Genomic DNA, 57,671 nt, shown 5'->3' with positions numbered 1-57,671 from the left:
CGCCCTGCGCGGAGGAGCCGCCGGCGCCCTCGGCCGACGAGCCGCCGGTGCTCGCCGTGGTCGAGCCCCCGGCGCCGCCGGCGCCCTGCGCAGCCGAGCTGCTGGCGCCGCCGGCGCCCTCGGCCGACGAGCCGCCTGTGCCTGCCGTGGCCGAGCCGCCGGTTCCCTGGGCAGACGAGCCGCCGGTGCCCGCCGCGGTCGAGCCGCCGCTGCTGGTGCTCGGCCCGCTGCCGGAGTCTCCCGGATGGATCACGGCGCCGGCGCCGCTCGACGGCCCGCCGCCTTCGCCATCGGCCGATCCGTCGCCCACCTCACCGACGCAGCCCGACAGCACAGCACCGATGAACGTCGCGGCGAGCGCGACGGCACATGAAGGAGTCCGAGGGGTAAGCATCCGTCGAGTCTATGGAGCATTCGACGCATGCTCAACATCGACCGATCCTGCTTCACTTTTGCATGCTTGAGCGGCTCCTCAGGCTCGATTGGCGGGCTTCCCGCGTGTCTGTGCGGAGAGAAGCGCGCGTGTCGCATGAATGTGTGTTCGTTTGCTTCGAATTCCACTCGTGCGAGACAGGACAGCCAGCGCGCCGCGACCGGCCATCAGATGTCGTCCCCGCGGCCCGGCGGCCCGTGGAAACTTGAACGCTCGCCGGGCCCTGGCCTCGTCTTCCGCTTCCGCCGACCGAGGCGCGCGGCGCCTGCGCTGGAGATAGACGATCGTCGCGCCGGCGAGCGCGTTCGCGACCATGAGCGAGTTCGTCGCCACGAAGACCCAGCTCTGGAGCATCCAGCTGTAGATGACGAACCCGAACGACGCGGCCAGCTGGCCGACGAAGAGCCACCTGGAGATGCCCTGGCTCGTCTTGCTCCTCCACTGCTTGTAGACCTGATTGCCGATGGTCAGCACGAGGACGCCGGAGCTGACCCAGCCGATCGCGTCTTTCATGTCTCACCGCCGGACCGCCGCTCGACCTCTCTCCTCGCGCAGGGCCTCGTCAGGCCCGGGCCGCGCCGTTCGCGTGGCCCTCGTGGATCGCGTGGCTCGCCTGGTCCGCCGACGTCTTCTTGTAGCCCGCCGGCAGGAGCTCCTCGTAGCCCTCGGCCAGCCGCTGCTCGAACTCCGCCTTCATCGACCTGCCGAGCTCGGCGAGCCGCTTCTCGTCCACGGCCTTCTCGACAGCCGGGAAGAGCTCCTTTTCCTCCTCCTCGACGTGGTGCTGGATGAGCTCCTTCAGCGTCGTCACGCGCGCCTTGAACGAGAGATCGTCCGGGGAGGTCGAGAGCAGCCGCTTCAGCGCGAGCTCGGCCATGGCGTGCTCCTCGAAGCTCTCGAGGATCAGGTCCTCCTTGATCTGCTGCACCGCGGGATAGAACGTCTCCTGCTCGATCGCCATGTGCGCGGCGAGCTCGTTGGCGAGCTCGGCGAGCACGAGCGCCGGATCCGATCTGCCGCTCTCGAGCTGCTTGAAGAGGGACTCCACCTTGCGATGCTGCTTCTCGAGCAATGACGTCGCTTTCATTTCCTGCCTCCATGGTGCGCCGCGCCTCGGCGCGGCCGGGGTGGTTCGGGTTTCATCGCCGGCCGGGGCGCTCTCGCGCGCGAGGCGCTCCGGCCAGCCTTGCTCACGGCTCGACGCGCGGCGAGGGGCGAGCGCACGGGCTCGCCCCTCGCCGCGCGAACGGCCCGAGATCGCTCGGGGCCGCTAGTCGGTCTTCTCCTCGATCTTGTCCCCCGCCTTCTCGGCCGCGTCGCCCGTGGACTCCGCGGCGTCCTTCGCCTCGTCCTTGACGTCGCGCGCGGCGTCGTCCACGGCCTCGCCCGCCTTCTCGGCAGGTCCCTCCGGCTGAGGCTTGCTGCCTCCGCAACCGATCACACCGACGCAACCGATGACCATGCTGCCCAGGAGCAGCGATCGAATCCCTGTTTTCACGGTATCCTCTCCTCCGCGCTCGACCATGTCAGCAATGCCCGGGCCAAGCCGCGCCGAGCGCCCGCGCGTGTTCCTCGTCACCACACCCTCGGATCCGGGGATCGCGCCCCTGAGACACATCGCCTCGACCGTGGCGTCCTGCGACGCGCAATGGCCGCCCGCCCAGAGCCGGGAGGCGGGCGCTCGTGGCGCAGGGGAGGCCCCGGCCGGCGGCGCGGGCGCCTCCGCTTGGCCTCCGCGGCGATCGGAGCAAGACTCCGCCCGGAACCGCGACATGAACCACGACTTCGCCAGCGCGCTCAGCGCCATCTTCACGGGCGAGCGAGCCCGCCTGCTGCACGTGATCGTGCCGGCACACGTCCACGGCCACACGCTTGCGCTGCTGCGAGCGCTCGGTGAAGCAGGCCCGGCGCCCCGTCCCGTATGGGTCCTGGCCGATCCGGTCTACGGGCCCAGCCGCGGCTGGGCGGCCCGAGAGCACGCGCTGTCGCGCGAGCTCGGCGCCCCGGCGGCCCTCGCGACGCCCGAGCACGGCCCGCTGCGCGAGCCGCTCGACGCCTTCGCCAGCGCCCTCGCGGCGCACGTCGCCGCCAGCGCCCCGGACGGGACCGCGGTCGTCGTGCTGGCGCCGCAGCACATCGACGACCCGCGCGCCTATGCCCGCGACCTCTTCTGGCTCGCGCATTGCCCCGACCTCGCGCTCGTGCGCTGGGTCCTCGTCGATCCTGCCCACTCGAGCGTCGGCGATCTGCTCGCGCGCCTCGGCGAGGGCGCGTCCCGCGTCGTGTGGCCGGAGGCCGACGGCGCGGCCATCGCCGATCTCGAGCGCGTGATCACCGAGCTCTCGGCGCGCGGGCGGCGCCTCCCCGCCGATCTGGAGCTGCGCATCGCCGCCGAGTCGCCCCTCCGCGCCCCGGAGCTCCTGCCCGCGCGGCGCCTCCTGCACGAGGCGGACACGTGTTTTCACGCGGGGCGGCACGCCGAGGCCGCGGAGCTCCAGCAACGGGCCGAGGAGATGCTGGCGAGCCGGGGGCTCGGCGAGGAGGCCGTCCACATCACCATGCAGCGCGCGCGCTCGCTGATCGCGGCGGGCGTTGTCGAGGAGGGGCAGCGGGTGTTCGTCGCCGCGCTGAGGGAGGCGGAGCGGCGCGGCCTGTTCGCGATCGTGCCCGAGGCCTACGCCTCGCTCGGCAGCCTGCACAGCAAGCAGCGCCGCTTCCTCGACGCGTCGGAGGCGTACGCGCGCGCGGGAGAGCTCGCGAACCGCCGCGGGAGCCACGAGTTCGCGGCGGACATGCACCGGTGCTCCGGCCACGCGGCGCTCAACGCCGACATGCCCGACGCCGCGGCGACGGCGTGGCGGCGGGCGTTCGAGCTGCTCGGCTCCGTGGCCCCGATGGTCGGCGCGCTGGAGAAGCCCCAGCAGATCGTCGTGCTCGGGCTCTCGCTTGCCGACGTCTTCGAGGAGCACGGCAACCTCCCTGCCGCGCGCGGGCTGCGGGGCCACGCCGAGGCCATCGAGACCCGCCACCCGCGGCGCTCCGCGACGTGGAGCTGAGGCGCGGCGCCGGCCGGGTAGTGATCGAATCTGCCTTGAGAGAGTTCACATGAAGGCGGGAAGACAGGAAGATCATTGATCTTTCTTCCCGCCTTCCCGCCTTCATGTTCAATTTTGATCACGACCGCCGGGCCGCTCGGCGACGAGGAGCCGTGTGTTCGTGGCCGGGTTGGACGGCGCGAACGGGGCTCCGAACTGCCGGGCCCAGTCCGCTGGGCCCGTGTCGCGCAGCGCCCGGAACCCGGCCCGCTCGACCTCCGCGAGCATCACCTCGCGCCGGCGCAGGCCGATGAGCGGCTCGCTCCAGAGCCACGTGAGCAGGCGGAGGATGCGCTGCGTCCGGCGCGGCGCGGGCGGTTCCATGTAGTACACGAGGAGCACGCTGCCCGGCGCCGAGGCGTCGGCGAGCGCCCGCAGCGTGGACCGCAGCGCCTCGTCCGACAGGTACATCACCACCCCCTCCCAGACCCACGCGGTCGGCTCGTCGGATCGATGGCCGGCCGCCGAGAGGTACGCGGCGAGCGCGTCGCGCTCGAAGTTGACGGGCACGTAGGTCAGCTGCTCCACGAGCGGCGACAGCCCCGCCGCCTTGCGCCGCTTGAAGGCCTGCGTCGCCGGGTGATCGATCTCGAAGAACCGGGTCGCCGAGAGCGCCTTCATCCGGAAAGCGCGCGTGTCGAGCCCCGCCCCCAGGCTCGCGACCTGGCGGCACCCGAGCGCCACCGCGCGCTCGAGCTCGATGTCGATGGCCATCACGCGCAGCGGGACCGCGGAGAGCCGGCCGAGGGCGCGCGCGCGCTTCGCGGGGTCCAGGCGCCGGAGCCGGCGCGCGAACAGCGCGAGCGCGGCGCTCCACCGGCGCGACAGCAGCCGGTGGACGACCGGATCCTCGAAGCCCGGGACGTCGGTCAGGCCCTGGTCCGCGAGCGCCCGGATGAGGGCGACGATGGATGCCGTCTGGCTGGGGCGACGCTCACGCATGCCTCGTGCATAGCCTCCGGCGGCGGGCTTTCAACGCGCGAGGCCCTGGGCAGCGGCCCCGCGGCGCGGTGACGCGAGGAAATTTCGTCGCTTCCGGTTCATCGATCCCGACCCGGCAGCTCCGAGCGGCGCCGTCGCCGTCCAGGCCGGACACGGTGCGGAGCGGCTCGGCGGCGGTCGGGACTCCCGTGCTCGGATCAGCCGCCCGTGGTGTCTCCGCCCATCGCAGGCGCCAGCATCTTCATGAGGGGACGCTGAAGCATACCGTCGAACTTTTCGGGAAGATTCACAGGGAGACGGGGAGTAAAAATCCCATGAATCTCCCCGTCTCCCCGCCTCCCTGTTCAATTTTTTCTTCTCTAAAATGCCGGCAAAAGAGGCATCGATCAGGAGGGGACGACGCCGCGCCTGGAGCAGCGCCTGGCCAGCCATAGAAGGACCATGACGGCCAGCGCGGCGGCGCCCATTCCGGCCCACGCCGACGGGGGCGCGTCGCGCAGGGCGTCGAAGACCCGCTGACCGAAATAGGCAGTCGCCAGGAGCGGCAGGGCGTACCCGGCCAGCGAGCCCCAGAAATGCGTCCAGAAGCGCACCCCGGAGACGCCGAAGAAGACGTGGAGCATGGGCGGCATCCAGAGGACAAGGCGGAGCACGAACACCGTCAGGAACGCCCGCTGCTTCAGGGCCTCGTCGTAGGCGCGGAAGCGCGCAGGCACCCGCGCGGCGACCCAGTCGCGGGCGACGAAGCGCGCGAACGAGAAGCCCACGACGCTCGCCGCCATGGTGCCCGCCATCGAGAGCGCGAACGCCACCGGCCAGGGCCAGATGAGCGGCGCCGCCAGGATGAACACCGTGCCCGGCACGCCGAACGGCTGGAGCGCGGCGTAGGCCAGGACGAACGCGACATACCCCCACGGCCCGAGCGAGAGGAGCGCCTGCTTGATGCGCGCGGGCTCGCCGAAGATCTCGAACAGCCCCATGCGCTGCGCGACGACGAGGAGCGCGGCGGCCGCGGCGACCACGCCGAGCTTCACCCCCCGGCGGGCGCGGAGGGGAGAGAGCGCGGGATCGGCCGGGGAGGCGGGCTGGCGCACCCGACGTACCTGACAGCCCACCTGCGCACCGTCAAGGTTCCTGTTGACAATTTGGTCTACTATTGTCAATATTGACCATCGTGAACGAGGGCGAGCCGCGCTCCACCGACAGACCCGCCGAGGATCTGCGCCGCCGCAGGCTGATGGACGCGGCGTTCACGGTGTTCCTGCGCTTCGGCTTCCGGAAGACGTCGATGGACGAGGTAGCGCGCGCGGCGGGCGTCTCGCGGCAGGGCCTCTACCTCCACTTCGCCACGAAGGAGGAGCTCTTCCGCGCGTCCGTGGGGCACTTCCTCGACGCCGCGCTCGCCGCGGCCGCGGCCGCGCTCGCCGACGCGGAGCGCCCTTTGGAGGAGCGGCTCGTGGCCGCGTTCGACGCGTGGATCGGCCGGTTCGTCGGCGCGCTCGGGGCCGACGCGGCGGATCTCTCGACCGCCGCGAACGAGCTCGTCGGCCCCCTCGTCGCCGAGCACGACGGGCGGTTCGTCGAGGCCGTGGCCGAGGCCTTGCGCGCCTCCGGGCTCGCGGCCGCCTACGCGCCCGCGGGGGTCACCGGGCGCCAGCTCGCGGACACCCTGGTTTCCTCGGCGCGCGGCCTGAAGTACGGCGCCGCGACGCGCGAGGCCTTCCTCGAGGGCATGGCCATCGCCGCGCGCGTCGTGTGTTTGCCGGCGCGGCGCGCCCGGGAGGCGAGGGCGGGGCACTCACCGCACGCGGCGCCATCACGGCAAGGAGAGCCGCCCGCGCCGGGCCCTCGCCGCGAGGGCAAGGGGCGCGGCGCGGCGCGCAAGGGGCGCGGCGCGGCGCGATAGCCGGAGGGCCGCCCCAGCGCGGCGCGGCGGCCCTGCGCCTCAGCCCCGGCTGAAGCGCAGCCGCGAGCGCTCGCGCGCCTTGGTCGCCTCGACCTCGCGGTCCCGCGGCGCGGCGGTCGTGGACAGCGACGCCATCAGCACGCGCGCCGCGGCCGCGACGTCCTCCACGGCCTGCGCGAACGCCGCTTCGTTGGCCTGCGACGGCCGGTTGAAGCCGCTCAGCTTCCGCACGAACTGCAGCGACGCCGCCCGGATCTCCTCCTCCGTCGCCGGCGGCTCGAAGTTGAACAGCGTCCTGATGTTCCGGCACATGGCGATCTCCCGAGGCTCGATGTGTACGGGGGACGATCCTAGTCTCGAGCCGCGCCGGCGGTCCAGGCGCTCCGCGCGCTGGCGCACACCACAGTCGTTGACGCAGCCACCGTGTAGGCGATTCGCGCATACACACGGCGAGACACACGGCGAGATACGCGGCGAAATACGCAGCGAGACACGCGGCGAGACACGCGACAAACGCGACACGGTCGCATCACGACATCACCCTTGTTGGCTGTCCAACAGGGAGCACACCAGCGGCATCAGGAAGTTCTTGATTCCTCAAGGATAACCGTGCACTTCTATACTGAGGAGTCCTTTTGCCAAAGCCCCCTGGCAAGGAGGTCGGTATGCGCCCACATCGTGCACTGCGCTCCCAGAATCGCCTGCTCTTCACCGCCGCCACGCTCGTTTGCCTCGCTGTCGGGGCAAGCGCGGAGGCGGCTCCGTCGTACACCCTCTTCGAGAGCGGTCAGGTCCGACCGCTCGCGCTCTCACCAAGCCGTCACCTGCTCTTCGCGGCCAATACACCCGACGGCCGTCTGGAGATCTTCTACGTCTCGTCGGGTGGTCTGACACACATTTCATCCGTGACCGTCGGCCTGGAGCCCGTCGCCGTCGCCGCGCGCAACGACGGCGAGGTATGGGTCGTCAATCACCTCTCCGACAGCGTCAGCGTCGTCGACGTCTCGTTCCCCTTGCGGCCGCGGGTCGTGCGCACGCTCCTCGTCGGGGACGAGCCGCGGGACATCGTCTTCGGCGGCCCCGGGCGGTCGCGCGCGTTCATCACCGCCGCCCACCGCGGCCAGAACGCGCCGTTCGATCCGCAGCTGACGACGCCCGGGGTCGGCCGCGCCGACGTGTGGGTGTTCAACGCGAGCGCCATCGCGACCCAACCATCGCTCGGAGGCACGCCCCTCACGATCCTCTCCTTCTTCACCGACACGCCGAGGGCGCTCGCGGTCAGCCCGGACGGGGCCTCGGTGTACGCCGCCGGCTTCCACACCGGCAACCGCACGACCGCCGTGCACCGCGCGATCGTGGAGGACGAGGGCGGGATGCTGCCGCCGTTCACCAACCACCTCGGGGAGCCGCAGCTCACGACGTCGCTCATCGTCCAGCACGACGGAACCCACTGGGTCGACGCCGGGGGCAACCCCTGGGACGACTCGATCATGTTCTCGCTGCCCGACAAGGACGTCTTCGTCATCGACGCCACGGCCAATCCCCCTGTCCAGCGGCCCGGCAGCGCCGGCTTCTTCACCGGCGTCGGGACCGTCCTCTACAACATGGTCGTCAACCCGGCGAACGGGAAGGTCTACGTCTCCAACACCGAGGCGTTCAACCTCGATCGCTTCGAGGGCCCGGGCACCTTCGCCGGCACGACCGTCCGGGGACACCTGCACGAGAGCCGGATCTCCGTGCTCGGCAGCGGCGGCTCGGTCCTGCCGCGGCACCTGAACAAGCACATCGATTACTCGACCTGCTGCGCTCCGGTGCCCAACGCCGAGAACGCGAAGAGCCTGGCCACGCCGGTCGACATGGCGGTGACGAGCGACGGATCGACGCTCTACGTCGCCGCGTTCGGGTCGAGCAAGGTCGGGGTCTTCCAGACGGCCCAGATCGAGAATGACACCTTCACGCCGAGCCTCGCGAGCCAGATCCAGGTCACCGGCGGCGGGCCGAGCGGGCTCGCGCTCGACCAGCCGCGCGGCCGCCTGTACGTGCTCACGCGCTTCGACAACTCCATCTCGATCGTCAACACGTCCACGAACACCGAGACGGCGCACATCGCGCTCCACAACCCCGAGCCGGAGAGCGTGGTCCGCGGGCGGATGTTCCTCCATGACGCGAGCTTCTCGTCGGCCCACGGCGACTCGTCGTGCGCGAGCTGCCACGTCTTCGGCGACCTCGATAGCCTGGCGTGGGACCTCGGCAACCCCGACGGGGACACCGTGACGAACCCTGGGCCGTTCACGAACATCAACCCGCCGTTCCCCGCCGACACCTCGCTGAAGCCCATGAAAGGGCCGATGACGACCCAGAGCCTGCGCGGCATGGCCAACCACGGCCCGATGCACTGGCGCGGCGACCGCACGGGCGGCAACGACGCGTCCACCGCGCAGCCGGACAGCGGGGCCTTCGACGAGCGCGCGGCGTTCGAGAAATTCCAGGGCGGCTTCACCAACCTGCTCGGCCGGCACGCGCCGATCCCCGACGAGGACATGGAGGCGTTCACGGACTTCATCCTCCAGCTCTCGTATCCGCCGAACCCGATCCGGAACCTGGACAACTCGCTGAACACCGATCAGCAGGCCGGGCGCGATCACTTCTTCCGCGAAGGCGGCGCCGGGACCTTCTCGTGCAATTCCTGCCATACCCTGGACCCGGACGGGAACGCCGGCACCAGCGAGCCTTTCCCTGGCTTCTTCGGGACGGACGGCGCGAGCATCGGCCAGGAGAACGGCCAGAGCTTCAAGATCCCCCACCTGCGCAACATGTACCAGAAGATCGGTATGTTCGGCATGGCCCCCGTCCCGAGCCTCTTCCACCTGGGAGACAACGACTTCAAGGGCGACCAGATCCGCGGCTTCGGGTTCATGCACGACGGCGCGATGGACACGCTCTATCGCTTCCACCAGGCGATCGGGTTCGAGCAGAGCGAGTTCTCGCCGAACGGCTTCCCGCCCGGCGCGCCCGGCGAGCTCCTCCGCGAGCAGGCCGTCGAGTACATGCTCGCGTTCGACACGAACCTCGCCCCCATCGTCGGGCAGCAGGTCACGCTCGGCTCGCACAACGCCACGGCGGCCTGGCCGCGCATCGATCTGCTCCGCCAGCGCGCCGAGGTCGGGGAGTGCGATCTCGTGGCGAAGCTCCCGTTCCTCCTCGAGGAGACCGGCCTCCTCTATATCGGAGGTGGCCAGTTCACCGCGGCGCGCGCCGCGGCCCCGCCCTTGAGCGATCTCGTCCTGCGCTCGCTCGCCGCGCTCACCGGGCACCCGGTGACGTACACCTGCGTGCCGCCGGGCTCGGGCACGCGCATCGGCATCGACCGCGACGGCGACGGGTTCCTCGACGGCGATGAGTGCGACGCGGGCACGGATCCCGCGGATCCGACGAGCCACTGAGCCGCCGCTGCGTCGACTGAGTCGACGCCAGCGCCGCGCCGCGCCGCCCTCCACGCGGCGCGGCCGGCGCGGCGCCTCGGCCGCGCTCCATGCGGTACGGCGCGGCGCCTCAGCGGCGGCGCGCGCCCATGCACCAGCGCAGCGCTTCCTTCAGGCTGCGCAGCGTCTTGACCTGCGAGAGATCGAAGCCGAGGCCGACCATCGTCTGCGCGACCGGCGGGCGGATGCCGGTGACCACGCCCTTGCAGCCGAGCAGCGTCAGCCCATTGACGATCTTGATGAGGTGCTGCGCCGTCGTCGTGTCGACCGAATCGAGCCCGGTGAGGTCGAGGATGGCGAAGGCGGATTGCTTCTCCACCACGCTCGCGAGCAGCGACTCCATCACCATCGCCGCGCGATCCGCGTCGACCGAGCCGATCAAGGGGACGATGAGCACGTCCTGCCAGACCTCGATGATGGGGCTCGACAGCCGCGCGATCGACTCCTGCTGATCCTGCGTCAACCGCAGCTGCTCCCGCAGCTGCTGCTCGACGCGGAGCTGCTGCGTGATGTCCTCGCAGATGGCGCCGACGCCGGTCGTCTCCCCGAGGACGTCCTTCTGGGGAACGAACCTGGTCCGCCAGATCCTGTCTCGCCGGACCTGCTCGACCTGCGCGATCTCCCCGGAGAGGGCGTGCTCGAAGGCAGCGCGCACGTCCTCGGTGTCGCCGCACAGCTCGCGCATGTGCTTGCCCAGCTCGCCTCGCTCCGTACAACCGATCTGCGCGAGCGCCCCGCCCTGCGCGATCACGCAGAGGCCGGCCCTGTCGAACGCCAGGATGGCGATGGGCATGCTGTCGATGCAAGCGCGGAGCAGCTCCCCCTTCACGGCGAGCCTGACATCGTCGGCCAGGTTGATGCCGAACGTCTGGACGCCCACGATCTCGCCGTCATCGTCCCGGCGGGGGGCGTAGTGCACGATCCAGTGCACGCCCCCGGCCACGGTGTCCGTGCGGACCGGCTCCCCCGCGAGGACGCGCTGGCACAGGTCCATGATCTCCGCGTCCGCGCCGTAGAGATCGAACATGTTCCTTCCGACGAGCTGATGTGGCTTGATCCCCATGCTCTCGAGCCCGTTGCCGTCGGAGACATGGAGCGTGCCCGCCCGATCGCACCACCAGACGATCGCATCCATCGTCTGGAACACGTCGACGAGGATGCGCGCCTGGTCCTCCCACACCCCGCGATCGGGCTTCACGGCAGCCCAGAGCGCCGTGTCGTCGGCGCGCCACAGCGTCCAGTGCAGCGGGACGCTCTCCCCGCGGGCGCCCACGACGCGCGCCGCGGCGGAGACGCTGCCCGCGGCGGCGCGCGCGCCGGTGATCCGGGCTGACAGCTCGCCCCGATCGTCCTCGTGAACGCGCTCGAGGAGCCGCCCGGACGGGCCAACGCAGCGCTCCCAGGCCGCGTTGCAGGCCACCACCTCCCCGGCGCTGGAGAGCAACGCCAGCGGTGTGGGTGTGCCGTCGAGCAGTGTCTTACACGAGAGCGAAGCGAGCCTGTCGTCCATTGAATCCTTGCAGGAGGCCAGAAGCGACGAGCCTCGGCGCGCCAGCCCCAGGCTTCTCACGGTGGATGAACCAACGCGCTGTGGGCGCCGTCACGACGCCGGGTGCGAAGAGGTGGGATGCTGCTCGGATTCTCGGCGCTGGGGTCATCGAGCCTGGCACCATGGCGAACCGTAACGTGGTGATATCATTTGGGGGCGCCGAGACGCCAGCCTCATCGCTAGACGCGCCGCGGCGGATCGAGGCCCGCGCGACCCCGGCCGGAGGGCGAGCGCCCGCTGCCCCACCACATCGCCCCTCCGCGCTCGTCATGAAGCGATGGCCGACAGCGGTTCTGGCGGAAGGAGGGTTCTGCTGCTTGTGCGAGGACGCGGGCGGGCGCGGCGCTCGGGGAGGCGCGCCTGCATCCGCCGAGAGGTCGGCCTGGAGCTCGCCGCGTGGAGAGAAAGAGCGGCCGCCGCTGCACGGCCGCCGAGCGCGAGGCGGGCGCGCGGGCACTGGCGGTGACGTGCGCCGGGGGACGTCGTTTAACGCATCGCGCTCGCCTTGTGGTGCGCGCCAGCGCGCGTTAGAGACCCTGCCGAATGGAACCGGAGGGCCACGAGAGATTCGCTGACTCGGACCCGAGTTTCCGACAACTCCATCCTTGCGAGCGCCTCATCAGCGTCGTGCAGGACCTCTCGCTGGCCCGCGACCTGCGGGCGATCATGCAGATTGTCGATCGGGCCGCCCGCGACCTCACGGGCGCCGACGGCGCTTCCTTCGTGCTCCGCGACGGCGACCTCTGTCACTACGCGCAGGAAGACTCGATCGCGCCGCTCTGGCAGGGGAAGCGGTTTCCGATGTCGGCGTGCGTCAGCGGTTGGGTGATGCTGAATCGGAGGCCGGCGGTCATCGGCGACATCACGCGCGATCCCCGGGTCCCGATCGACGCTTATCGGCCGACCTACGTGCGGAGCATGGCCATGGTGCCGATCCGCGCGCGCGCTCCGCTCGGGGCGATCGGGACCTACTGGAGCTCCATACGAGAGATCCCGCAGAGCGAGGTGTCGCTGCTCCAGGCGCTCGCCGGCAGCGCCGCCGTGGCCCTGGAGAACGTCGCGCTCCACGACGGCCTGGAGAAGGGCGAGGCGCGGGCGCGCGAGGTCGAGGCGGCGAACCGCGCTCTCGCGGAGAGGCAAAAAGCCCTGGAGGAGCTCCATTGGCAGAACGAGGCGCTGAGCGAGTTCCTCGCGCACGATCTCAGGAGCCCCGCCGCCGGCATCATGCTCGCCGCGCAGGCGCGCCTGAAAAAGCAGGATCTCCCGGATCCGGAGCGGCGCCGATGGAATGCCGTCCTCACCTCGGCCGAGGTCATCCAGCGCACCGCGCTGAACCTGCTCGACGTCGCGAGCCGCCAGCGCGGGATGTTCGTGCTGCGGCTCGCCGAGCTCGATCCGGCGTCGCTGTTCGAGGGTGTGGCCGAGATCCTGGAGCCGCTCGCTGCGTCGCGCGGGCAGCGAATCGAGCTCTGCCCCGCCATGCCGAGCTGTCTTCTCCGCGCCGATGAGGAGCTCGTGCGGCGCGTCCTGCTGAACCTCGTCGACAATGCGCTCCGTCATAGCCCGGCCCACGGCGCGGTGCGCCTCGAGGCGCGGTGGCTCGACCCGGGCTGGGTCGAGCTCAACGTGTGCGACGAGGGCCTGGGGATCCCGGCCCACCTGCGCGACCGCATCTTCGACAAGTACGCGCGGCTCGCCGACGGGGGCGCGATCTCTGCGGCCGGCCGCGGCCTCGGGCTGACGTTCTGCCGGCTGGTCGTCGAGGCGCACGGCGGCAGGATCGACGTGAGGGACAACGAGGGGCGGGGCAGCCGATTCTGCGTTCGGCTGCCGGCAGGCTGACAGAAGGGCATCGAGAGCGCTGAGAGCCGGTGTCGGGGGCCGCTCCTGAAGCATTCCTCGAATTTTTTTTTTCGCCCCATGACGACGAAGCGATGATGTCGTCGATGTCGTGTCATGTGATCTGTCGATATCGCACCTCTTCCCGGGCGGCCGAGCGAGAGGCGCGCGCACGCGAGGCCGCGCGCGCTTCTCGTTCGGCCGCCCGGCGACGCCTCTCGCGTCTTGCGATTCCGGAGGCGATCAGGTAGCGCAGGATCCACGGTGAGCTCTCCCGCGGATCCCGTGCACATCGCGACGCGCCCGCCGCGGGCGCCCTCCCTCGCGCCGCGGCTTCGAGGTGCCTCATGAGGGAGCGGCTCGAGAGCCTGCTCCTCGTCCTGGCCGTCGGCTCGGCGGTCGCGATCGGGGCGAAGCGCGTCGCGATTCCCTACAACGTCGCGCTCGTGCTCGTGGGGCTGCTGCTCGTCGTCGTCGACGTGCTCCCGAAGGCGCCGATGGATCCGGAGGTCATCCTCATCGCGTTCCTCCCGGTGCTCGTGTTCGAGGGCGCCCTGTTCGCCGACGCGGACAGCCTGAGGAGCGCGAGCCGGCCGATCCTCGCGCTCGCCGTGCCGGGCGTGCTCATCTCGCTGCTCGGCACCGCCGCGGTGGCGACGCAGCTGCTCGCGCTCCCGTTCGCGGCGGCGCTCCTCCTCGGCGCGCTGCTCTCGATCACCGACACCGTGAGCGTGCTGCTCGCTTTCCGCAGCGTCCGCGTGCCGCACCGGCTGGCGGCCATCATGGAAGGCGAGAGCCTCTTCAACGACGGGACGGCGCTCGTGCTCGTGGTGCTCGCGTCGCAGGTCCTCGCGAGCGGCACCTTCAACGGCGCCGAGACCTTCCGCGCGCTCGCCCTGGCCATGATCGGCGGCGCGGCCGTCGGGGGCGCGTTCGGCGCCGTCGGCGCGTCCCTCCTCCGCCGCACGCCGGATCACCTGACCGCGATCCTCGCCTCCATCGTGCTCGTCTTCGCCACGGCCCTGCTCGCCGAGCGGCTCCACGCCTCGCCGGTCATCGCCGTCGTGGTCCTCGGGGTGATCGTCGGCAAGGCCGCGCGCCGCATCCTCGAGCCCTCGCGCGTGCTCGCGCTCCAGGGCTTCTGGGAGACGAGCGGCTTCTGCCTCAACGTGGTGCTCTTCGAGCTCGTCGGCATGCAGATCCAGGCGGAGATGCTCGTGCGCGAGGCGGCGTCCATCGGCCTCGCGCTGATCGCCCTGCACGGGGGCAGGGCGGTGGCCGTCTACGGCTGCTTCGGCGTGCTCCGGGCGCTCACGGGCGAGGTCTTGCCCCTCCGCTGGCAGCACGTGATGCTGGTCGGCAACATCAAGGGCGCGCTGTCGATGGCGGCGGTCCTCAGCCTCCCGAGCGGGCTGCCGTACCGCGACCGCCTGATCACGATCGTCTTCGGCGTGACCTTCGTCACGCTGGTCGCGCAGGCGCTGCCGTTCGCTCGGCTGCTCAAGTTCCTGCGGGTCGCGATCCCGACCGCGGACGTCGCGCTCGACGCCGCGAAGGCCACGCTCATCGCGGCGCGGCGCGGCCAGTCCGAGCTCGACGATCTGCTCGCGTCGGGCCTCGTGTCCCGCAAGGAGCACGCCGAGCGCCGCGCCGCGTTCCAGCGGCAGGTCATCCAGGCGGAGGTGGCGCTCCAGACGCCGCAGGGCGAGGTGGTCCGCGACCACCTCACCGATCTCGCCCTCCTCTCGGCGCAGAAGGCGGCGGTGCTCGACGCGGCGAGGCGCGGCCTCATCGCCGCCGAGACCGCGCACGCCCACGTGAACCAGATCGACAGGGCCATGGTGGAGCTCCCCGGCGGACACGCGGCGCCCGCCGCGAACCCTCACGAGCACGAAGGAGAGAGCTGACATGCGCGTTCTCATCGCGGGCGCCGGGCGCGCTGGGCTGAGCGTCGCGGTGCACCTCGCGAAGATGGGCCACGACGTGACGACCGTCGATCGCGACGAGTCGATCGCCAACAGCGCGTTCGAGCGGCACGGCCTCGTCTCGCTCGTGGGCGACGCGACCGACGCCGGGCTCCTCCAGGAGGCCGAGGTGGCGCGCGCCGACGTGGTCGTGGCGATGCTCCGCCGCGACGCCGACAACCTCGCCGTGGCGCTCCTCGCGCAGGCCGGGGGGGCCAAGCGCGTCATGGTGCGCATGCGGGACCCCGCCTACCGGAGCGTGTACGTCCGCGCGGGCGTGGACCAGATCCTCTCCGAGATCGACGTCTTCATCGGCGCGATGGCCACCGCCATCGAGCACCCGGGCGTCCGCCACGCGATGGTGCTCGGCGCCGGCGAGTCGGTCGCGTTCGAGCTCGACGTCCCGGTCGACTCGGTGATCGCGGGCCGCACGGTGAGCACCATCGCCGGCAGCGCGAGCTTCCCTTCGTCGTGCGTCTTCGCCGGCGTCTACCGCCCGGATGGCCGCGTCGAGGCGCCGCGCGGCTCCTCCGTCGTCGCGGGGGGCGCCACGGTGCTCCTCGTGGCCGCGCGCGACGAGCTCGCCGAGGTCATCGCGTTCTTCCTCCGGCGCGAGCCCGCGAGCGGCGGGGGCAACGAGCGCCGCTGACACGAGGCAGGTGTTCTATGACGAGGTGCGCGGGGACCACGGGCTCATGGGCATGGCTTGCGGCGGCGCTGGCCGTCCTCTCTGCCTGCGGCGGCGATGACGCCGGGGCCGCGGCGGGCGGCGGCGTCCAGGTCGCCGTCTCGTACTACCGGGACGTCAAACCCATCTTCGACGCGCGGTGCGCGGGGTGCCACAGCGACGGCGGCGTCGCGCCGTTCTCGCTCGAGGGCCACGAGACCGCGGCGTCCTGGGCCGCGCCCATCAAGCGGGCCGTCGTCGAGCGCACGATGCCCCCCTGGCCGGCTGACAACACCTGCGCCGAGTACGTGGGCGACCGCTCCCTGTCCGAGCAGCAGATCCAGACCATCGCCGCGTGGGTCGACGGCGGCGCGGCCCTGGGCGATCCGGCGGACGAGGGGCCGCCGATCGACCCGCCGGCGAGCGCCGCGCTCGCTCGTGTGGACCGCACGCTCGAGATGCCGGTCGAGTACACCCCGCAGACGGGGCCCGACGAGTACCGCTGCTTCGTGATCGACTGGCCGGAGGAGGCCGTGCGGTACGTCACCGGCTTCGGGATCAGGCCCGGCGAGCGGCGCGTCGTGCACCACGTGATCGCCTTCATCGCGGCGCCGGACCAGCTCGCCGAGCTCGACGCGCTCGACGCGGCCGACCCGGGCCCGGGTTATCCCTGTTACGGCGGCCCTGGGCTCAAGCCGCGCTGGCTCGGCGGCTGGGTGCCCGGCGGCGGGAGCATGATCTTCCCGCCGGGCGCGGGCACCCGGATCGAGCCTGGCTCCAGGCTGATCATGCAGGTCCACTACAACACGCTGACGGCGGGCAAGCTGCCGGATCGCACCGCGATCGACGTGATGCTGGAGAGCTCGGTCGAGCGGGAGGGCACGATGCAGCCGTGGGCGAACCCGGCCTGGCTCAGCGGCGACTCCATGCTGATCCCTGCCCTGGAGAGCGACGTCGTCCACCGCTGGGGGGCCGATCCCTCCCGGGCGCTCGCGGGCAACGAGCCGATCGAGATCCACTGGGTGGGCCTCCACATGCACACGCTCGGCACGCGCGCGCGCCTCGAGATCGAGCGCGCCGGCGGCGGCTCGGAGTGTGCGCTCGACATCCCGCGCTGGGACTTCCACTGGCAGGGAAACTACAGGCTCGCCGAGCCCAAGGTGCTCGAGCCGGGCGACAAGCTGTCGATCGAGTGCCACTGGGACAACACGCCCGAGAAGCAGCCGATCATCGACGGACAGCCGCGGGTCCCCGGGGATGTCGTCTGGGGAGAGGGCACGACCGACGAGATGTGCCTCGGCACGTTCTACATGACCGGCCGCTGAGCGCAGGCTTGCCTGAAGCGATCTTCGGGGATCGCGGCGTGCCTGCGTATAGGCTGCAAGACCAACCGTTGGATCCTCGTCCGTGCGGAGCAGCCTCCGCTTTCCGTCGGATCTCGGCGTCGCCAAGCTGGGCACGGACGTGGTGGTGACCGGCGACGCGATCGCCCCCGAGAAGGTGAGGGTGCTCGACGTCGCGGTGCGGGTCAGGCAGCGGCTCACGCCCCTGCGCGCCCAAGTCAGCAGGAATGTGGTGGTTCGTTGGGACGACGCCTCTGGTGGCTGGGTGGACACCCCGAGAACGAGTGGGTTGGTGAGTGGGCTGACGGGGTGCTCGTCACGGGATCCGACGGCAGGTTCAGATGGGCGGACGGCGCGGACACGCCGATCGATCCCGTGCTCACTCAGGGTATTTTTGCATACAATCCTTGTGTTGCCAGGGCCGGCGAGGTCATCATCCTCAGGGCAAGTCTTTCTGTGCGCACAGGCGCACTCCATGCCAGTGCGCATTCACCGTCTGGCGGAGAGCTCGCCTCGAGCAGCATCCCGAGCCGACCGTGGCCGTAGCGGGTGAGCCCCCAGCGCAGATCGTTGCGCTCGACGAGCGCGCCGCAGGGATCGCACTGGCTCCGGGTCGCGTGCTGCGGCCACACCCTCTATGCGATCAACAGCCACCACCTCGCGCTCCTGGAGATCTACATCGCCTGTCCCCTGCGCGAGCGCCTGCGGATGCATTGGGCCGACCGCGACTACCTGGCCACGCTGCCCCGGTGGATGTGCCTTGCCAAGAACCGCAAGAGGGTTCTCCGCAGTCTACGGGTCTTGCGGAACAAGCTGGTTGATTCATGATTGGGTCGATGGCTGCGCGGTTGACTCGGCCTCATGGACCGAATCGAAAGACGCGCCTGTTCGCGCGCTCCGCGGTGCGCCCCAAGGCCTTCGGACCCCCCCAGGCCGCCGCCGTCCGATGCCCGCGATCCTGCCGGCGCTGTCCGCCACGCCACACCTCGTCGCGGCCTGACTTCACCGTCGACGGCGTCAGAGCGCGCGGGTAACACTGCGTGGAGCCGCGGACCTCCATGACCGACGAACACCCCGCCTTCGGGCAAGCCATCCGCGACGTCATGGAACGCCGCGCCCGCGCCCTCGTGACGCGCGACCTCGCCGCGCTCGCGCTTCTCCTCGCAGACGACTTCTCGTACGTCAATTCCCAGGGGGCCCTCTGGGGGAAGTCCGATTACCTCACGGCGGTCGCGGGGGGCGCGCTGCGCTGGAGCGCGCAGACCGCGGAGGAGGTCAGCGTGCGCAGCTACGGCGAGCTCGCCGTGGTGACCTGCGTGGTGCGCGACGAGGGGACCTGGCACGGCGAGCCGTTCAGCGCGCGGTTCCGCTCCACGCAGGTCTATGCGCGCCGCGACGGCGTGTGGCGCTACGTAGCGGGCCAGTCGACGGGCCTGGACCAGGGTTGAGCGCGGGGGGAGGACCCTTGCTCGTGGCGTGCGCCCTCTTCGGCTTCTCCCTGACGCTGGTCATCTCCTGCCCCTGGCGCCTGGCCGACCAGCCCTCGGAGGGCGAGAAGATCCTCCGGAGGCTGCGGGCGCCTCCGCAGGCACGCGTCGGCGACGTCGCGGGGCAGGAGACCGCGCGGCTCACGGGCGACGTGCGGCGCGCCGGCGAGGGGCTCCGCGCGCCGCTCGCCGCGCTGCGCGGCGTCAGGCGGCGGACCACGCGGAGAACGCTCGGCTCGAGTATAGTCCCCGGGCGCTTGGCGCGAGGCGGGCCCTCGTGAAAGAGAAGATTGCTTCAACCCTCTCGCGGGCGATCCCGCGCCCCGGCGGCGCGGAGACGGAGCCGCGGGCGGGCGACGCCCTGCCGCCGTCGAGCTTGGGCCCGGAGAGCCTCGCCCCGGCGAGCTTCGGCCCGGACAGCCCCGGCCCGTCGAGCTTCCACCCGCCGCGGCGGTTCGAGGAGTACCGGCTCCTCCAGAAGCTCGGCAGCGGCGGCATGGGCGACGTCTACCTCGCGCACGACACGCTGCTCGACCGCATGGTCGCGGTGAAGTTCATCCGCGCGGCGACCGCGGACGCCGAGGTGCGCGCGCGGCTGCTCGCCGAGGCGCGCGCGGCCGCCCGCATCCATCATCCGAACGTCGTCGCCGTCTTCCGCGTGGGCGAGCTCCGGGGGCGGCTGTTCGTCGTCTCGGAGTTCGTCCGCGGTCAGAGCCTCGATCGCGTCGACGTGCCGATGCCCTCGCGCCGCGTGCTCGAGCTCGGGGCGGGCCTCGCGCGGGGCCTCGCGGCCGCCCACCGCCGGGGGGTGCTGCACCTCGACATCAAGCCGGCCAACGCGGTGATCACCGCGGAGGGCGAGGCGAAGCTCCTCGACTTCGGCCTCGCAAAGCTCCTCGAGCCGGCCGCGCGGCCCGACGCGCGCGGGGCGCGATTCGACGTCCCTGGAGGGCGATTCGACGTCCCTGGAGGACGATCCGACATGCCCGGAGGACGATCCGACATGCCCGGAGGGCGATCCGACGCGCTCGGCGCGGACGTGCCCTCTGGCGGCGAGGCCCTGCGAGGAGCGCAGGGCGACGCCGACGCGGCGATCGCGCCCGGCGATGAGCCGCTCGAGGGCGAGTTCCGCGAGGCGGCCGAGATGGCGGCGCGCCTGCTCGACGCGACGACGAGCGTCGGCGGCGGCACGCCCCACTACCTGCCGCCCGAGCTGTGGCGCGACGAGCTCGCGACGCGCCGCTCCGACGTGTACTCGCTCGGCGCGCTGCTCTTCGAGCTCTGCGCCGGCGTCCCGCCGCACGACGACGTGCCGATGACCGAGCTCCAGCTCGTCGTGCAGACCGAGGCGCCCCGGCCGCTCGCCGCCCTCGCGCCGGGCGTCGATCCGCGGCTCGCGGCCGTCATCGAGCGGTGCCTCGAGATCGACCCGGCCGACCGCTTCGCCTCGGGCGACGAGCTGCGCGACGCCCTCGAGCAGCTGCTCGCCAGGAACCGCCACGCCTCCGTCGCCCCGGAGGGCAACCCCTACCGCGGGCTCCTCGTCTTCGATCTCGAGCACCGCGCCGTGTTCTACGGGCGCAGCGCCGAGACGGGGACGATCCTCGACCGGCTCCGCTCCGAGCCCATGATCGTCGTGGCCGGCGACTCGGGCTCGGGCAAGTCCTCGCTCTGCCGCGCCGGCGTGCTCTCGCTCGTGCTCGAGGGCGCGCTCGGCGGCGGGCGCGCCTTCCAGGCCGCCATGATGGTGCCCGGCCGGCACCCGCTCGCCGCGCTGGCCGCCGCGCTCGAGCCGGTCCTCGGCGCGCCCGCCGAGCGCATCGCCCAGGCCGTGCGCGCCGCGCCGGGCTCCCTCGCCCGCGACCTGCGCGCGCGGCTTGGCGAGCGCGGCGGGCTCGTGCTGTTCATCGACCAGATGGAGGAGCTCGCGACGCTGAGCAGCCCGGGCGAGGCGGCGCTCGTCGGCGAGGTGCTCAGCGCCTTCGCGGCGCGCTCACCCTCCCTGCGCCTGCTCGCCACGGTGCGCGGCGACTTCCTCGCGCGCGTCGCCGGCATCTCCGGCCTGGGCGACGACATCGAGCGCGCGCTCTACCTGCTCCGCCCGATGTCGGCGGACAAGCTCCGCGAGGCCATCACCGGGCCGGCGCTGGCCAAGGGCGTCGCGTTCGAGTCCGACGCGGTCGTCGACGCGCTCGTCGAGTCCACCGCGCGCGCCGAGGGCGGGCTGCCGCTCCTCCAGTTCGCGCTCGCCGAGCTCTGGGACGCCCGCGCCGCGCCCGACGCGCCGCTCAGCAGCGCCGACCTCGCGCAGATCGGCGGGGTCGAGGGCGCGCTCGCCCGCCACGCCGATCGCGTGCTCGGCCGCATGGCGCCCGAGGTCCACGCGGCCGCGCGGCGGCTGCTCGGCGCGCTCATCACCCCGCAGGGCACGCGGGCGCGGCGCGCCGAGGGCGAGCTCGCGGAGAAGGGCGGCGACGGGGCGGCGCGCGCCGCGCTCGACGCGCTCGTGCAGGGCCGCCTCCTGTTCGCCCGCGAAGGCGAGCAGGGGACGGTCTACGAGATCGCCCACGAGGCCCTGATCCACGGCTGGGGGACGCTGCGCCACTGGCTCGAGGAGCAGCGCGAGCAGCGCGCGACGCGCCAGCGCCTCGAGGCCTCGGCCGCCGAGTGGGAGCGGCTCGGCCGGCGCCGCGACGCGCTCTTCAGCGCGCGCCAGCTCAAGGAGGCGAAGGGCCTCGACCCCGCCGAGCTGCCGCCGCGCGAGGCGGCGTTCCTGAGGGCGTCGCGGCGCGCCGTCCTGACGCAGCGCGCGATCCGGTGGGCCCTCGCCGTGGGCGTCCCGCTCGTCGCCGCGCTGCTCTACGGTACGCTGGAGCTCAGGGCGGCGCGCCAGCTCGCCGCGCGGGCGGACAGGAAGATCCATGAGGCCACGCTCACCTCGTCCGCCGCGGCGATCGAGCGCGCCGAGGCCGAGGTGCTCCGCACGGAGGCGCTCTCCGCGTTCGATCGCCGGCTCCGTGACGAGGGGGAGGCGCTCTGGGAGCGCGCGCAGCGGCGCGCCGCCGAGGCCGAGCGGCTGCAGCTGCAGGTGAGCCAGAAGCTGGAGGCGGCGCTCACGCTCGACGGCGCCCGCAACGACGCGCGCGCGCGGCTCGGCGACGTGCTCTACGAGCGCGCGCTCGCCGCGGACGCGCGCGGCCACGCCTCGCTGCGCGACGAGCTGCTCCAGCGCATGACCACGTACGATCCCGACGGCGCGCGCCGGCAGCGATGGAACGCGCCCGCCGAGGTCGCCATCGAGACCGATCCCCCCGGCGCGGACATCACGCTGGAGCGGTACGAGAATGACGCGGAGGGGCGCCGGCAGCTGACCGGCCAGCGCCTCCTCGGGACGACGCCCTTCGCGAGCATCGCGCTCGCGCAGGGCTCCTACCTGCTCACCTGCGAGGCGCGGAATCGCACCATCGTGCGTTATCCGTTCCTGGTCCAACGCGGAGAGTCATTGAAGCTCTCCATCCCGCTGCCGCACGCCGGGGACGTTCCCCCGGGGTACATCTACGTCCCGCCGGGCCGGTTCCTCTTCGGCGCCGCCCTCGACGACATGTACCGGTGGGCGTTCCTCTCCACCGTTCCTCTCCACGAGATCCGCACAGGGGCGTACCTCATCGCGCGACACGAGACGACGTTCCAGGAGTGGCTCGACTACATCCAGGAGCTCCCGAAGGAGTCCCGCGGCAGCTCGTCCATCCAGGCGGGCAACGGCGCCATGACAGGCGCCATGGGGCTGCGCCGCCAGCCAAGCGGCGTGTGGCAGCTCACGATTCAGCCCACGGTGCACGCGTATACGGCGCGGGCAGGGGAGCCGCTCGTGTACCCATCGCGGGCGGTCCGCGCGCAGCAGGACTGGCTTCGTTTCCCCGTCACGGGCATCTCCTTCGCTCAGGCCACCGAGTATGCCGCGTGGCTCCACAGGACAGGCCGCGTGCGCGGAGCCCGCCTCTGCACCGACTACGAGTGGGAGCGCGCGGCGCGGGGCGCCGACAGCCGCATCTTCCCGCACGGGGACAGGTTGTCTCCCGGCGACGCCAACTTCGATGAGACCTACGGCAAGGAGAGCTCCACGATGGGGCCGGATGAGGTGGGCTCGCACCCCGCCTCACGTAGTCCATTCGGGGTCGATGACATGGCGGGAAACGTGCTGGAGTGGGCCATTTCTTCGATCGAGCCCGACAAAGTGCTGTTGCGAGGTGGTGCTTATATCTATGATCAAACCTCGGTCCGAAGTGACAACCGGACCGTCGTTGATGGCACTTTCCTCGACCCGGTGATCGGGCTCCGCATCTGTGCCTCGTTCCCTCCACCACCGTGAGGGCGGCGAGGCCTGCGGCGCTCGAGCCGACGCGGGCTCCATCGCTCGCGTGATCGGGGCCCGACCGCCCGAGGGAAGACCGTCGATGCGCAAGGCGTCACGGCTTTAGCGGCAGCGTCCGGAGGCGATCATGTTGAAGCGAGGGTTCCTGGCAGGGTCGATGGTCTTGCTGAGCTCGGTCGGCGCCGGCTGCGTCGCGGAGTTCGACGGCGGCGAGGTCGAGGTGGAGTCGGCGGAGAGCTCGTTCGCCATGAGCCGGCTCAACAACATCGGGCTCAACGGCACGAACCTCAACGGGGTCCGCTTCAACGGGGTCCGCTTCAACGGGGTCCGCTTCAACGGGGTCCGCTTCAACGGCGTCTCGCTGGACGCGACGACGCTGGTCGGCACGCGCGAGGGCGACGACGCGCCCGTCGCCGGGGCCGACTTCATCGGCGCGGACATCGAGGCGGTCCTGGACGATGGGTCGTCGGTGGTCGTCCGCGTCACCAACGTCGTCGAGCGCGACGGGATCCAGTACTACACGGTGAAGTACGACGCCGGCTCCGGGGTCTGGGTGAACATCTGCGGCGAGGGCCTCGACGCGATCCCGGTGAAGGGGACGTGGAACGCGACGACGGGGGTCCACTCGGACGACGGGGGCATGTTCACGTTCGCCTGCCAGGGCGCGGCGATCGGGAAGTGCGCCGAGTGGGGCTACAGGGAATGGATGACCGCGGCGGAGTGCAACGCGAGCGGCTGCGAGGACAGGGATCTCTCGTACTTCCATCAAGCGTGCATCCGCATGGTGCGCGCGGACTACTGCGGCGACGGCGTGCCGCACACGCAGACCGGGACGGCGATCGACGTCTGGGATGCGCTCGGCATCCAGACCGAGACCGTGGACTCTGGCATGAGCCTCGAGGCCGAGTGGACGGCGGACGGCGCCGCCTGCGTCAAGCACACCCGGTGGCAGGGCCCCGGCGGCAGCAACCCGGATCGCGACTACATCATGGCGCATTGCCCGGAGCGGTGGGCCGGGGACGATCCGAGCTGCGGCGGGAGCACCTCGACCTTCCACAAGGAAAACGGCTTCGCGACGCCGCTCGGCCAGCGGCGCGTTCTGCGGAACGCGTCGTTCACGACCAACGTGAGCCCCCAGTAGGCGGCGCCGTCGCGCAGGTCCGGGCGCGGTCACGCCCGGGCCGGGGAGTGCCGGAGTGTGTCAGCGCTGCGGCGCGACGATCGAGGGGAGGTGCTGCGCTTCCCGCAGAAACCGCTGGTCTCGACGCGTTCGAGCTGCGACCGGCGGTGGACCATGTCTTGCGATAGAGCAGGTCACAAGCCGCCCTGTTCCGAGCTCCTCGCAGCGCTCATGAGGCAGCGGGCATGGGCTGGAGGTGCACGTCATGCTGCTCGACCGATCCTTTCGACGAACGCTCATCGCCCGTCTCCTCCTGAGCGCCGGCCCCTCGACGGCCGCAGCGCTCCTCGTCGCAGCGCCGGGCTGCGGGGAGGCCGCGGCCGAGGCCGAAAGCGCCCAGGAGCTCCGTTGCTTCGACTGGTTCGAGGAGCTCGGGGCTTGCCTGGACCGCGACGCAGCGCTGGAGGAGTTCAGCACCATCCACCAGCCCTGCGACGGCAAGGACGTGGAGCTGGAGAAAGACACGATCGTGTCGGTGGAGAGCGACGCGACCCGCCGTGACGGCGCGTGCTGTTACGAGGTGATCGTCGAGGAGAACACCATCGACTGCGCCGCGGTGGGACGGCCCTTCTCCCTGGAGGGGCACCGGGTCACGGCCGCTCCGAGGCCGGCCGAGGCGGGGTGGCTCGCGCGTGCGACGGCGAGCGGCGCCGGCGGGCAGCAGCCTTCGCTGGCGGATCTGACGGACGAGGAGCGGGAGACGCTCGCCGGCGGCTGGCTGCGGGGCGCGCTGGAGGAGCACGCGTCGGTGGCGTCGTTCGCGCGCTTCGCGCTGGATCTCATGACGCACGGCGCGCCGTCGTCGCTCGTCGAGGCGGCCCACATTGCCGCGCTCGACGAGGTAGGTCACGCCCGCCTCGGGTTCTCGCTCGCATCCGCCTACCGGGGCGCGCCCGTGGGACCGGCGGCCTTCCCGATGCCGCCGGCGGTGCCGATCGCCGCGGAGCTCGCGGCGCTGGCGCGCGCCGCCGCGGAGGAGGGCTGCGTCGGAGAGACCGTGGCCGCGGTGATCGCGGCGGAGCAGCGCGCCCGAGCCGAGGATCCCGCGGTGCGGGCGGCGCTCGAGGTGATCGCGGAGGACGAGGCGCGGCACGCCGAGCTCGCCTGGCTGACGGTGGCGTGGGCGATCGGGGCCGGCGGCGAGCCGGTGCGCCGCGCCGTGGCGGAGGTGTTCGAGGCCGCCGCGGCGTCGCTCGGGCGCCCGCTCCCGCCGGGGGACGAGCCGGGCGGCGGCCGCGCCGCGGCGCTCGCGGCGCACGGCCACCTCGCCGTGGCCGAGGTGCGCGCGCTGCAGGGCGCGGCGCTCGCCCAGGTGGTGCTGCCGTGCGCGCGCGCGCTGGGGCTCTGGGAGAGGAGCGCTGCCCAGAGCACCGGGCGAGTCGAGGAGAGATACCGCCAGGACGCCTGAAGGCGCAGAGAGGTGTCTTCTCGGGAGACGCCGACAGAGGCCTCGTGTTCTTCGTGGCAAGGCGCAGGGGGCGATTCGTTCGCTCGCGCGCCGCGCGACCAGGCCGGCACCACCAGGCGTGCAATACCCTCACGTCCTGACCGAAAGCTAAGGTACCACCCGATGCGCAGTCCACGCTATACATGCGCTGGCCATGCGCTGGACACCTGGGAAACGCAGTGAGAACCTCCGAGACCTCCGCGGCGCATCCGGCGGAGCGAAGCTCGGTGTGGGCGGGACGGTGATCCTGCTCGTGCTCTCGCTGGTCTTCGGGAAGGATCTCCTGTCGGGGCTCGGTCAGGGCGCCGCGATCCCCGGCGCGCAGAGCGGGCGCTCGAGCTCGCCCGAGGAGGAGCGGCTCGTCGACTTCGTCTCCTTCGTCCTCGATGACACCGAGGCCGTGTGGACGCAGGTGTTCAGCCGGACGGGGCAGCGCTATCCGGCGCCCGTGCTGACGGTGTTCACCGACTCCGTGAGGTCGGGCTGCGGTATCGGCGAGTCGGCGATGGGCCCGTTCTACTGCCCGGCGGACCGGACGGCGTACATCGACCTCGGCTTCTACCGCGAGCTCAAGGCGCGGTTCGGCGCGCCAGGCGACTTCGCCCAGGCGTACGTGCTCGCCCACGAGATCGGCCACCACGTGCAGAACGTGCTCGGGACCGAGCGCCGCCTGCGCCAGCTGCAGGCCGCGCGCCCCGGCGAGAAGAACGCGCTCTCCGTGAAGATGGAGCTCCAGGCGGACTGCTTCGCCGGCGTGTGGTCCCACTCCACGCAGAAGCGCGACCTGCTCGAGGCGGGCGACGTCGAGGAGGCCCTCCGGGCCGCGTCCGCCATCGGCGACGACCGGCTGCAGAAGGCCGCGACCGGCAGGGTCAACCCGGAGACGTGGACGCACGGCTCGTCGGCGCAGCGGGTCGCCTGGTTCAAGCGCGGCATGCAGGGCGGCCGCGTCGAGGACTGCGACACGTTCGCCGAGAGCTCGCTCTGAACAGGCGCCGTCCGCCCGCCCGCCCGCCCGCCCGCGGGAAGGCGAGGGGAGCGAAGATCGCGCGAGCGGCGGCTCGCGACAGCTCCGCGCGACGGTGTACGCTGCTCGCCCGCCGATGGTCTCGCCGCACGGTGCCCCTCGCTCCCCGACGCAAGGCCGCCTCCGCCCTCGTGCGCGTGCCCTTCGCCGTCGCGCGCTCGCGGAGGCGCCGTGAGCTCGCGCGAGGCGCCTGACTCCTGGGTCTCCGCGCCGCGATCGATCGCGGAGGTCATCGAGGACAGCCTCCCCCAGATCGAGGTGCGCCTGCGCCCGCGCGCCATCGCCACGGTCGTCGCCCGCGTCACGGCCGACCTGGGCGACGAGGAGCACCCGAGGCCCGCGCTGCTCGCCGCGCTCGCCCGGTGCGCCGACGGCGCGGCCGCCGAGGTCGACCGGCTGCGCAGCGCCGAGTCCGCGCTCGTGCTGGCCTACCAGTCGGCCGCCACCCCCGCCGAGCGGCGCGAGCTCCTCGCCCGGCAGCTCCGCGTCTGGGCGCGAGAGCGCGAGCAGCGCGGGACGAGCGGCGCCGCCTCCCTGCTCGGCTGGGTCGCCGCGCGCGTCGAGCAGGCCGGCGACCTCTCGGCGCTCGGACGCAACCTCGACCTCGAGGCGGCCCAGGAGCGCTTCGCCACCGCCATCGCCGACCGCCTCGACGAGATCGAGGTCGCGTACCACGCCCTCACCCACCTCGCGAAGCACCTCGACGACCCGTCCGACGCGGTGCACGTCGCCCGCGACGGCGGCGTCCTCCGGCTCGCCATGGCGCACGCCGAGCCGAGCCGCCCCGCGCCCGTCCGCCGGGCCGCGCTGCTCGCCGCCGTCGCCCTCCTGCACCGCCTCCCGGCGCGCGAGCGGCTCGGCCACCTCGGCCTCGACGCGGCCCGCTCCGCGCTGGCGTGGTCGCGCGGGGTCAACGCGTCCCGTTGGGTGCAGATCGCCGCCCTCGAGATCGGCGTCCTCCTGTTCCCCGACGAGGCGTTCTCCCTGCTGGCCGAGCGCCTGCGCGCGCGGGACGCCGCCGACAAGGACGGCCCCATCCTCCGCCGCAACGCCCTGCGCCTCCTTGGCGCGGCGGCGCGCCCGTCCGCCCCGGTGATCCCGCTCGACCGCGCGGCGCGCCTCGCCGGCGCGGCGGGGGACCCGCGCCGCTGGAGCGGCGCGCAGGCCAGCCGCGCCAGCCGGTCGAGCATCGCGCCGGAGGCCGCCGCCGCGTCCGGAGGCGCCCGCGAGGGCGCCGAGGGCGAAGGGCCGCCCGACACGCCCGCGCCCGACTCGGCGCCCCGGCTCAGCGCCGATCCCGCCGCCGGCGCGCCGCCTGCCCGCGCGGCGCCCGCGGGCGCGGACCCGCTCGCCATCGCGCTGCTCGCCCGCGACGACCCGAGCGAGCACGTCCGCCAGGAGCTCGTTCGCCAGCTCGTCGAGCTCGGCGGCGCGGAGGCCCTCACGGCGCTCGTCGAGATCGCCGAGGGCGACGGGTCGCCTCGCGTCCGCGGGTACGCCCTGCGGGAGCTCTCGCGGCACGCGACCGACCAGGCGGACGCCGCACCGTTCGCCGAGCGCGCCGTCCGGTTCGCCCTCGCGAAGCCCGGCCCGCCGCTCGCGTCCCGCGCGGCCCTCGAGGCGGTGCGCACGCTCTGCGCCGGGCCCTACGCCCCGCTGCCGCCGGGGACCTTCGTCGAGCTGCTCGCCGAGTTCGCGAGCCGCCCGGCGATCTCGCCGGACCTGTCGGACGAGGCCGCCGCCGCGCTGCGGCTGCTCGAGGTCGAGAGCCGCCCGGTCGCCGAGCACATCCGCCAGACGCTCCTCGCCGCCGCGTCGGAGCTCCTGGAGGGCGAGAGCGCGCCGGTCGAGCTCCCGGCCGACGCCGAGCCCCGGGACGTCGAGCGCGCGCTCGCGGTCGCGTCGCGCGGCGACATGACGTACGCGCTGCGGCGCCGCGGCCGGGGACGGTACCTGCTCACGCGCGGCGAGCCGCGCGGCTTCCGCCTCTGGCGGCTCATCCACGAGATGCGCACGCCGATGCCGGACAAGCGCAAGGGGTGGATCCACACGAACGGCCGCCTCTTCGCGGGCGAGCTCGTCGCGCCGCCGGTCGGCATGGCGGAGGTCACGCCGACGCGCGTGCCGGGCGAGCGCCACGTCTACCCGCCCGTCGGCGGCTGGGGGCCGTTCGTCCCCCGCATCGACGACCTGCTCGCCGCCGCCAGCCTGACCCAGCGCGAGATCCGCCTCATCACGGCGCGCGGCACGGTCACGGTGCGCGGCCCGGCCAAGCTCGCGCACCGGCTGCGCGCCCGCGCCCTGCTCACGCTGCGCTACGACCGCTACGCCCAGGCCCGCATGCGCGCGCTCGTGGCGCAGGAGCCGGCCGAGCAGAAGAAGTTCACGCTGATGACGGGCGAGCTCGGCTTCACGGTCGCGCTCGGCGACACAGGGGGCGAGGTCGAGGGCCGCCCGTACGCGATCGAGCCGCACCTGCCGGGCAAGTACCTCGCGGTCGCGCTGCCGCCTTTGCTCCAGAGCGGCCGCGACTGGCTCGCCGGCCCGTCGGTGCCGGTCTGGATCGACGGCTTCTTCTCGTACCTCGTCTCGCCGGCGGGCAACGTCCCGACGCAGCTCGCGTGGATCGTGTTCCTCGTCCTCGCGTACATGGTGCTGCGGGCCGCGTGGATCATGACGCAGATCGAGCGCGCCCGCCGGGGCATCCCGCTCACGATCGGCGGCTGGGGCACGCGCGGCAAGAGCGGCTCGGAGCGGCTCAAGGCCGCGCTGTTCCACGCGCTCCGCTACGACGTCGTCGTGAAGACGACCGGCTGCGAGGCGATGTTCATCCACGCCATGCGCGACCTGCCGGCGCAGGAGATCTTCATCTATCGCCCGTACGACAAGGCCACGATCTGGGAGCAGCGGAACATCCTCACGGCCGGGCGGAACCTCCGCGCCCAGGTGTTCCTGTGGGAGTGCATGGCGCTCCAGCCGCTCTTCGTGGACACGCTCTGCTCCGAGTGGATGCGCGACGAGATCACGACGCTGACGAACGCCTACCCGGATCACGAGGACATCCAGGGCCCCGGGGGCGAGGACGTCGCCCGGGTGATCGCGCGCTTCATGCCCACGGACGGCCTGTCGTTCACGACGGAGGAGCAGATGCTCCCGCTGCTCAAGGACCAGGCGCAGCGGAAGGGGACGAACCTCGTCGCGATCCCGCCGATCGACGCGGACCTCCTGCCGGTCGACCTCCTCGATCGGCTCCCGTACCAGGAGCACCCGCGCAACGTGGCGCTGGTGCTGGCGCTCGCGGACCATTTCGGCGTCGATCGCGAGTTCGCGCTGGTCGAGATCGCGGATCACGTGATCCTCGATCTCGGCGTCCTGAAGACGTACCCGACGGTGCAGTACCGGGGGCGGAAGCTGACGTTCTCGAACGGGATGAGCGCGAACGAGCGCGCCGGGTTCATGTCGAACTGGACGCGGCTCGCGTTCGACAAGCACGACATGGACGCGACGCCCGGCAAGGCGACGGTGATGGTGGTGAACAACCGCGCCGACCGGGTCGCGCGGTCGCGCGTGTTCGCGCAGATCATCGTGGAGGACATCGGGGTCGATCACGTGGTGCTGATCAACTCGAACCTCGGCGGGATGATGCAGTTCATCACGGAGGGGCTCGACGCGCGGCTCCGGGACATGGTGATCACGGGCGACGGGGGCAAGGAGCGCGCGCTCGAGCGGTTCGACGAGCAGATGAAGAAGGTGGGCGTCCCGGCGCGGGCGGGCGCCTTCGAGGAGGATCTCACCCGGATGCTGCGCGCGCTGCCGGCGATCGACGAGGCGGCGGCGGCGGCGATCGTGGGCGGCCCCGGGGTTCTGGGGAAGAAGGGGGAGCCCGAGGCGATCGAGGCGGCGGTGAAGCAGGCGCTGGAGGCGCACGCGCCGCCGGCGGGCGAGGACGACATCCGCCCGGACATCGTCCACCACGCGGCGCGGCTGTCGCGCCGGCTCGCCCGCCGCGACAAGGCGCGCGCGGAGGTGGAGGCGGCGCTGTCGCGGGGCGCGGACGCCGAGGCCAACCAGGCGTTCCGCGCGGCGTTCCGCGAGCTGTGCCTCGAGCGCATCGCGGTCCTGTGGAACGCCGACGCGAAGGGGGACAAGGTGATCGACTTCATCACGCGCGAGATCCCGCCGGGGTTCGACGCGCGGCTGATGGGGTCGCAGAACATCAAGGGGACCGGGCTCGACTTCGTCTACCGGTGGCTCTCGATGGATCGCGTGAGGACGGCGATCGAGCGGATGCAGAGCAGCGCGTCGGCGCGGCGCGAGGTGCTGACGTTCTTCCTGTCGTACTCGGATTTCGGCCTGATCGATCTGCGCGAGGCGCTCGCCGCGACGCGCGCGGCGAAGGCGCAGGGGGGCGCCGGGTGGGCGGAGCACGCGAACCTGATCGACGGGGCGATCCGCAGGCTCGAGGCGCTCGACAAGGAGAAGACGGCGGCGCTCGTGGTGACGGGCAAGACGGGGGTCGGGACGAAGGTGCTGCTCCGGGTAGAGCAGTTCGTCGATCACATGGACTCGGTGCGCCGGACGCGGTGGGCGAAGATCGTGATGGACGACCTGTTCGCGATGCGCATCGGCCACGGCCAGGCCGCGCTGCTGCTGCGGGAGATCGTGGGGCGGCAGAAGGGCGGCTGGCTGGCGAAGGATCTCGCCAAGTGGGTGGAGAAGCGCAGGGCGTGGCTGGAGAGCCGCCGGAAGAAGCAGCCGAAGAAGGCCGAGCCGGCCGCGCCGCCCGGGGCGGCGGCGGAATCAGGGTAGGGGCGTAGAGGCGTAGAGGCGTAGGGGCGTAGGGGGAGCCGGGGAGTAGGGGAGGGCGCGCCGGGGCGCGTTGCGGGCGGCAGGCCGGGCGCCTCGCCCCCGAGGGGCGGATGGCCTAAGCTGTCCGTGAAATGGGACATCCTGCCAGGCGCACCGGGCTCTCGCCCGCGGAGTACCTCGCGTTCGAGCGGGCTTCCGAGCAGAAGCACGAGTACGCGAACGGCGAGATTTTCGCGATGTCGGGCTGCACCCGGGCGCACAGCCTGCTGGCCGGGAACATCCAGCGCGAGCTCGGCAATGCGCTGCTCGATCGCGCCTGCGAGGTCCACACCTCCGACATGCGTGTCAGGATCACGCCCACGGGGCGCTATGTGTATCCCGACGCGTCCGTCGTCTGTGGCGATCCCGTGTTCGAGGACGCAGAGCTCGACACGCTCCTCAACCCGAACGTCATCGTCGAGGTGCTCTCCGATTCGTCGGAGGCCTACGATCGCGGCGACAAGTTCGCGCAGTACCGGAGCGTCCCCTCGATCGCGGAGTATGTGCTCGTCTCCCAGAAGGAGGTGCGCATCGAGCACTTCCAGCGGCAGCCGGACGGCCGATGGCTGCTGTCGATCCTGGGCCCCGGCACGCAGCTCGAGCTCGAGTCGGTCGGCGTCGTCATCGACGTCAATCGCGTTTATCTCAAGGTGCCGCTCGCGCCCTCCGCGAGCGATTGAGTTGTGATCCAGGGGAGGCTCCGGGTGCGTTTGGCGTGATGCCTTGCGGCTCCGGACGGCAGTGCTCGTCCCTCGGGGTGACCGACTGCGCGAGCCACGCAGCGCGCGGAACGCGGAGCCGGTCAGCCGCCGGGCTCGATGCGGGAGAGGATCCCCTCCAGCGCCTCGACGGCGCGCATCGGGAGCCGCACCGAAACGGCGGTGGAGATCGCGGTGAGCGCCGGGTTGATCTCGATGGTCGGAACCCCGGAGTGCGCGGCCTCCAGGACCGGCCTCGTGATGTAGGGGAACAGGCTCGACGTCCCGATCGAGACGACCACGTCGAAGCCCCGCGCGAGCTCCCGCCGGAGGATCTCGACCTTCTCCAGGGGGAGCATCTCCCCGAAGAGGACGACATCGGGCCTGAGCACGGCGGCGCACGCCGGGCAGCGCGGGCACGGGGCGAGCTCCGCGTAATCGTCGACGTGCGCCTCGTACGGGCAGCCTGTGCAGAGGATGCGGTGGAGATCTCCGTGGATGTCGATGACGTTCGTGGAGCCTGCGCCGCGGTGAAACCCGTCGACGTTCTGGGTGAGCACCCAGCAGCGCGCGAGGCGGCGCTCGAACCGGGCGATCGCCGCGTGCGCTGCGTTGAGCCGCGCGCCGCGGCACGCGCGCTCGATCTGGTGGACGTACTTCCACGTGACCTCGGGGCGCCGCTGGAACATCTCGCCCGAGAGCGCCTCCTCGATGGCCATCCCCTCGTCGGTCGCCTTCTCGCTGTAGAGCCCTCCGATCCCGCGGTAGGTGGGGATGCCAGAGGCCGCGGAGACCCCCGCGCCGGTGATGAAGAGGGCTGAGCGGGCCGAGGCCAGGAGCGCGCTTGCTCGATCGATCGACATCGGGCGCCCAGTCTACCCGTGTCGCCCGGGCCCGCGCCCGCGGATTGGCCAGGTGCGCGAGCACGGGCGCAGGGCCGGCGGTGGTCGGCCGCGGCCCCGCCGTCCGGGCCCCTGGCCCGGTGGGCTGGCCGCGGCCGCCGCGGCCCCGGCCAGCCGGGGCGCGACTACAGGCTCTTCCCGTCGAATTTCATGATCTTGAGCGCGTCGATATCGACGTCGTCCAGGCAGCGGACGTTGATGGCGCACATCTCCTGTCCGTTGGGGCCGACTCCCCGCGCGAACGACTCGACGCCGCAGACCGAGCAGAACACATGGTGAATGACCTTCTTGTGGAACTGGTAATCGGTGAGAACGTCGCCACCCTCCTTGAGCGTGAGCTGGTCCACCGGCGCGAAGGCCAGCATCGCGCCCAGCTTCGAACAGCGCGAGCAGTTGCACATGACCACGGGAGCGCTCAGGTCCACGTTGACCTCGTAGCGAACCTTCCCGCAGTGACAGCCACCTGTATAGGTCTTGAGCTCCGTCATCCGCGCATGGTGCCACAACGAGCCGGCCGCGCGCCGCAAAAACGCGAGGCGCCGCGGCGGGGTGCGCCTGCGCAATCGATGTTCCGCGCCGAGGCGTCGCAGCGGCAGGTCGCTCGCGCCGCATTGCATTCTGTCGGAAACTTTTCTCGACTCAGGCTGTCGAACGACGCCGCTCCTCGGCGAGGGGCCGTGCCCGCCTATTGCTCCTCGTAGTTCCAGGTCAGCCCGCCATCGACGAAGTAGGTCGAGCCGGTCACGTAATCGGCGTCTGCCGAGGCGAGGAACACGGCGATCCCGGCCACGTCCTCCGGCTTTCCCAGGCGGCCCAGCGGGATCTGGTCGAGCAGCGCGCTCAGCTTGTCGCGATCCTTGAGCAGAGCGGCGTTGATCTCCGTCTCGATCGCGCCCGGCGCGATGGCGTTCACGGTGATCCCGGCGCCGCGCAGCTCCACGGCGAGCGTGCGCGTGAGCATGCGGACGCCGCCCTTGCTGGCGCAGTACGACGCGAAGTGGGGAAACGGGAGATCCTCGTGAACCGAGCTGATGTTGATGATCTTGCCGGGCCGCCGCGCCTCGCGCAGGTGACGGACCATCGCCTGGCTCCCGAAGAACACCGCTTTGAGGTTGGTGTTCATGACGTCATCGTAGTCCTCCTCGGTCACCTCCCAGAACGGCGCCCGCTTCTCCAGCCCGGCATTGTTGACCAGCACGTCCAGCCGGCCGAAGCGCGCGACGGCCTCCTGGATGAGCCCTTGCACGCTCTGGACGGAGGCGACGTCGACGGCGAACAGATGACCTCGCCTTCCTGCAGCCTCGACCTCTGCCAGGGCTTCCTCGGCACCCTCCTTGCTCTTGTGGTACGTGAGCGCCACGTCGGCGCCTTCCCGGGCGAACCGGACAGCGATGCTGCGGCCGATGCCCCGGCTGCTCCCTGTGACCAGCGCGATCTTGCCTTGCAGTCTCATGGGGACCTCCTGTCTTCGCGAGCATTGTGCGCGCCGCGCCCCGCGGGGATCGCCAGGAGATAGAATACGGCGCATGCGCACCGCCTCCCTGCTGCCGTCCGCGACCGAGATCGTCTGCGCGCTGGGCGCCCAGGGCGAGCTCGTCGGTGTCTCGCACGAGTGCGACTTCCCCGAGGGGCTGGCTGGCCTCCCGGTGCTCACGCGCCCACGCTCTCGCCGGCCGCGCTCGCCGCGCTCGATCCCGACGTGGTGATGATCAAGCCGTGCGGCTTCACCCTCGAGCGCACGCTCGATGAGCTCGCTCTCCTCCCCCGTGTGCTGCCCTGGGCGACGTATCGGGCCGTGGCGCAAGGCCGCGTGTACATCGCTGACGGCAACGCCTTCTTCAATCGCCCAGGTCCCCGCATCGTGGAGTCGCTCGAGATCCTCGCGGTCTGCGCTCACCCGGCCCTGTTTGCCGACGCGCGCCGCGCGCATGCCCGGTCGGTGGTGCGGATCGACGCGGAGCTCCGGCGGCACGCCTTCGAAGACGAGTGACCCCGGCGCTCGACGCCTGCAAGGAAGGCTTACCCTAGGGGGCCACTCTTCCGCAGGCGCCGCAACGCGAGGAGGGCGAACGGCGAGACGAGCGTCAGCAGCCGCCACGGAGACCCGCCGCGAGGGGCGCCGGCGTCGATGGCGCAACCGCCGCTGTCCGCTCCTCCCTCGTCCGGCGCGCCGCCGCCCGCGGAGCCTGCAGAGGCAACCGCGCCGCCGGCGCTTCCGGCGCTTCCGGCGCTTCCGACGCTCCCGGCGCTGCCAGCGCCCACGGCCGTGCCGCCGCCGGTCCCGCTGCTGCACGTGCCGCTCGGGCAGCCCTCGCCGGGCGCGCAGAGGCCCGGGTCCTCGTCGACCTCGCCGTCGCAGTCGTCGTCGAGCGCGTTGCACACCTCGGGGCTCGGTTCGCCGGGCGTGCACGACCCGGGGGTGCACGCGGTCGCTTCCCGCGCGCACATCCCGACGCCGCACACCTCGCGCACGCCCTCGTCGATCCGGCCATCGCAGTCGTCGTCGGCGAGATTGCATATCTCGGGCGCGTCCGGGTGGACGTCGGGGGACCTGTCGTTGCAGTCGTTGGAGCTCGGCGCGTACCCCTCGGGGGGACACTTCGCCATGACGGTCGCGCCGAAGAACGAGCCGTAGCCGTCGCCGTCGGCGTCTTCATACTGCGTTGTGACCTCGAGGTTCTCGTCGATCTCGCCGTCGCAGTCGTCGTCGATCTCGTTGCACGCCTCTTCCTGATCGGGATGGATGTTGACGCTGTAGTCGTCGCAATCGCCGCCGCGGTCGGCGTGATCGGCCGGCCGGGTGCAATCGACCCTGGGCACGCTGGAGTCGCCGTACCCGTCGGCGTCGCGATCGAGGTAATACGTCGTCCCGGTGCATCCGTAGGCAAACGCGGTGTCGGCGGACGAAGCGCCGTCTCCGCGGGGGCTGTTGTCGCCGTTGGCCGCGAGGGCCCACACCTGGACGACGACCCCGCCCGGCGCGCCCGGCGCGATCCACTGCGCGTCGAAGCGGACGACCCCGCCGCTCGCCCGCTTCGGCGCGTCGTGGACGAGCTGGTGCTCGTCGATGAGCTTGGTGCCTTGACCGTTGATGGGGGAGAGCCGGCCTGTTTCGGTGAGGAGATAGATGCCCCCGGCGTTGATGTTGGCAGACCGGATCTGCACTTGCAGAGTCACCGTCTCGCCGGCCGCCGGGTTCTTCGGGCTATAGTCGATGGTGATATCCGGCACCGCGCCGCCGGTGTGGCAGCCGTTGCACCCCTCCACCGCCGTCCCGGCGCGGCGGGCGTGGGCCTGCGACGCAGCCAGGGTGGTCAAAAGGGCCAAGCTCACCGGGAGGACCGGTGAAATAAGCGATGTACTTCGCATGCGCCTCGCCGCGCAGCTCAGGCTCGCGAGCTCCGCGCGCTCCGCTGCGACGCTCAGGGATAGCCGCCCTCGCCGGGTGCGACAAGTGCATATGCGCGGAGTGTAAACTTGCGCCGTGGCCGTCCAAAATTGCTGTTTTTCGACGTTTCTGGGGCGGCAGGTAGCGTGAAGCGCATTGCAGCTCGCTGCAATGCGTTATCCGAATTCGAGCCGAACGTGCTGTGGCCTTGTCACATCGCAGACGACACCGTGGTACTTGAGGAGCCCTTCGTCGAGCGTCACCACGGTCGCATCCGCGCGGCGGGCGGCCCACAGGTACACGAGGTCGGTCGCGTTGGCGAAGGGCCTGCGGCCCCGCATGCGCCTCGTCAGCTGGGCGAGGAACTCCGTGATGGCGCCCGCGTCCTCGGGCGCGACCAGCTCGATCGCGAGGCCTCCCAGCGGGCTCGTGGCCGCGGGCGCGGCCCGCCGCGACATCGTGAGCCGCTGCTCTGCGACGTACACCTCCAGCCATAGCTCGGGCGGCGCGAGCACGCGCGCCGCGCCCGCGGCCACGGCGGCGCGGGCGCGCTCGAGAAAGGCGATCGCGTCCGCGTGCCCGGGCTCTGCAGGCTTCATCGAGGCGATGGCGACGGAGCTATCGAGAACGATCCGCATGAGGCCTCATCGGTACGGACGCACCCTCGCACCGCTCCAGATCTGTCCGGCGGGCCGGGTGGTTTGGTGACATCGAGACCCGGTATCCAGGACCGCGGCCGGATGGAAAGTCGACCGGCAGCGTGGGCCGAGGCTGCATGCCTGGCGGCAGGGCGATGGCACACGCTGGCACGGCGGGCTCGCACGGTGGTCGAAACCACGGGTGTTCGCCCGGTACATGCCTTGCTTGTCGCCGTCCATGCGAAAGTTCCTGCTTCGAATCCTGGTCGCGTCCCAGTGGGGCGCGAGCCTTGCGCTGGTGTCGGGCTGCGGCACGCACGTCGAGTCCGGCCCCAGCTCCAGCGCGCCTAAAGGCGCGGCATCGGGGGTGAGCTCCGGCTCGAGCTCGACGGGAGGCGCGGCATCGGGGGTGAGCTCCGGCTCGAGCTCGACGGGAGGCGCGACATCGGGGGCCGGCGGAGGTGGCGAAGTCGATCCTCCTGACGCCTCGGCGCCGCTCGATCCCCATCCGGATCCGACCTGCGTTGGACCGTTTCACGACGGTGGCTATTACGGCCAGTGCTGTTACGAGGTGCACTGCACGGCGCCGGTCGGCGGCGCCTGCCCTGCGGCCTCCGAGGCGGCGCCGCACCTCGACGACCTGCCGCCCGGCTCGGGGACGTGCACGTGCAGCGCCGAGGGCGAGGGCGCGGCCGGGTGGATCCAGGGCCCCTACGCGAACCGAAAGGCCTCGGATCCGGCGCGCTGCTGCTACCTCGTCGGTTCCATCTCCTGTGAAGGGCGCCCCCTCCTGGTCCGGGGCGAGCCCCGCGTCGCGCCGCTCGCGCACGCCCCGAGCGCGTGGTCGCAGACCGACGCGCGGCGCTTCGAGCGCGCGCTCGCCGACGCCGACCTGAGCGCGCTCGCGCCCGCGGAGCGCCGCGAGCTCGCCCGGCGCTGGGCCGAGCGTGGCCAGAACGAGCACGCCTCGGTCGCCTCCTTCGGCCGCTTCGCGCTCGCGCTGATGGCGCAGGGCGCGCCTCCCCAGCTGCTCGAAGCGGCGCACCGCGCGGCGCTCGACGAGGTGCGGCACGCGCGCGTCGCGCTCGCGATCGCCTCGGCGTACGCGGGGGAGCCGGTGGGCGTCGGCCCGCTGCCCCTGCACGGCGCGCTCGACGACCTCGGCTCGCTCGAGGCCCTCACCCTGGCGACCGTCGTGGAGGGCTGCGTCGGAGAGACCCTCTCGGCCATCGAGGCGGAGGTCGCCGCGCAGGCGGCGCAGCCGCCGGCGGTGCGCATGGCGCTCCAGGCGATCGCGCGCGACGAGGCGCGCCACGCGGAGCTCGCCTGGGCGTTCGTCCGCTGGGCCGTCACGACGGGCGGCGCGCGCCTTCGAGGGCGCGTCGCCGCGGCCTTCGCGCGCGCGCTCGACCAGGTGGGCGCCGGAGCGCCGGGCATGGCGGACCGCGATCTCCCGCCCTCCCACGGGTTCCTCGCCGAAGGCGAGCTCCACCGGCTGCGGCGGCAGGCCGTGGCCGACGTGCTCCGCCCCGCCGCCGCCGCGCTCGTCGACGAGCGTGGCTCATCCGCCGGACGAGAGTTCAGCGGCGCTCGCGGGAATGACGTGCTGCGCGGCGGCGCGACGCACCTGCCGACGTGACCTGGCGCCGGGCAAACGCCGTTCTCCTCGGGGCCGGGCCCGACCTCGCGGACGCCGGCGCGCTGCCGAGGCGGCGCGCCGGCGACGGCCTGGATCCAGGCGCGCAGTCAAGCCCTGGGCACGATCTTGCTTGCGCGTCGCGACGAGGTGGAACGACATGGCTACACTCTCGACGTCTGCATGGGTGCTGCATGAGCTCGGTCTGGCCGCGGGGTTCGGTGGCCCCCTCTTTGGCCGGCTGGCGTTGCGCCAGGCGGTCAAGGACATCCATTCCGAGGCCGAGCGGGGCAAGGTGCTCTCTGACGCATGGCAGCGGTACAACCTCGTCAGCGCGATCTCGCTCGGCACCGCCGCGGCCACCTGGTTCATCGGGCGGACGGTGATCTCGGGGCGATCGATCGACCGTGAGACCCGCGATCTGGTGCGCTTGAAGGACCTCCTCCTGGGCGCGACGCTGGCCACGAGCGTCGCCAGCATGCTGGGCGGACAGCAGATGCGCGAAGAGGCGCCCGACGGCGGAATGCCTCTCCTCAAGGAGGGTGAAGCGCCGGCGCCGCGACCGCGCGCGAAGGCCCCGGCGCTGCAGCGGCTCCTCGGCGTCATGGGGCCGCTCAACATCGCCCTCACGGCGGGGGTGATCGGCGTGACCACGGTCCTCGCCATGAAGTCCGGTCGTTCGGCGAAGTGGAGCCTCCTCTCCCGGCTGCTGCCTTGAGCTGCGCCGCTCCGGGAGCGGTCGCCGGAGAGCGCCGGCGCGCCGCCCTGGCGGCTGCCCACTGGCGTCCACCTGGACGGCGCCGGCGCGCGGCGTCGCGCTCGTGATACGGTGGGCCGATGAAGGTGATGACAATCATGGTGCTCGCCCTCGTCGCCCTGGGCTGCGGCGACGAGCACGGCGAGGAGGGGTGCCCTGAGCTCTGTGAGCAAGCCGTGGAGTGCCCGGGGGGCGCCGCGACGGAGCAGAGCTGCCTCGCGATGTGCAGCGCCGATACGGAGGCCGCCGAGGAGGCTGGTTGTCACGACGCGTGGGAGTCGTACCTCGAGTGTCGCAACCACGCCGAGGACAGCTGCGATCCCGCGAAGTACGACGAGGAGTGCAGCATCCAGAAGGAATCGCTCAGCAGCTGCCTGAACCGCAGCTGAGCTGGGGTGCCGGCGGGCGCTCGACCGCGTGAGCGCCGCCCGCCCGGCCCGCGGCTACTCGAAGCGGTGGACCTCGCGCCCGCTCGGGAGCTCCTCCGGGATGAGCGCCTCGAGCCGCTTCGGCGTCGCGCGCGGGTCGAGCAGCGCCTCTCCCACGAAGGCGCAGAGCCAGCTGATCTCCTCCTCCGTGAGGTCGATCGGCTCCTGCAGCAGCGGGTCGACGGCGGCGAGGACCGGCGCGAGCGGGCCCATCTCACCCCGCAGATCGCGATCGAGGTGCTTGTTCGTGTACTCCGTGGCCGACGTGTAGACGTCGAGGTGGTGGCGGATGGCGCCTTCCAGCGACGTGAACGCGCCGTTGTGGAAGAACGTGGGCTGGAGGGCGACGTTGCGCAGCGGCGAGGTCCTGAACCTGTACCGATCGGCCGGATCCCCCGTGACCTGCTCCAGGCCGAAGTCCTCATCGGCGTTCGGGCCGTCGAAGACCACGTTCGAGTGCGCCGGATCGTCGGTCGGCGCGATCTGCGGCACGCCGATCGCGTGCTGCTGGAAGTCGCTGAACATCTCGTTCGACTCCCCCGACACCGCGTGGCACCTGACGCACCCCGCCTCGCCGAAGAAGAGCAGCGCGCCGCGCTTCTGCTCCGGCGTCATCGCGTGCCGGCGGCCGCGGGCGAACCGGTCGATGGGCGCGTCGGCGAACGTGAGCGACATCTCGAACTCGGCGATGGCGGCCGCGATCATCTCGTAGGTGATGTCGTCCCCTCGCTTCACCGCCTGGAAGCTCTTGGCGAACCGCTTCCGGTACGCCTTCACGTCGTTCACGCGCGCCGTGGCCTCCTCGCGCACGACATCGTGCGATTGCGGCGCCTCGTACCCGGTCATCTCCGTGACCTCGGTCGGCGGGATGAACGCCTGGGCGTTGAGCAGGTGCGGCAGGGAAGAGAGCGACATCCCCTCCGGCGCGGTGAACGAGAACCCCTGGCTGTTGTCGAAGGGGTCGCCGGACACGGCGAAGAACCGCGAGTTCCACATCAGCGCGGGATAGAAGGCCGTGTTGATGATGGTGGGCGCGCGGCGCTGGTTGCGCGGCCCTGTGCGGTGCGGCCCGACGACGCCGTTGCTGTCGATGCCGATCGCGATCGACTGCGTGTCGGCGAAGCCCGCGGTCGGCGCGTGGCAGCCTGAGCACGAGTTGTCGTCGTTCAGGCCGAGGAGGCTGTCGAAGAAGAGGTCACGCCCGAGCTTCGCGAGCTTCTTGTCGAGCTTCCGCCCGAGCCGCGACTCCAGGGTCGACTCGATCTCTCCGGTGAACCCGTGTCGTGCGAGCACCTTGGCGAGCTGCTCATCGACGGAAGAGCCCTTGGCCCGCGCCGGCCGCGCCAGGATGAGCGTGAGGACGAGAAAGGCCGTCAGGGCGGCGAGCGCGCGCCCGAGGGATCGCAGGGTCATGGTGCCTCCGGGTCCCCCGGCGGGGGAGGCGCACATCGGGGTGCGCGCTTGAGATCAACCAGTCCTGCCCAGATCCTGACCGAGCGGCGGCGAATGGGATGATGGGAGTCTAGACTCGTGAGCTTTCGATCGGCAAGACAAATGAGACAAATATTCCATGATTCAAAGGGCTTACTGCGTGTCCATGCGTATCCATGCGTATCCACGCGTGTCCCCTCGTATCCCCCCGTGCTCTTGCGTGTCCCCGCGTATCCCCTCGTGTCCTTGCGTATACGGCGGTCCGTTCACCGCGTTATCTGCGGTTGTCGCGCCTACATTCGGCGGGCGCGCCGCGGTGCGGCGGGCGTGGCGTCGTTGTAGGTGCGTGGCCGGCGCTCCGCGACGGTGCGGCGCCCGCGCGCAGCGCGCCTCCGAGGTCGCGTGCCACTCATGCTTTGTGGGGCGCGATGGGCCGTCGTATGCTTGCGGACATGGGCCGGACAGCACCTCTGGTGGATCCGACGGCGCTCGTGGGGGGCGCGCTCACCGGCGGATATCGGATCGTCCGCGTCCTCTCCGCGCAGGGCTTCGGTGTCGTGTTCGAGGCCCGGGGCCCATCGGGTCGCCGCGTCGCGCTCAAGGTCTTGCGGCCCGAGGTCGTCACCGAGGACACGCTGTCACGGCTCACCCGCGAGGCGAGCGTCACCGCGAAGCTCGACAACGCGCATGTCGTCCCGATCGTCGATGCCGGCCACGACCTCGAGCGCGATCTCGCCTACCTCGTGATGCCGCTGCTCGACGGGACCGACGTCGCCGCCCTGCTCGCCGAGACGGGGCCGCTCGCGCCCGAGGTCGCCGTGCGGATCGCGCTCCAGGCCGCCGCGGGGCTCTCGGCGGTGCACGCCGCGGGCCTCGTCTACCGCGACGTGCGGCCGCCGCGCATCTTCCTGGAGCACCTCGCGAGCGGAGAGATCCTCGTCCGCGTCTTTGGCTTCGGGCTCTCGAAGGGCTGTGACACGGCCACCTCCGCCCCTGGCAAGGCGGCGAGGAGCACCGGTCCTCTGCGCGACGAGTCGGGGCCGCAGGACCGCTCCGCGGACGTGCGGGGTGACGTGTTCGGCCTCGCGGCGACGCTCTACGAGATGCTCTGCGGCGTCTCGCCGTGGGCCGAGCTCGACGTCACGGCGGACACGGCCGAGCTCGGCCCCGCGGACACGGCGGCGGACGCGCCGGCGTCGTCTCTTGCGCACCTTGCGCAGCTCCCGTCGATCCAGGATCGCGCCCCGTGGATCGAGGCGCGCCTCGCGACCGCGCTCTCGCTCGCGCTGCACAGCGACGTGGACCGGCGCTATCCGTCGATCGAGGCGTTCGCCGAGGCGCTGCGCGCCGCGTCAGGCAGCGAGGAGCCCATCACCATCGACATGCTGAGGCCGCTCGATCCCGAGCTGCGCGAGGCCGTCGCCGAGCGCGCCGGCGCCGAGACCGATCCGCTGGTCGGCCGCGAGCTCGGCGGCCGGTACGCGGTGCGCCGGCTGATCGGGCGCGGCGGGATGGGCGCCGTCTACGAGGCGGAGTCGCCCGAAGGGCGGCGGGTGGCGGCCAAGATCATCTTCAAGAGCGCCGTCGGGCAGGACGACCACGCCGTGCGCCGCTTCATCCGCGAGGCGCGCGCGGTGACCGCGATCCAGAGCCCGCACGTGGTCAAGACGTTCGAGCTCGGCACGGATCTCACGCTCGCGACGCCGTTCATCATCATGGAGCTCCTGCACGGCGTCGACCTCGCCAAGCTCCTCAGGATGCGCGGGCCGCTGGAGCCGGAGCCCGTCGTGCGCGTGTTCATCCAGGCGGCGCGCGGGCTCGCGGCGGCGCACGCCGAGGGGATCGTGCACCGCGACATCAAGCCGGCGAACCTCTTCCTGCACGCGCCGTTCGAGGGCGCGGCCCAAAGGCCGTCGACCTCGATGGCGCCGCCGTCCGCCCGGCGCGGCCCGCTCGCTTCGGGGCCGCCGTCCACCCGGCGCGGCCCGCTCGCTTCGGGGCCGCCGTCCACCCAGCGCGGCTCGCTCGCTTCGGGGCCGCCGTCCACCCAGCGCGGCTCGCTCGCTTCGGCGCCGCCGTCGGTGCGGCGCTCCTCCGGCTCGGTCCGCCCGCCGTCCTCGGGGCGGCGCCCGTCCGGCTCCATCCGCCCGCCGTCGTCGAGCGATCGCAGGATCGTGGTCAAGGTGTGCGATTTCGGCATCGCGAAGCGCACGGGGGATGGCGTCTCGCACGAGCTCACGCGCGCCGGCGGCGTGCTCGGGTCGCCCATCTACATGTCTCCCGAGCAGGCGAAGATGGCGAAGGACGTCGATCACCGCTCCGACATCTGGAGCCTCTCGGTCTCGCTCTACCAGGCGCTCTGCGGGAGCTGCCCCTGGGATCCCAACGCCTCGCTCGCCGAGCTCCTGCTCGCGATCTGCACCGAGCGCGTGCCGCCGCTCTCCGGGGCCGCGCCGTGGGTCTCCCCGGCGCTCGCGGCCGTCGTGCACCGCGGCCTCCTGCGGGATCCCGCGGAGCGCTGGCAGAGCATGGAGGAGCTCATCGCCGCGCTCGAGCCGCACGCGGAGGGCAACGGCGTCGTCACGCTGGATCAGCTGCGGGGCATCGACCCCGAGCGGCGCGCCGGCGCCACCCCGATCTCCGCGCTGCGCGAGTCCAGGCTCTCGCGATCGGCCGAGGGGGAGGAGCGATCCATCGGCGGCAGCTCGTTCACCGCCGTGAAGGAGCCTTCCGGCGCGGCACGGCGGCGCTTCGTCGGGGCGGCGGTCACGGTGGTCGCCCTGGCCGCGATCGGCGGCGGTCTCGCGCTGCGCGCCTCGACGGGCAACGAGCCGCTCGCGTCGCCCGCCGCGCCGAGCGAGCCCGCGCTGCCCGTCGCGCCCGCGCCTGCGCCTGCGCCTGCGTCCTTCACCGCCGTCGTGACGCTCCCGAAGGACGCGACGGTGCGGGTCGACGGCGCGGCGCGTCCGGTGAGCGACGGCCGGCTCGACCTGACGGGCAAGGCCGGCGACACGTTCGAGATCGAGGTGACCCGCGGCGGCGCGACCACGAAGGAGACGGTGTTCCTGCTGAGCGACGGCACGATCCGCCCTGATCGCATCGATCTCCAGCCGCCCGCGCCGGCCTCTGCGTCGGTCGCAGCCTCCGAGCCTGCCCCGCGCCGTGACAGGAAGCGCCGCGTCCCGCGCGGCGCTCTTCCCGTGGCCGAGCCAGCCGCGCCCTCCGCCACGGGGGCGCCTGCGGCTCCGCCGGCTCCGACCGCGGTGGTGCCGGTCGACCGGTGGTGAGACCGATGCCGTGCGCCCGTCGCGCCCTGCGGCGCTGCTTTGCGGCCTGTGCGCTCGCCGTGGCGAGCGCGGCGCCTGCGCCTCCGGCCCGCGCGCAGCCCCCGCCGGCGGCGGCTGTCCCGGGCGCGCCACCCGAGCCGCCTGCGCCGGCGCCCGAGCCGCCTGCGCCGGCGCCCGCGTCGCCCGCGCCGGCCGCGTCGCCGGACGAGGCGCTCGCCCGGGCCAAGGCGCTCTTTCAGGAAGGGAACGAGCTGCGCAAGATCGGCGACTTCCAGCGCGCGCTCGAGCTCTACCTGAGGTCGCGTCAGGTCGTCGCGTCCGTGCCCAACACGCTCAACGCCGCCTTCTGCCTCGATCAGCTCGGGCGCTACGACGAGGCGCTCGAGCTCTACGAGGCGCTGCTCACGGAGCTCCGCGCGGAGCTCGGCGAGCCGGAGCGCCGGAGCGTCGCGTCCGCGATCGCCACGCTGCGAGCGCGGATCGGCAGCGTCGTCGTCTCGTCGAACGTCGATGGCCTGGTGCTCATCGACGGGAGGCAGCGCGGCCGGCTCCCCCTCGCCGGCCCGATCCGGCTGCTCCCCGGGGATCACACGCTCCGTGTGGTCAAGGACGGCTGGCACACGTTCGAGCGGATCGTGACCGTCAGGGTCGCCGAGACCAGGTCGGTGGACGCGAAGCTCGATCCGCTCGCCAGCACGGGCCGGCTGAAGATCGAGGACGAGCGGCTCGTCGGCGCCGATCTCACCATCGACGGCGCGCTGATCGGCCAGCTGCCGTGGGAGGGCGCGCTCGCGCCTGGCCCGCACTTCTACTCGGTGCGCAAGGGCAATTTCGGCTCTGCGCCCCGCGAGGCGAACGTCATCGCGGGGCAGCTCGCCGTCGCCACGGTCGAGGCGGGGCCGCTCGGCGAGGAGGTCCGCGTCGTCGCCCAGCCGCTGAGCGCGGAGCTGACCATCGACAGCGTCCCGGTCGGCAAGGGGCAGTGGCGCGGGGCGCTGCCGCTCGGGCGCCACACCTTCGAGGCGCACGAGCCGGGCTATTTCTCGCGCACGCTGCGCGCGACCGTCGACAACACGACGAGGGGCGACATCGTCCTGCCGCTCGCCATCGACGACGCGCACCCGCGCTGGGGTCGGAGGGTCGGCGTCTTCCGGCTGGAGGCGACCGGCGGCTATGCCTTCGCCTCGTCGCTCGAGAGCGACGCCGAGCGGAGCTGCGGCAGCTACAGCTGCTCGGGCATCTCGCGCCCGTCCGGCGTTCTGGCCGGCGCGCGCGGCAGCTACGAGTTCCCGATCGGCGCCGCCATCGAGCTCACGGCCGGGTACCTGAGCCTCCGCACGACGCTCGATCGCTCGCTCGACGCGACGTATGCCGCTCCGCTCGGGGGCAACGAGAGGCTCCCCATCCGCTACAGCTTTCACGACGACATCGGCATGGCCGGTGTGACGGTGATCGTCGGCGGCAGCTATCATTACGGGCTGTCGTCATGGCTCGACGTCGGCGGCGCGCTCGGGCTCGGCGTGGTGCTGGCCGAGATGAGCGACGAGGTGACCGGCACGGCGTCCGACGCGGAGAGGACCGTCAGCGTGGCCGTGCAGAACGCGGGCAGGGCCGTCCGCGCCGCCGCCCCGTTCGCGATGCCCGAGCTGAGGCTCCGGCTGAAGCTCGGGCGCCTCAGCGCCAGCGCGGGCCTCGGCGTCGGCTTCTTCCTCGTCGACGGCCCGCCGCTCGAGACGGGCAGCACCTACGTGGTCGGGGCCGAGTGCGACGAGGCGCACCCCACGGTCGACTGCGCGCCGGGCAAGAAGGTCGTGTTCGAGGAGCTCGCCCACGGTACGTTCACGATGTTCTTCCCGAACGTGTCCGCGGGATACCGGTTCTGAGCGCCGCCGCGCGCGGCGCTCACCGGTTCGCCTGGTCCCTCGCGAGGCGCGCCTGCTCGCGCACGAGGTCGAAGAGGGCCGCCGCATCGAGCAGCGACGTCGTGAGCCGGCCGAACTGGAGCACGTCGCCCACCGAGACCTCCTGCGGCTCGCTCTCGGAGAGCAGCTTGCCGTTCACGCGGGTCCCGTTCTGCGAGCCGTTGTCGATGAGCACGAGCTGCCCCTGCTCATTCCGCCGGAAGTGCGCGTGCAGCTTGGACACCGAGGGGTGGCGCAGCACCACGTCGCAGTTGCGCGTGCGGCCCACCGAGATCTGGTCGAGATAGGGATTGCCCTTCGCCTTGACGAGCTGGAACACCTCGCTCGCTGGGCCGGGCGGAGGCGGCGGTTTCCGGTGCGCCGCCGGCGATGCGGCGACCGTCCGGAACGCGATCTGCTGGTTGTCCGGACCAGCCTCGGACACCACGAGGAGCAGGTTCGTCACCTGGCGGACGAAGCGGTCCCGAGGCATCACACGCGCTAGCTCGATGATGTCCCCTGCGTCTTCCACGATGTGCCGAGTATAAGCCGATCCGGCGCCGCGAACCGTCCAGGGAGGCACTTTTGCCGTGGCGTCCCGCCCATGGACGGGGGCCGGCGCACGGGGAACCGCGATGCCGCCCGCACGTCATCGCAGCGCGGCGCGAGGCCCCCCGGGCCTCCGAGCGCATCTCGGCATGCAGCGCGCGGCGCCGCGACGTCACGCGCCGCTTCGTTTACCGTGTTGCAGTAATTCTCTGGCGTCGATGCGAGCTCGACGGGCAGCTTGTGCTCGAACGCGCCGGGATCTGGCGTACCTTCCGCGCCTATGCACGCACCCGTTCGTGGACGCATCTCGGTCAACCCCCGTGGCTTCGGGTTCCTGAACATCGAGGCCTCTTCGGAGAAGGCGGGGGGGCCGGGCAGGCCGGGCTGGGCTGCCCTCGGCTCGGCGACCGCCTTCATCGCGCCGCCCGATCTGAACCCGTTCCTTGACGGCGACGTCGTCGACGCGGTCGTCGTCGAGGCGGAGCCGGGCCGCTTCAGCGCGTCGCAGCTCGCCCTCGTCCAGCGCGATCGCTCCGAGCTCTTCGGGACGGTCGTATCGCACGCGAAGCGGCCGCACCTCCGGGTCGATCGCCTCGTCTCCAACACGGACTGGCCGTTCAAGCCGGGCAGCGCCGACGACCTCCCCGAGGGCGCCGCGGTGGTCGCCACCATCGAGGGCGCGGTGGTCGTCCCGGCGCGCGTCGTCGCGTCGGAGGCCGACGTCGGCATCGAGCGATGCCTCGCCCGCAACGGCGTGCGCGCCGTGTTCTCGGGCGAGGTCCTCGAGGCGTCGCGCGCGGCGGTCGCCGCTGTGTCGGTCGAGCGCGAGCTCGCGCGCGGCCGCCGCGACCTGCGCGACGTCATCACCGTCACGATCGACGCGCCCGTCACCACGGACATCGACGACGCCGTCGCCGTGCTGCCCGCCGGGCCCGACGGGGCGCTCCGCGTCCTCGTCTCGATCGCCGACGTGGACACGTTCGTCCCCGAGGGCTCGCCGCTCGATCTCGAGGCCCGCGCCCGGGGCACGAGCGTCTACCTGGCTGGCCGCGTCATCCCGATGCTCCCCGACGCGATCTCCGGCGAGGCGGCGAGCCTGCTCCCCGGGGTCGATCGGCTCGCGGTCACGGTCGAGCTGCGCATCGACCCCGAGGGGGGCATCACGTCGATCGACCTGCACGAGAGCGTGATCCGCTCGCACGCCCGCCTCTCGTACGACGCCGTCGAGGAGTTCCTGACGACGGGCCGCTCCGCCGGCATCCCCGAGGCGGCCCGGCCGGTCGTGCGCTGGCTCCGCACCGCGGCCGCGCGGCTGTCGACGGTCCGCGCGGCGCGCGGCGGCGTCGAGCTCGATCGCGAGGAGGCGTACGTGACGCTGGACGCCGAGACGCGCGAGCCGACCGCCGTCTCGCCGCGCTCCGACACGGGCGCGCATCGCCTGATCGAGCGGCTGATGGTGGCGGCGAACGAGGCGGTGGCCAGCTGGCTCGTGGCGCGCGGGCTCCCCTGCGTCTTTCGTGTCCATGACGAGCCGACCGAGGAGCGCGTCCGCGCGCTCGAGCAGTTCGCGCACAACTTCGGCGTCGAGGCCGGCTTCGGCGCGCGCCTGAGCCCCCTCGGCCTCGCGGCGTTCGAGGCGCAGTACAGGGGCTCCGAGCTCGCGCCGGCCATCCGCACCGTGCTCGGCAAGGCGCTCGGCCCTGCCCGGTACACGGGCGCCGGAGGCCTGCATTTCGGTCTGGGCGCCCCGCTGTACCTGCACTTCACGTCCCCGATCCGCCGCTACGCCGACCTCGCGGTGCACCGCGTGGTCAAGCGCTATCTCCAGGGCCACCGCGACCAGCGCGTCGACTCCGAGGTGCTCGCGTCGCTCGCCCACCACCTGAACGCGCGCGCGCGCAGCGCCGCCAAGGCCGAGACGGAGCGGCACCGCATGCTCGTGGCGCGCCTCTTCGCGTCCCGCGTCGGCGAGGAGATCGAGGGCTACATCGTATCCATCAAGCCGTTCGGCCTCGTCGTCCAGATGGTCGAGTCCGGCGCGACGGGCACGATCGCGCTGGAGGCGCTGCCGGGCGGCCCGTATCGGATCGACGCCGCCGCCCAGGCGCTGGTCGGCGCGAGCCGTCGCTACGGCGTCGGCGAGCCGATCCGCGCCGCCATCGCGGCGACCAACGAGGAGCTCGGCCGCGTCGACCTCGTCCCTGCGGGCGCCCGCGGCGCCCCGTGACCGGCGCCGCGGCTCCGGTCTACGGCGACAGGAGCACGACGAACGCGTCGGTCCCGTTCGCCACGTGCTCGCCGAGGCCGAAGTCGATCTTCCCCTCGGCGGTGCCAGAGAGCGCGATGACCCCCGTGCTCGGCGCGATGGCCGCCGCGTTCGACTTCTGGTTGCCGGCGGCGCCGAGCACCTTCCCCCAGAGGTGGTTGCCATCGGCGTCGAGCTTCGCCACGAAGGCGTCGAAGCCGCCGCCGCTGGGCAGCGGCCCGCCGCCGAGGTCGACCACGCCCTGGACCGAGCCGGTCACCACCACGCCGTTCTCCGCGTCCGTGGCGATCGACGTGCTCTCCTGGGTGCCGTCTCCGGCGAACCACCGCGCCCACACGGGCACGCCGTCGGGGGCGAGCGACGCCACGAACGCCGTCTGCACATCGTTGGAGGGGAGCGTGCCGGCCGCCCCGAAGTTGAGCTCGCCCATGTACGTCCCGGTCACGAGCACCGCGCCCGAGGGAGCGACGGCGATGCCGGTACCTGCCTGCGACGCCGTGTCTCCATAGTCCGAGAGCCAGACGCCGTTCCCGCTGCTGTCGAGCTTCAGGACGAACAGGTTCGGCCCGAGCCCGGTGTTCTTCACCTGCCGGGGGCCGACGGTCAGGGTGCCGTTGTACCGGCCGGTGACGAGCACGCTGCCGTCGTTGCCGACGGCGGCGCTGGTGGCGAACTGGTTCTTGTCGTCTCCGTAGATCCTGGTCCACAGGGTGGCGCCGAGCGGATCGTACTTCCGCACGAAGATGTCGGTGCCGCCTGCGCTGGTGGCGCAGACCGGGACGGGCGGCGACGAGCAGAGCAGCGAGCCGCTGAAGTAGCCGGCGATCACGATGTTTCCGGCGGGGTCCACCGCGATCGAGCGCAGCGTCTGATCGGCCGCGTCTCCGAGCTGGCGTGCCCAGCCTTGCTCGCCCTTCTCTCCGCTCATCGTGACCACGAAGGTGTCGAGCGCGTTGACGCTGCGCAGCGTCGTGCCGCCGAACGTGAACGAGCCGTAGAACGTCCCGCCGAGCACGAGGTTGCCTTCAGGCGTCACCGCGAGCCCGTTGAGCGTCTCGGCGCCGCTGCCGCCGAACCTCACGCTCCAGCGGTGCTGTCCCGAGGGGTCGAAGCTCGCGACGTACACGTCGGAGGTGCCGATGCTGACGAGGGTGCCCGTCTCCTTGCCGGTCAGGTTGATGGTCCCCGAGAAGGTGCCGCCGATATAGACATTTCCCTGCGCGTCGACGCCGACGCTGGTCGCGCTCTGGGTGTTCTGGTCACCGTAGAGGGCGGCCCAGAGCGGCGCGCTGCAGGCGAAGCCGTCGCAGTCCTCGTCGGTGTCGTCCGTGCACGTCTCTCGTTGCGGGGTGACCTGGCCGCCGCACGGCCGCCACGACGTGCCCGAGAGATCGCACATCTGCAGCCCCACCGCGCAGAGCCCCACGCCGCTCGTCCCCTCGGGGCCGCTGTAGCAACTCCTGATCTGGCCCGGGGTACACACGCACCCCGCGTCGGGCTCGTTCGTCGCGCCGTCGCAGTCGTCGTCCACGGTGGTGCTGCAGTCCTCGGGCCTCGGGACCACGGCGCCTTCGCACTCGCCGAAGCTCTGGCCGTCTGGCTGGCACCTCCGCACGCCCGCCGCGCACACGCCGACACCCTCGGTGTCTGCGGGGCCGGGATAGCAGGGCTGCACGTCGCCGGAGCTGCAGAGCGGCGGCGCGCCTCCGCTGCCGCCTCCGCCGTCGCCGCCGGCGTCGGGACGTGGGCCGATCGGCACCGGGTCCGAGCACGCTCCCGAGAGCGTGAGTGCCAGCGCAGACCCGACGAGCATCGATCGAGCGCGCGGGGTTGTCCTCGTCACCATGGGGGGGCGGAGCTCCATGTTCGGCGATCTGGCTTCAGTCCTGGCGTGATTTTCTCGTCCGCTGCTTCTTCTTGGTCAAGTCGATGATGAACGTGCTCGCGGGCGGCGCGCTCGCCGGCGCGTTCGGCGCGTCTGGGCGCATCGTCTCTGGCTCGTTCACGTTGCTCCGCGATCCTGGCTCGTTCACGTTGCTCCGCGATTCGTCGGTGCTCTCCGACGACGGGGAGAGCTGGGTCGGCCTGGCGCTCGCGCTCTGGGCCGGCAGCAGATCGTGCTGGACCGCGTCGCCCTGGGGTTCGTCGCGGAGCGCCATCCAGACCGCGAGCACGCTCACGATCATGAGCGCCATGCCGCCGAGCGCGAGCGGGATCACGAGCTTCGGCGGCAGCCTCGGCTGAGCGTGGCGCGGCGCCCACGCGGCGGCCGGCTGCTCGCCGTAGGGCGCGCTGGCGCTGTGCGGCGGCGCGGGCACGCCGTAGGCCGAGCCGGTATTGTGCAGCGACGAGCCGGTGTTGTGCAACGACGCGGGCGCGCCGTGCGGCACGCCGTGGGGCACGCCGGCGCTGTGCCGCGAGGCAGGCGCGCCGTAGGCCGGTCCGGTGTTGTGCAGGCCGGAGCCTGTGTTGTGGAGCGAGGCGGGCGGGCCGTGGGGCGCGCCGGCGCCGTGCGCCGGGGCGGGCGCGCCGTAGGCCGGTCCGGCGCTGTGCAGGCCGGAGCCTGTGTTGTGGAGCGAGGCGGGCGCGCTGTGGGGCGCGCCGGCGCCCTGCCGAGATGGGGGCGCGCCGTGCGCTCCGGCGTGGCCGGCGCCGGTGTTGTGCAGGGCCGACGGCGGTCCATTCGGCGCGCCGGGGACGGCCTGCGCCATGCCGGGGTGGCCTCCGTGCGCCTGGGCCGCATCCATGGCGCTCCCGCGCGGAGCGCCGGGCGCCGCCATCGTGGCGGCCTCCCACGAGGGCGCCACGCCGTTGCCTGGGCCGAGCTCCGACCCGATCGCGGGCGCCGAGCCCATCTCGTTCCATCTCGCGCCCGACGGGGCCGCGGGCCGCGGCGGAGGCGCGGCCTGCGCGTCCGCCGAGGCGGACGCCGACAGGAGCATCGGGGAGAGCGGCGGCGCGCCCGCCGACGGCACATCGCCCGCCGCGAGGCGCGCCGACGCGTGCGGCGGCGCCGCTCCATGCAGGAGCGCGCGCACGTCGGCCTGCATCGTGCGTGCGTCCGGGTAGCGCCGGTCGCGATCGAACGCGAGCGCCCTGTCCACGACGAGGCACAGCGCGTGCGGCGTCTCCGGCGCGACGCTCGCGAGCGGCGGCGCCGCCATGGTCGCCATCTTCACGAGCAGCTCGGACTCCGTGCGCGCCTCGTGGATGCGCCGCTTCGCGATCACCCGGAACATGGTCGCGCCGGCGGCGAAGAGGTCCGCCCTGTGGTCGACCGAGATGCCGCGCACCTGCTCCGGGGCCATGTACGACACCGTCCCGAGCGTCGCGCCCGTGCGGGTCCGCATCGCCGTCTTCACGCCGTCGCGCATGCGCGCGATGCCGAAGTCGAGCACCTTGAGGCGCCCGGTCTTCTCGACGAAGAGGTTGTCGAGCTTGATGTCGCGGTGGATGATCCCCTGCCCGTGCGCGGCGCCGAGCACGTCGAGCAGCTCATCCATGAGCCGCAGCATCTCGCCCAGTTCGATGTTGCCGAGCCGCTGGAGCCGGTCGGCGAGCGACTCGCCGTCGAGGAGCTCCATCACGAGGAACGGCGCGCCGTCCTCGGTCACGTCGATGTCGCGGATCTCGACCACGCCGGGGTGCTGGAACCGATTGACGGCCTGCGCCTCGCGCTCGAACCGGGCGCGCAGGTCCTTCGAGCGCGCCACCTCGGGGTGGAGGATCTTGATCGCCTCGCGCCGCCCGATCTTGTGGGTTGCGGCATAGACGGCGGCCATCCCGCCGATCCCGACGAGGCGATCGATCGTCCATTTGCCCCGCAGGGTCGTTCCTACGCGCCTTTCGCAGGCCGCCCTCTCGTCGTCCATGCCCCGATCGAATGTCACAGCGTGCGGGATCGAGGTCAAGGTGAGAGCCGCGGCGGAAGCGACCTCGGCGCGCCTCTCCGCGCCGACGAGCCTACCAGCGATCCTCGCTCAATCGGGGACGGGGTGCACCCCGTCGCGCACCCAGGGATCGATGGTCCGCCGGAACGCCGCCTCGGTCCGGAGCCCCGCCAGCACCGACGCGAGCCCCCACTGCAGGCGATTCACGAACGTGAAGTCCTGCGGCATCTTCGGCACGTGGGGGATGGTGGGCATCTTCTCTCCCTCCTTGAGGGCGAGCCCCCGGATGCCGCGGGTCAGGTACGCCACCGTCTCGCGCGCCTTCTCCGGCGAGCACTTCCAGGTCCCGTGCGTGCACAGCGGGACCATGAGCTCCATCGTGTAGCTCCGGTAGAGATCCCAGCTCTCGTCGGCCGGGTCGTAGCCGAGCACCTCCACGCACGCCCGGTCGAACTCCTTCCAGTCCGCGTCCATGGCGGCGCGCATGTAGCGCTTCATGCCCGCCACGAGGTCGGGCGGGAGCTGCTTCACGCAGCCGAAATCGAGGATCGTGACGCGGCCGTCCTCGTGGAAGCGGTAGTTGCCCGGGTGCGGGTCGGCGTAGAGCCAGCCGTACCGGAGCATCGAGCGGAAGGTGAAGCGCCAGATGGAGAGGCCCGCGCGGTTCTTCGCCTCCTGGCTGCCGCGCTCGCAGAACTCGGCGTAGCTCATGCCGTCGATGAGCTCGAGCGTGAGGACGCGCCTCGTGGTGAGGCTGTGGTGGACGCGCGGGATAGAGACGTCCTCGTCCCCGGCGTTCATGCGGCGGAACAGGTCCGCCATCTCGGCCTCGCGCGCATAGTCGAGCTCGGACAGGAAGACCTTGCGGAGCTCGTCCACGGTCTGCCGGGCGTGCAGCTTCTTGGCGAGGGGCGCCATCATCGCCTCGAGCATCGAGACGCTCTTCAGGTCGTTCTCGATGGCCCTGTCCATGCCGGGGTACTGCACCTTCACCGCGACCCGCTCCCCCGACCTCGTCGTGGCCCGGTGCACCTGTCCGATGCTCGCCGCCGCGAACGGCTCGCGCTCCCAGGCCGCGAACACGTGCTCGGGCGGGGTGCCGAGCTCCTCGCGGATCATCTGCTCCGCGGCCTCCGGCGACAGGGGCGGCGCCTTGTCGAGCAGCTTCTTCAGCGTGGCCTGGAACTTCTCCTCGTATCCCGGCGGCGCGAGCCCGTCGATGTAGCTCGCCATCTGGCCGAACTTGAGCGGCAGGCCCTTCATCTCCCCGAGCGTCTTCAGCATCGCCTCGGCGGTCTTCTTGACCTCCTGGGCCATCCTCCGCCGCGCTTCGGCCTCTTCCTCCTCGGTCCGGGTCGCGCCGAGGACGCGCTTCGCGCCCTCGATGGCGAACGGGATCGTGCGGGGCGCGAGGCCGGCGAGGCGCGCGAGGCGTCCCAGCTTGGAGGTCGGCGGATTGTCTCGGGGTTTGTCGTCGGCCATGCGGGACTGACTCGCTAGGGTGGAAATGTCGGCGGCGGGGTCATGCGCCCGCGCGGCGCTTCGGGGCCGCGCGGATCTTCGGAACCGGCCACATGGAGACGGTGTTCCTCAGCTGCTGAGCCTGCTCGGGAGAGATATCCCCTTCCACGTGGACCCGGGCGCGCCGGTCCTCGACCACGACCCGCACCGCGCCCCGCCCGACCGGCGCTGCGCGGAGGACGTCCGTGATGTCGTCGAGCAGCCGCTGCGGCATCCGGCCCCGGAGCAGCCGGACGTTGCGCCCCTCGACGCGCACGTAAAATAGCTCATTTGCGCGCAGGAGCGCCACGACGAGCGGTACGACGAGGGCGAGCAGGGCGACGGGGATCAGGAGGGACATGGGTGGCCGCCCACGACGAGAGCTCCTCCCCAGGCCCACCGCGGGCCTCGATCGTGGACCGGTGCCGGCCGTTGTCAACGAGGGAGACGCGGCTGGAGCGCCCTGCGCGGCCGGAGCGCCGGCGAACGCCGCACCGGCTGCGTGGCCGTGGCTGGAAGCGCGCCGGAGCGCGCCGCGCGGCTCGGGGCCCTGGCCAGCGCGCCGCGCGGTGCCTACCTTGGGTAGCCATGACGAGCGCCGCGCCCCAGCCTGCCGCCATCGATCCGCGCCTGGATCTGCACGACGAGATCAGCCGCCTGAAGCGAGAGAGGAACGCCGTCCTCCTGGCCCACTACTACCAGGACGGCGACATCCAGGATCTCGCGGACTTCCTCGGCGACTCGCTGCAGCTCGCCCAGCAGGCGAAGAAGACGACCGCGGACGTCATCCTGTTCGCCGGCGTGCATTTCATGGCCGAGACGGCGAAGATCCTGAACCCCGAGCGCATCGTCGTGGTCCCCGACCTCGCGGCGGGCTGCTCGCTCGCCGACGGCTGCCCCGTCGACCGCTTCCGCGCCTGGCGCGCCCGGTACCCCGGCGCGGCCGCGATCTCGTACATCAACTGCTCCGCCGAGGTGAAGGCCGAGAGCGACTACATCTGCACGTCGTCGAACGCGGAGAAGATCGTCCGCGCGATCCCCGAGGGGCAGGAGATCCTCTTCGCGCCCGACAAGAACCTCGGGCGCTGGCTCGTCGAGCGGACGGGCCGCCCGATGCGCCTGTGGCAGGGCAGCTGCGTCGTCCACGAGACCTTCAGCCTGCGCAAGATCGTCGCGCTGCGCGAGCGCCACCCGGACGCGAAGCTCATCGCGCACCCGGAGTGCGAGGAGCCGATCCTGCGGATGTCCGACTACATCGGCTCGACGACCGCGCTGCTCAAGTACACGACCGCGGACGACGCCCTGAAGTACATCGTCGCGACGGAGAGCGGCATCGTGCACCAGATGCGCAAGGCGTCGCCGCACAAGGAGTTCATCGAGGGGCCGCCGGAGGGCAACTGCGCTTGCAACGAGTGCCCCTTCATGCGGCTCAACACGCTCGAGAAGGTCTATCTCGCGCTGCGCGATCTCGCCCCGCGCCTCGAGATGGCGCCCGAGCTGCGCGAGCGCGCGCGCGTCCCGATCGATCGCATGCTGGCCCTTAGCTGAGCTCGCCGCGCGACGCGGCGATCACAGCACGAGGGAGAGGCCGAGCGTCTGGACGAACGAGCCTCGGGCCTGCGGCAGCGCGCCGACGCTGCGCCGCCGCCCCTGGGCGTCGATGGCCTGGCCTTCCCGGGTGGCGTCGCCGCCCCGGCCGAGCAGGAAGGCGCCCGAGGTCTCCAGCTCGATCGTGAGCCAGCGGCGGATGATGTCGAACGACACCCCGAGCCCCAGCGGGATCTCGACGTACGACGCGCCGCGCTCGCGGATCGTGAACTCCCCCCCGGGCTCGGAGACCCGCATGCGATCGAAGTCGAACCGGTCGTAGCCGACGCCGACCGACAGCCACGAGCGGGCGCGCTCGCCGAGCGGAAGCGTGGGCGCGAGGCGCGCGCCGAGCGCGAGGGTGCGCACCGTGGGCGCGCCGTCCTCGCGTGGCTCTGCCGTGATCGGGCCGGGCTGCGCGAGCGCGCCCGCCTGGAGCGCGAGCTCGTGCTTGGCGTGCACGAAGAAGGCGGAGAAGCGCAGGTAGTCGAAGATCTCCCAGCGCGCGTGGGCCCCGACGCCGAGCGCCGGCTTCAGGCGAATCCCCGTCGGCTGGCCCGCGGCGTCGTCCGAGCCGAACCGGTTGACGAGGGCGATGTCCGCGCCCACCTCGATGTGCCTGGCCCACGGCAAGCGGGTCCGGGGGGGCGCGGGCGGCAGCGGCGGCCGCGGAGGTCTCGGTGGCTGCTCGGCCGAACCGGCATCCTTGGAGGTCGCGGCGCTCGAGGGCTCCTCGGCGTGCGCGGTCGAGGCGCAGGCGAGCGCGACCGCGCACGCCGCCGTGCCTCGTCCGACGCGGGCGCGAGCGGTTCGCATGCCCGCCCTTGTAGCAGGCTTTTGTGAGCGGCCGAGCCGCCAGCTGCGCTCGCGCCCTCTCGCCACCTGCCGCTGGGCCGCCGGGCGCGCTCCGCCGCCGCCGAGGTGCTCTTCCCTGGGCCGGTGGCAGGGGCCCGTCGGGTCGGGCAAACTCGTCGCCATGCGTGCAAATCCCGTCGCCTCCCTGTTCTTCCTGGTCCTTGCGCAGCTCGGCTGTTCCGCCGAGCGCAAGCCCGACGCCGAGCCGGCTCCTGGGGCCGCGTCTCCCGCCGCCGAGGGCGCATCGCCGATGCAGGCGTCGGCTTCCGGGATCGCGCGGCTCGAGAAGAAGCAGTTTGGCGCGCCCATCACGGAGAGCTCGACGACACCGCTGCCGGTGCTCCTGCAGGAGCCGGGCAAGTTCAGCGGAAAGACCG

At 72.2% G+C, this 57,671-nt stretch carries 46 protein-coding genes (2 of these 46 running past the window's edge); 26 read left to right on the top strand and 20 right to left on the bottom strand.

All coding sequences use genetic code 11. The features are described 5' to 3' along the window. The 4 genes from WMF27_RS37210 to WMF27_RS37195 form a co-directional block, all read right to left on the bottom strand. Nucleotides 1-394, bottom strand: partial view of a CAP domain-containing protein gene (locus WMF27_RS37210; RefSeq protein ID WP_437943366.1) — the start only. Its footprint begins 467 nt before the window's first position; the window shows 394 of its 861 coding nt (coding positions 1-394); the start codon lies at nucleotides 392-394; its stop codon lies beyond the left edge, outside the window. Between the two features lie 78 nt (nucleotides 395-472). Next, nucleotides 473-907 carry a hypothetical protein gene (locus WMF27_RS37205; RefSeq protein ID WP_437943365.1) on the bottom strand — a complete coding sequence of 145 codons (435 nt, stop codon included), beginning with the start codon at nucleotides 905-907 and terminating at the stop codon, nucleotides 473-475. A gap of 88 nt (nucleotides 908-995) precedes the next feature. Next, nucleotides 996-1,520, bottom strand: coding sequence for a hemerythrin domain-containing protein (locus WMF27_RS37200; RefSeq protein ID WP_437943364.1), 525 nt, complete (start codon nucleotides 1,518-1,520; stop codon nucleotides 996-998). A gap of 183 nt (nucleotides 1,521-1,703) precedes the next feature. Beyond that, nucleotides 1,704-1,931 (bottom strand): hypothetical protein, encoded by a 228-nt coding sequence (locus WMF27_RS37195; RefSeq protein WP_012240084.1) that lies wholly within the window; start codon nucleotides 1,929-1,931, stop codon nucleotides 1,704-1,706. 274 nt (nucleotides 1,932-2,205) lie between these two features. Between WMF27_RS37195 and WMF27_RS37190 the strand changes: the two genes are divergently transcribed. Continuing rightward, the gene (locus tag WMF27_RS37190) at nucleotides 2,206-3,489 is read left to right on the top strand and encodes a hypothetical protein (protein ID WP_437764140.1); all 1,284 of its coding nucleotides are present in this window, start codon (nucleotides 2,206-2,208) and stop codon (nucleotides 3,487-3,489) included. Nucleotides 3,490-3,597: 108 nt separating this feature from the next. Here WMF27_RS37190 and WMF27_RS37185 read toward each other — a convergent pair whose 3' ends face one another. Further along, nucleotides 3,598-4,470, bottom strand: a complete 873-nt coding sequence (locus WMF27_RS37185) for a class I SAM-dependent methyltransferase (protein WP_437764141.1) — start codon at nucleotides 4,468-4,470, stop codon at nucleotides 3,598-3,600. A gap of 386 nt (nucleotides 4,471-4,856) precedes the next feature. Beyond that, nucleotides 4,857-5,564: a TVP38/TMEM64 family protein gene (locus WMF27_RS37180; RefSeq protein WP_437764142.1), complete on the bottom strand. Its 708-nt coding sequence runs from the start codon at nucleotides 5,562-5,564 to the stop codon at nucleotides 4,857-4,859. Between the two features lie 80 nt (nucleotides 5,565-5,644). Between WMF27_RS37180 and WMF27_RS37175 the strand changes: the two genes are divergently transcribed. Continuing rightward, on the top strand, nucleotides 5,645-6,376 hold the full coding sequence (locus WMF27_RS37175; RefSeq protein ID WP_437764143.1) for a TetR/AcrR family transcriptional regulator: 732 nt from the start codon (nucleotides 5,645-5,647) through the stop codon (nucleotides 6,374-6,376). Between the two features lie 39 nt (nucleotides 6,377-6,415). Here WMF27_RS37175 and WMF27_RS37170 read toward each other — a convergent pair whose 3' ends face one another. After that, complete coding sequence (locus WMF27_RS37170; RefSeq protein ID WP_437295277.1) at nucleotides 6,416-6,688, bottom strand: DUF2277 domain-containing protein; 273 nt, start codon at nucleotides 6,686-6,688, stop codon at nucleotides 6,416-6,418. A 353-nt stretch (nucleotides 6,689-7,041) separates the two neighbouring features. Here WMF27_RS37170 and WMF27_RS37165 point away from each other — a divergent pair, with 353 nt between their 5' ends. After that, nucleotides 7,042-9,819 carry a hypothetical protein gene (locus tag WMF27_RS37165; protein WP_437943363.1) on the top strand — a complete coding sequence of 926 codons (2,778 nt, stop codon included), beginning with the start codon at nucleotides 7,042-7,044 and terminating at the stop codon, nucleotides 9,817-9,819. Nucleotides 9,820-9,928: 109 nt separating this feature from the next. On the opposite strand, the gene WMF27_RS37160 is transcribed toward WMF27_RS37165, so the two are convergent. Then, on the bottom strand, nucleotides 9,929-11,368 hold the full coding sequence (locus tag WMF27_RS37160) for a PAS domain-containing protein (protein ID WP_437764145.1): 1,440 nt from the start codon (nucleotides 11,366-11,368) through the stop codon (nucleotides 9,929-9,931). A gap of 666 nt (nucleotides 11,369-12,034) precedes the next feature. Between WMF27_RS37160 and WMF27_RS37155 the strand changes: the two genes are divergently transcribed. From WMF27_RS37155 to WMF27_RS37095, 13 genes are all read left to right on the top strand, one after another. After that, the gene (locus WMF27_RS37155) at nucleotides 12,035-13,249 is read left to right on the top strand and encodes an ATP-binding protein (protein WP_437943362.1); all 1,215 of its coding nucleotides are present in this window, start codon (nucleotides 12,035-12,037) and stop codon (nucleotides 13,247-13,249) included. A gap of 344 nt (nucleotides 13,250-13,593) precedes the next feature. Then, nucleotides 13,594-15,153: a cation:proton antiporter gene (locus tag WMF27_RS37150; RefSeq protein ID WP_437764147.1), complete on the top strand. Its 1,560-nt coding sequence runs from the start codon at nucleotides 13,594-13,596 to the stop codon at nucleotides 15,151-15,153. Nucleotide 15,154: 1 nt separating this feature from the next. Next, nucleotides 15,155-15,859, top strand: a complete 705-nt coding sequence (locus tag WMF27_RS37145; protein WP_437764148.1) for a potassium channel family protein — start codon at nucleotides 15,155-15,157, stop codon at nucleotides 15,857-15,859. A 17-nt stretch (nucleotides 15,860-15,876) separates the two neighbouring features. Then, the gene (locus tag WMF27_RS37140; protein ID WP_437764149.1) at nucleotides 15,877-17,202 is read left to right on the top strand and encodes a monooxygenase; all 1,326 of its coding nucleotides are present in this window, start codon (nucleotides 15,877-15,879) and stop codon (nucleotides 17,200-17,202) included. 82 nt (nucleotides 17,203-17,284) lie between these two features. Next, nucleotides 17,285-17,773, top strand: a complete 489-nt coding sequence (locus tag WMF27_RS37135) for a DUF2169 domain-containing protein (RefSeq protein WP_437943361.1) — start codon at nucleotides 17,285-17,287, stop codon at nucleotides 17,771-17,773. Further along, the gene (locus tag WMF27_RS37130; RefSeq protein WP_437764150.1) at nucleotides 17,770-18,048 is read left to right on the top strand and encodes a hypothetical protein; all 279 of its coding nucleotides are present in this window, start codon (nucleotides 17,770-17,772) and stop codon (nucleotides 18,046-18,048) included. Before WMF27_RS37135 ends, WMF27_RS37130 begins: the two co-directional genes overlap by 4 nt. A gap of 230 nt (nucleotides 18,049-18,278) precedes the next feature. Further along, a complete protein-coding gene (locus WMF27_RS37125; protein ID WP_437764151.1) occupies nucleotides 18,279-18,668 on the top strand; it encodes a nuclear transport factor 2 family protein in 390 nt (129 codons plus the stop codon). Between the two features lie 316 nt (nucleotides 18,669-18,984). Beyond that, nucleotides 18,985-23,076, top strand: coding sequence for an nSTAND1 domain-containing NTPase (locus WMF27_RS37120; protein WP_437764152.1), 4,092 nt, complete (start codon nucleotides 18,985-18,987; stop codon nucleotides 23,074-23,076). A 130-nt stretch (nucleotides 23,077-23,206) separates the two neighbouring features. Further along, nucleotides 23,207-24,220, top strand: a complete 1,014-nt coding sequence (locus WMF27_RS37115) for an ADYC domain-containing protein (RefSeq protein WP_437764153.1) — start codon at nucleotides 23,207-23,209, stop codon at nucleotides 24,218-24,220. Between the two features lie 244 nt (nucleotides 24,221-24,464). Next, a complete protein-coding gene (locus WMF27_RS37110) occupies nucleotides 24,465-25,667 on the top strand; it encodes a ferritin-like domain-containing protein (protein ID WP_437764154.1) in 1,203 nt (400 codons plus the stop codon). Nucleotides 25,668-25,860: 193 nt separating this feature from the next. Further along, on the top strand, nucleotides 25,861-26,694 hold the full coding sequence (gene ypfJ, locus WMF27_RS37105; RefSeq protein WP_437764155.1) for a KPN_02809 family neutral zinc metallopeptidase: 834 nt from the start codon (nucleotides 25,861-25,863) through the stop codon (nucleotides 26,692-26,694). 210 nt (nucleotides 26,695-26,904) lie between these two features. Continuing rightward, nucleotides 26,905-31,542 (top strand): capsule biosynthesis protein CapB, encoded by a 4,638-nt coding sequence (locus tag WMF27_RS37100; protein WP_437764156.1) that lies wholly within the window; start codon nucleotides 26,905-26,907, stop codon nucleotides 31,540-31,542. A 131-nt stretch (nucleotides 31,543-31,673) separates the two neighbouring features. After that, nucleotides 31,674-32,261, top strand: coding sequence for a Uma2 family endonuclease (locus WMF27_RS37095; protein WP_437764157.1), 588 nt, complete (start codon nucleotides 31,674-31,676; stop codon nucleotides 32,259-32,261). Between the two features lie 122 nt (nucleotides 32,262-32,383). Here WMF27_RS37095 and WMF27_RS37090 read toward each other — a convergent pair whose 3' ends face one another. From WMF27_RS37090 to WMF27_RS37080, 3 genes are all read right to left on the bottom strand, one after another. After that, entirely contained in the window at nucleotides 32,384-33,142 is a 759-nt protein-coding gene (locus tag WMF27_RS37090) for an NAD-dependent deacylase (RefSeq protein WP_437764158.1), read from the bottom strand. A gap of 164 nt (nucleotides 33,143-33,306) precedes the next feature. Further along, complete coding sequence (locus tag WMF27_RS37085; protein ID WP_437764159.1) at nucleotides 33,307-33,669, bottom strand: GFA family protein; 363 nt, start codon at nucleotides 33,667-33,669, stop codon at nucleotides 33,307-33,309. Between the two features lie 197 nt (nucleotides 33,670-33,866). Then, nucleotides 33,867-34,634: an SDR family NAD(P)-dependent oxidoreductase gene (locus WMF27_RS37080; protein WP_437764160.1), complete on the bottom strand. Its 768-nt coding sequence runs from the start codon at nucleotides 34,632-34,634 to the stop codon at nucleotides 33,867-33,869. 73 nt (nucleotides 34,635-34,707) lie between these two features. On the opposite strand from WMF27_RS37080, the gene WMF27_RS37075 reads away from it, so the two are divergent. Beyond that, nucleotides 34,708-34,887: a hypothetical protein gene (locus WMF27_RS37075; RefSeq protein ID WP_437764161.1), complete on the top strand. Its 180-nt coding sequence runs from the start codon at nucleotides 34,708-34,710 to the stop codon at nucleotides 34,885-34,887. After that, the gene (locus WMF27_RS37070) at nucleotides 34,887-35,171 is read left to right on the top strand and encodes a hypothetical protein (RefSeq protein WP_437764162.1); all 285 of its coding nucleotides are present in this window, start codon (nucleotides 34,887-34,889) and stop codon (nucleotides 35,169-35,171) included. The genes WMF27_RS37075 and WMF27_RS37070 overlap by 1 nt, the downstream gene beginning before the upstream one ends. Before the next feature lie 29 nt (nucleotides 35,172-35,200). On the opposite strand, the gene WMF27_RS37065 is transcribed toward WMF27_RS37070, so the two are convergent. Further along, nucleotides 35,201-36,499, bottom strand: coding sequence for a putative metal-binding motif-containing protein (locus WMF27_RS37065; protein WP_437764163.1), 1,299 nt, complete (start codon nucleotides 36,497-36,499; stop codon nucleotides 35,201-35,203). 246 nt (nucleotides 36,500-36,745) lie between these two features. Beyond that, a complete protein-coding gene (locus WMF27_RS37060; protein ID WP_437764164.1) occupies nucleotides 36,746-37,207 on the bottom strand; it encodes a PIN domain-containing protein in 462 nt (153 codons plus the stop codon). Nucleotides 37,208-37,616: 409 nt separating this feature from the next. Between WMF27_RS37060 and WMF27_RS37055 the strand changes: the two genes are divergently transcribed. The 3 genes from WMF27_RS37055 (at nucleotide 37,617) to WMF27_RS37045 (ending at nucleotide 39,989) form a co-directional block, all read left to right on the top strand. After that, nucleotides 37,617-38,846, top strand: a complete 1,230-nt coding sequence (locus WMF27_RS37055; protein WP_437764165.1) for a hypothetical protein — start codon at nucleotides 37,617-37,619, stop codon at nucleotides 38,844-38,846. A gap of 157 nt (nucleotides 38,847-39,003) precedes the next feature. Then, the gene (locus WMF27_RS37050) at nucleotides 39,004-39,561 is read left to right on the top strand and encodes a hypothetical protein (protein WP_437764166.1); all 558 of its coding nucleotides are present in this window, start codon (nucleotides 39,004-39,006) and stop codon (nucleotides 39,559-39,561) included. A 119-nt stretch (nucleotides 39,562-39,680) separates the two neighbouring features. Beyond that, entirely contained in the window at nucleotides 39,681-39,989 is a 309-nt protein-coding gene (locus tag WMF27_RS37045) for a hypothetical protein (RefSeq protein WP_437764167.1), read from the top strand. Between the two features lie 54 nt (nucleotides 39,990-40,043). Here WMF27_RS37045 and WMF27_RS37040 read toward each other — a convergent pair whose 3' ends face one another. Continuing rightward, complete coding sequence (locus WMF27_RS37040; protein ID WP_437764168.1) at nucleotides 40,044-41,441, bottom strand: cytochrome-c peroxidase; 1,398 nt, start codon at nucleotides 41,439-41,441, stop codon at nucleotides 40,044-40,046. A 470-nt stretch (nucleotides 41,442-41,911) separates the two neighbouring features. Here WMF27_RS37040 and WMF27_RS37035 point away from each other — a divergent pair, with 470 nt between their 5' ends. Both WMF27_RS37035 and WMF27_RS37030 read left to right on the top strand, forming a co-directional pair. Next, nucleotides 41,912-44,746: a protein kinase domain-containing protein gene (locus WMF27_RS37035; protein ID WP_437764169.1), complete on the top strand. Its 2,835-nt coding sequence runs from the start codon at nucleotides 41,912-41,914 to the stop codon at nucleotides 44,744-44,746. A gap of 5 nt (nucleotides 44,747-44,751) precedes the next feature. Beyond that, on the top strand, nucleotides 44,752-46,629 hold the full coding sequence (locus WMF27_RS37030) for a PEGA domain-containing protein (protein ID WP_437764170.1): 1,878 nt from the start codon (nucleotides 44,752-44,754) through the stop codon (nucleotides 46,627-46,629). Between the two features lie 19 nt (nucleotides 46,630-46,648). On the opposite strand, the gene WMF27_RS37025 is transcribed toward WMF27_RS37030, so the two are convergent. Then, a complete protein-coding gene (locus WMF27_RS37025) occupies nucleotides 46,649-47,179 on the bottom strand; it encodes an FHA domain-containing protein (protein ID WP_437764171.1) in 531 nt (176 codons plus the stop codon). Nucleotides 47,180-47,476: 297 nt separating this feature from the next. On the opposite strand from WMF27_RS37025, the gene WMF27_RS37020 reads away from it, so the two are divergent. After that, the gene (locus tag WMF27_RS37020; protein WP_437764172.1) at nucleotides 47,477-49,423 is read left to right on the top strand and encodes a ribonuclease R family protein; all 1,947 of its coding nucleotides are present in this window, start codon (nucleotides 47,477-47,479) and stop codon (nucleotides 49,421-49,423) included. Between the two features lie 19 nt (nucleotides 49,424-49,442). Here WMF27_RS37020 and WMF27_RS37015 read toward each other — a convergent pair whose 3' ends face one another. From WMF27_RS37015 to WMF27_RS37000, 4 genes are all read right to left on the bottom strand, one after another. After that, nucleotides 49,443-51,275, bottom strand: a complete 1,833-nt coding sequence (locus tag WMF27_RS37015; protein ID WP_437764173.1) for a hypothetical protein — start codon at nucleotides 51,273-51,275, stop codon at nucleotides 49,443-49,445. 67 nt (nucleotides 51,276-51,342) lie between these two features. Then, nucleotides 51,343-53,334: a protein kinase domain-containing protein gene (locus WMF27_RS37010; RefSeq protein WP_437764174.1), complete on the bottom strand. Its 1,992-nt coding sequence runs from the start codon at nucleotides 53,332-53,334 to the stop codon at nucleotides 51,343-51,345. 108 nt (nucleotides 53,335-53,442) lie between these two features. Continuing rightward, nucleotides 53,443-54,834: an ABC1 kinase family protein gene (locus tag WMF27_RS37005; protein ID WP_437764175.1), complete on the bottom strand. Its 1,392-nt coding sequence runs from the start codon at nucleotides 54,832-54,834 to the stop codon at nucleotides 53,443-53,445. A 40-nt stretch (nucleotides 54,835-54,874) separates the two neighbouring features. Then, nucleotides 54,875-55,213 carry a DUF3634 family protein gene (locus tag WMF27_RS37000; RefSeq protein ID WP_437764176.1) on the bottom strand — a complete coding sequence of 113 codons (339 nt, stop codon included), beginning with the start codon at nucleotides 55,211-55,213 and terminating at the stop codon, nucleotides 54,875-54,877. Nucleotides 55,214-55,440: 227 nt separating this feature from the next. On the opposite strand from WMF27_RS37000, the gene nadA reads away from it, so the two are divergent. Next, nucleotides 55,441-56,400 (top strand): quinolinate synthase NadA, encoded by a 960-nt coding sequence (gene nadA / locus WMF27_RS36995; RefSeq protein ID WP_012240033.1) that lies wholly within the window; start codon nucleotides 55,441-55,443, stop codon nucleotides 56,398-56,400. A gap of 21 nt (nucleotides 56,401-56,421) precedes the next feature. Here nadA and WMF27_RS36990 read toward each other — a convergent pair whose 3' ends face one another. Then, a complete protein-coding gene (locus WMF27_RS36990; RefSeq protein ID WP_437764177.1) occupies nucleotides 56,422-57,255 on the bottom strand; it encodes a hypothetical protein in 834 nt (277 codons plus the stop codon). 160 nt (nucleotides 57,256-57,415) lie between these two features. Here WMF27_RS36990 and WMF27_RS36985 point away from each other — a divergent pair, with 160 nt between their 5' ends. Beyond that, nucleotides 57,416-57,671: the beginning of a DUF4920 domain-containing protein gene (locus WMF27_RS36985; protein ID WP_437764178.1), read on the top strand. The gene runs 287 nt beyond the window's last position; only the first 256 of its 543 coding nucleotides appear in the window; it begins with the start codon at nucleotides 57,416-57,418; the stop codon falls past the right edge of the window.

It is taken from the genome of Sorangium sp. So ce281, from assembly GCF_051527395.1.
GTDB lineage: Bacteria > Myxococcota_A > Polyangia > Polyangiales > Polyangiaceae > Sorangium > Sorangium cellulosum_B.
This window is presented reverse-complemented; position numbering and strand designations above follow the sequence as displayed.

Excerpts from the sequence above, each read along its gene's own strand:
- WMF27_RS37200 (WP_437943364.1), bottom strand. The coding sequence starts at position 1,520 with ATGAAAGCGACGTCATTGCTCGAGAAGCAGCATCGCAAGGTGGAGTCC.
- WMF27_RS37190 (WP_437764140.1), top strand. The coding sequence starts at position 2,206 with ATGAACCACGACTTCGCCAGCGCGCTCAGCGCCATCTTCACGGGCGAG.
- WMF27_RS37185 (WP_437764141.1), bottom strand. The coding sequence starts at position 4,470 with ATGCGTGAGCGTCGCCCCAGCCAGACGGCATCCATCGTCGCCCTCATC.
- WMF27_RS37170 (WP_437295277.1), bottom strand. The coding sequence starts at position 6,688 with ATGTGCCGGAACATCAGGACGCTGTTCAACTTCGAGCCGCCGGCGACG.
- WMF27_RS37165 (WP_437943363.1), top strand. The coding sequence starts at position 7,042 with ATGCGCCCACATCGTGCACTGCGCTCCCAGAATCGCCTGCTCTTCACC.
- WMF27_RS37160 (WP_437764145.1), bottom strand. The coding sequence starts at position 11,368 with ATGGACGACAGGCTCGCTTCGCTCTCGTGTAAGACACTGCTCGACGGC.
- WMF27_RS37150 (WP_437764147.1), top strand. The coding sequence starts at position 13,594 with ATGAGGGAGCGGCTCGAGAGCCTGCTCCTCGTCCTGGCCGTCGGCTCG.
- WMF27_RS37145 (WP_437764148.1), top strand. The coding sequence starts at position 15,155 with ATGCGCGTTCTCATCGCGGGCGCCGGGCGCGCTGGGCTGAGCGTCGCG.
- WMF27_RS37140 (WP_437764149.1), top strand. The coding sequence starts at position 15,877 with ATGACGAGGTGCGCGGGGACCACGGGCTCATGGGCATGGCTTGCGGCG.
- WMF27_RS37125 (WP_437764151.1), top strand. The coding sequence starts at position 18,279 with ATGACCGACGAACACCCCGCCTTCGGGCAAGCCATCCGCGACGTCATG.
- WMF27_RS37115 (WP_437764153.1), top strand. The coding sequence starts at position 23,207 with ATGTTGAAGCGAGGGTTCCTGGCAGGGTCGATGGTCTTGCTGAGCTCG.
- WMF27_RS37110 (WP_437764154.1), top strand. The coding sequence starts at position 24,465 with ATGCTGCTCGACCGATCCTTTCGACGAACGCTCATCGCCCGTCTCCTC.
- ypfJ (WP_437764155.1), top strand. The coding sequence starts at position 25,861 with ATGCGCTGGACACCTGGGAAACGCAGTGAGAACCTCCGAGACCTCCGC.
- WMF27_RS37095 (WP_437764157.1), top strand. The coding sequence starts at position 31,674 with ATGGGACATCCTGCCAGGCGCACCGGGCTCTCGCCCGCGGAGTACCTC.
- WMF27_RS37090 (WP_437764158.1), bottom strand. The coding sequence starts at position 33,142 with ATGTCGATCGATCGAGCAAGCGCGCTCCTGGCCTCGGCCCGCTCAGCC.
- WMF27_RS37085 (WP_437764159.1), bottom strand. The coding sequence starts at position 33,669 with ATGACGGAGCTCAAGACCTATACAGGTGGCTGTCACTGCGGGAAGGTT.
- WMF27_RS37080 (WP_437764160.1), bottom strand. The coding sequence starts at position 34,634 with ATGAGACTGCAAGGCAAGATCGCGCTGGTCACAGGGAGCAGCCGGGGC.
- WMF27_RS37075 (WP_437764161.1), top strand. The coding sequence starts at position 34,708 with ATGCGCACCGCCTCCCTGCTGCCGTCCGCGACCGAGATCGTCTGCGCG.
- WMF27_RS37070 (WP_437764162.1), top strand. The coding sequence starts at position 34,887 with ATGATCAAGCCGTGCGGCTTCACCCTCGAGCGCACGCTCGATGAGCTC.
- WMF27_RS37060 (WP_437764164.1), bottom strand. The coding sequence starts at position 37,207 with ATGCGGATCGTTCTCGATAGCTCCGTCGCCATCGCCTCGATGAAGCCT.
- WMF27_RS37050 (WP_437764166.1), top strand. The coding sequence starts at position 39,004 with ATGGCTACACTCTCGACGTCTGCATGGGTGCTGCATGAGCTCGGTCTG.
- WMF27_RS37045 (WP_437764167.1), top strand. The coding sequence starts at position 39,681 with ATGAAGGTGATGACAATCATGGTGCTCGCCCTCGTCGCCCTGGGCTGC.
- WMF27_RS37040 (WP_437764168.1), bottom strand. The coding sequence starts at position 41,441 with ATGACCCTGCGATCCCTCGGGCGCGCGCTCGCCGCCCTGACGGCCTTT.
- WMF27_RS37035 (WP_437764169.1), top strand. The coding sequence starts at position 41,912 with ATGGGCCGGACAGCACCTCTGGTGGATCCGACGGCGCTCGTGGGGGGC.
- WMF27_RS37030 (WP_437764170.1), top strand. The coding sequence starts at position 44,752 with ATGCCGTGCGCCCGTCGCGCCCTGCGGCGCTGCTTTGCGGCCTGTGCG.
- WMF27_RS37020 (WP_437764172.1), top strand. The coding sequence starts at position 47,477 with ATGCACGCACCCGTTCGTGGACGCATCTCGGTCAACCCCCGTGGCTTC.
- WMF27_RS37015 (WP_437764173.1), bottom strand. The coding sequence starts at position 51,275 with ATGCTCGTCGGGTCTGCGCTGGCACTCACGCTCTCGGGAGCGTGCTCG.
- WMF27_RS37010 (WP_437764174.1), bottom strand. The coding sequence starts at position 53,334 with ATGGACGACGAGAGGGCGGCCTGCGAAAGGCGCGTAGGAACGACCCTG.
- WMF27_RS37005 (WP_437764175.1), bottom strand. The coding sequence starts at position 54,834 with ATGGCCGACGACAAACCCCGAGACAATCCGCCGACCTCCAAGCTGGGA.
- WMF27_RS37000 (WP_437764176.1), bottom strand. The coding sequence starts at position 55,213 with ATGTCCCTCCTGATCCCCGTCGCCCTGCTCGCCCTCGTCGTACCGCTC.
- nadA (WP_012240033.1), top strand. The coding sequence starts at position 55,441 with ATGACGAGCGCCGCGCCCCAGCCTGCCGCCATCGATCCGCGCCTGGAT.
- WMF27_RS36990 (WP_437764177.1), bottom strand. The coding sequence starts at position 57,255 with ATGCGAACCGCTCGCGCCCGCGTCGGACGAGGCACGGCGGCGTGCGCG.